Origin of the sequence: Mesorhizobium sp. B2-4-18 (genome assembly GCF_006441385.1) — a bacterium.
Classification (GTDB): Bacteria; Pseudomonadota; Alphaproteobacteria; order Rhizobiales; family Rhizobiaceae; genus Mesorhizobium; species Mesorhizobium australicum.
This window is the reverse complement of the sequence record NZ_VFUW01000002.1, coordinates 562,268-618,764: the sequence shown is the minus strand read 5'-3', so window position 1 is coordinate 618,764 and position 56,497 is coordinate 562,268. Positions and strand designations below refer to the sequence as shown.

The following is a 56,497-nucleotide window of genomic DNA, read 5'->3' as shown; positions in this document are numbered from 1 at the left end:
CCCGATGGCACGTCCAGTCCCGATATCAGCTTGTCGCGGCCGAGCAGGTAGTATTTGCGGGTCAGGTCGTAGATGTGGCGCTGCCAGCGGTAGACGCCGTCCATCAGTTCGGCGTGGCTGGCCGGCAGCTCCGTCGTGCTCATGCGGCGCGCTTCACATAGAGGTGGAAGCCGCCATAGATGGCCGAGCGGTCGCGGGCCGAGAATTCGCGCGAGGCCTCGTTCTGGTAATCCCACTGGTCGAGAAGCGAGGTGGAAACACGGCCCGGCAGCAGGCTGGGCTCGGCAGCGGTGCGGAAAATGACGCGCGCCCCAGTGGAGGCGGAGCGGGTGATTTCCGACCACAGTGCATTGAGCTGGTCATCGGTCATCCAGTCCTGCGCGTCGAGCAGGATGAAGCGGTCGACGGCGCCGGCATCCTTGCCGGCGAGGAATTCGATCAGGTTGGCGTGATGGATGGCGACGCGGTCGACATTGCCGCGGATGGTCTCGTAATTGTGCTTTTCCAGATAGGCGGGCAGGGCGGCCTCGCCTGGTTCCGGGTAGCGGCGAGCAAAGGCCTGCCAGGCGAAGTAATTGTTTTCCAAGGGGAAGTCGCAGGCAAGCTTTTCCAAGCGGGCCTTAAGCACGCTGGCCATGGTGCCGTCGCCGGAGGTGATCAGCGAATCATACTGCGCCGGCGGAATGCCGAGACCGAACAGCGAGGCTTTTCGCGAGGTCGCCCATTTCAGCAGCTTCCTGTCGAAGACCGGCGCCAGCTCCTCGTTGAAGAAGCGGCGCTGTTCGCCGATATTCCTGGCTTCCATCATGCGGGCCGGGTTGACGCCGAAGAACTTCGCCGTGCGATGGCCCATGGCGATGAACAGGCCAAGCAGGCCGGTCTGGTAGAAATTGCGGTCGAAGACACCAATGCGCCGGCGGCCGCGCCAGTTGCGGTGTTCCCAATAGTGGCGGCTGACCGGGTCGAGATGCGGCGCGATGAAACGGTCGTAGGCTTCCGAATTGTGGCTGGTGTCGGCGGCGCCGAAGAAGCGGAACAGGTCGCCCTGCGAAGGCAGATGGCGGACTGCCTCAAGCTTCATGCGGTTCAGCGCGATGTGAGCGGCGTTGAGGTCGACAGCGTCGATCCGTGCCGGCGAACGGGTAAGGTAGGCCAGGATGTTGCAGCCGCCGGAAGCGATGGTGACGACGCGATGACCCTGGCCAAGTTGCATCGCGTCCATGTCGACGTCAGGGTCTTCCCAGATCTGCGGATAGACAAGGCCGGAAAACAGGAAGGCGAACAGCCGCTCGGAAATGCCGGCTTTCGAAAGCGCGCGGTTCTGGTAGACCGCTTTTCCAACTTCCTTGCCGCGGCGAAAAACCAGGTCCGAGGAGACGTCCGTCATGGCAAAGTGATTCCCCATTTGCTTTGCCGCAAGCGGGTAACCCAGGGTCATGACAGGCCGGTGACAGTCTGTTGACGTCTTCCTAGGGAGGCGTGCAAAATCAGTGGTACCTTCGTTTAGCACTAGTTTAGTGCATCGCATTTACCCTGCAGTGCCATTTCGGCTGGTTTTAGACTCCGCACATGCGCTCGGCCGCGCCCTCTCGACAAGGGTCCGCTCACCACCTATTAACCTCAAAACGGCGGGGATTCGCGGTGACCGTTACGCCGAAATACACGGCAGGAGAGCTCAGATCAGTTTCCCCCTTCCGATATCCGGGTGGGAAGGCGTTTTTGAGCGATTTTCTGGCCGCCAAGCTTGCGCTAATCAAGGGTCGAAGCAAGCACTATGCCGAGCCTTTTTGTGGCGGCGCCGGCGCAGCGGTCATTTTGCTGAAATCCGGTTTAGTAGACCAGCTTCATCTTAACGACGCCGATATCCGCGTCTATTCAGCATGGAAAGCTATGCTTGACGAGCCGGCCCGGTTTGTTGATCGAGTCCATTCCGTTTCCGTCGACATGCGGACATGGCAATGGGCGAGCGAGGTGGTCAACAAATCCAACCTCAAGTCTTACGACTTTGACCTGGGCTTTGCGACTTTCTTCCTGAATCGCACTAGTCGGTCTGGCATCATTTTTCGCGCAGGCCCGATCGGCGGGTACAATCAGACTGGAAATTGGAAGATAGATGCGCGCTTCAACCGGACCGCTCTGGGGGAGAGGGTGCATTGGCTCGGTTCTGTAAGGGAGCGCATCACGCTCACCAATGAGGACGGCCTGACGTTTCTGCACAGGTCGTTGATTCGAGTGCCATTGGCAAAGACGTTGTTTTTTGTTGACCCACCGTACGTCCAGGCGGGCGGTAGACTCTATCTCAATGCTATGAACGAGCCGAAGCACATCGCGCTCAGCGACATTCTTCAAAATCCGAAACTTCGGCATTGGGTTTTGACGTACGACGATCATCCCCTAATACGATCGCTCTATCAGGCGCAGAACATCGAGAACTTGGGGGTGACCTATAGCCTCCAAAACAAGCGCAAAGAACGCGAAGTTTTGATCCAACCTGTGTCAGGCTAAAGCCATAGCGCGATATTCCTTGAGCCAAGCGACAACGGTGTCGATCTGGTCAGCTTCGTCGACCATCATGCCCTGAAGTGCCTGTTGCAATCCGTTATAGGCATGCGGCGGCAATCGGAGACGATCAATCAGCGCTCGATGTTCCAAATTTTGCGCTTGGAATAGTCGTTGATCCCAAACGCGAAAGGGTATGATTGTCGCGTGACCTTTGTTGCCGGTCATAACGTCGATTAGATAATTGTTTTCGAACAACCTCGCCTTCGAACCCACCGGTTTGTCGACCCAGTTGTTCCCGCTGGCTGTCTGACCGTAGAAGAGAGTTGATGGCGGTGGCGAAACCTCGGGCGTCCAGGCCATCACATCGATCCCGCCGTCTTTCTCAGCCGGTGCAGTGTATTGGCCCGGTGGATTCCTTACACCAAATCCGGCGCCGTTGGCCGCCGCCCTCTCCATTAACTCAACGACGGTTTCACCACTCTTGCGAGGCCAGCCCACCGTGATAGCGGGACCTTTAGAAAGCCCGGCCATTGCGAGTGTCGACAACACCTGAAAAATCTGATTGCGGAGTTGTTTCAGGAGCTCCCCAGATGGTGGAACCTTGAGGATCGGCGATCCTGTTACGTGCGAGGTCACCAAACACACGAGGTAAAACGCATATCGGACCTGATCCCAGTCGTCCGCCAGTAAAAGCTCCTCTGCACCGTCGCCAAGCTTGAAGGGATAGGTATCTGTGAGATGTTTCTGACGGTACGACACCTCATTTTCGACGTCGTCGATAATCTGCTCCCAGGAACGATCGGCCTGCGCGATGTTATCCTCACTTTCTTCGGTGAGTTGCTTCAACGAGGCGAGTAATGGGTCCAGACGCGCGGTGTGGTAAGGGTCGAAGAGCGCTGCAAGTTCCAACCAGTCAACCAACTGGCCAGCATTCAAATCTAGAGTTGGCGGGTCGATAGCCTTCGTTGTCACTTTGGAGCTTCCGCTGCGACGCGTGCGGCCTCGGCATCGACTTGAGATTTGATAAGTCTGGCGCGCTTTGCAGCGACTCGGCTATCACGATCATCTCTGGCTGCTTTATAGGGTCGAACCCGTCGAGAGCGCTGAGTGAATGTTGCAGTTCAGCGTTGGCCGCGATCAAGTGTTCTTCGAAGCGCAGACTTAGTGGTGTCCCTGCGACAACTGCCTCATCCAGGCTGCCTCGCTCTTCCAAAACCTTAATAGCAATCTTATTGCCCAACACCTCCCTCAACCGATTGAGGTCCGGATTTTGAGTTTTCACCACGGGTTGGATGTCTCGATCCTTCGAGCCGTAGAGCCATATTAAGAGGTTTTGAAGCTGGCCGAATTTGTCTGTTGGGACTGGGTCTCTCTGGGGATCAACAGACCGGTCTGGCCGCTGCATCCCTACATATGAGGTAAACTCGTCATAAGCGAACCCTGTGTACAGGTGGGAAAAGCTAAAGGATTTTTTCCGCCTGTCCTCGATATCGTAGACGTTTTCCCTTTCCGCCTGCTGGAGAACAAACAGAGCGGTGACCATTCTGTGAATTGTCATATGCTGGTCGCCCATTCGTCCCGCGATTTCGGCCAAAGTCATCCCGTTGGGCTTAGAGTGCTCATCGTCAAGCCAGCGAGCAGCGAACCGGGCCTTCGCAAATGCGTCCCAACCCTGGGGTCCGTTAATATGCTTGAAACCGATGAGATCTCGTGCATCGGCCTCCGTGGCAACACGATAGCTCAAGAGGTTGTCTAGGGAAGGACGCTTGTCATCATCCATAGGAGGCAGCAGGAGTTTGGCTTTAGCCGCTAGTGCGTCGTCTCTTAGGACCTTGACTGCGGCCAGCCTCCGGTTGCCCTCTAGAACCGCGAACCGGCCGTTCCGCTCAATTACGATTAGCGGCTCAATGTTGATATAGCCACTCGTCGAGATGGACTGCACCAGCTCGGCTAAATCAGCACTTCTTGCCAATTGGATGACAATGTCATCATCGCTAGACGACGCTGGTTCTTTATCCGGCGTGAAGCGAGGGTTGTTCGTATCGAAGTCAAGTAGTGCTATCGACACCTTTTCCGCCTGCCCAATCGGCAAAACTTTGTCGAGGTCCATGCCAAAAATCCTTCTAGCCCGCCGACGACTGCGGGTGTCCGCGTGGATCGCTATCTCAGAACTTGATTGATAATTTCAACCCGTGGGCGGTACTCTATAGCCCAGACGCGATCTCGGCAAATCCGGTCTGTCACGGTCAACGCTGCTAAATTGGAAACATCAGATGGGCTCGTCGCGAAAATTGTGCAACGGCGGGGGGCGTAAGTCTTTTTCGTCGCATAGGCCCCCGTTGATTTCCTTCAAATTCCTTGTCTTCCGAGCTTTTCGCGGCCCTTCCGGCGATTATCACCTTTCCCAGCTTTAGCCGGCTGATGCCGTCCGATCTCACACGTTACAAGGCGCTGCCAAACCCGCCCGGCGTCGGCGTCGTCACGATGACGGCCTCGCCAGGGTCGAGCACGGTCTGGTCGCAGGCCTTCAGCACCTCGACCGTGCCGTCGTTGCGGCGGACCTTGGTCGAGCCGACCTCGCCGTCACTGCCGCCATCCAGCCCCCGTGGGGGGCGGTTGCGGTGCGAGGACAGGATGGCGCATTCCATCTTCTCGAGGAAGCGGATGGTGCGCTTGGTGCCGTCGCCGGCGTTCCATTTGCCCTTGCCGCCCGAGCCTTCGCGGATGTGAAAATCCTCCAGCACCACGGGAAAGCGCAGTTCAAGCACCTCCGGATCGGTTAGGCGCGAATTGGTCATATGGGTGTGCACGCCGGAGGTGCCGGCAAAGCCGCGGCCGGAGTTCATATGGCCGGCCGGCGACCCGGAACAGATGGTCTCGTAATATTGGTACTTCTTGTTGCCGAAAGTCAGGTTGTTCATCGTGCCCTGCGCATTGGCCATCGCGCCCATGGCGCCGAACAGCGCATTGGTTACGTGCTGCGAGGTCTCGACATTGCCGGCGACGACGGCGGCAGGGTAGGCGGGCTTCAGCATACAGCCGTCGGGAATGACGATGTTGATCGGCCTGAGGCAGCCGGCATTCATCGGGATCATGTCCTCGACCATGACGCGGAAGGCGTAGAGCACGGCGGCCCGAGCGACCGGCTCGGGCGCGTTGAAATTGTTCTTCATGACAGGCGACGTGCCGGTGAAGTCGACGGCCGCCTCGCGCTTTTGCCGGTCGACCGTGATCTTCACCTTGATGACCTGGCCGGTATCGGTCGGATATTCATATTCCGACGTGTCCGGCAGCCGCTCCAGCACGCGACGCACGCTCTCGGCGGCATTGTCCTGGACATGGCCCATATAGGCCTCGACGACGTCGAGTCCGAAATGGGAGACCATCTTGCGCAGTTCGGCGACACCCTTCTCGTTGGCGGCAATCTGTGCCTTGAGATCGGCGATGTTCTGGTGCGGGTTGCGGGCGGGGTAGCGATGATCGGTGAGCAGCGTATGCAGCTCCGTCTCGCGGAATTTTCCGCCGTCGACGATGCGGAAATTGTCGAACAGAACGCCTTCCTCGTCGACCGTGGTGGCGAGCGGCGTCATCGAGCCCGGGGCGGTGCCGCCAATATCGGCATGGTGGCCGCGCGAGGCCGCCCAGAAGAGGATGTTTTTCCTGATGTCGTCGAACACCGGTGTCACCACGGTGATGTCGGGCAGATGCGTGCCGCCATTATAGGGGGCATTCAAGGCAAAGACGTCGCCGGGATGGATGTCGCCGGAGTTGAGCCGGATAATGGTTTCGACCGAACGGTCCATGGAGCCGAGATGCACCGGCATGTGCGGCGCATTGGCAACCAGCGCCCCGGTGTGGTCGAAGACAGCGCAGGAAAAATCCAGCCTTTCCTTGATGTTGACGGAATAGGCGGTGTTCTGCAGCGTCACGCCCATCTGCTCGGCGATCGACATGAAGAGATTGTTGAAGACTTCGAGCATCACCGGATCGGCTTGCGTGCCCAGGGCAGCGGCGCGCGTCTTCTTTTCCGTGCGACGAATGACGACGTGATTGAGGTTGGTGATTTCGGCCCGCCAGCCCGGCTCGACGACGATGGTCTGGTTCGGCTCGATGATCAAGGCGGGGCCGACGACCAGATTGGACGGACCGAGGGTCTCGCGACGGTAGACGCCAGCTTCATGCCACCGGCCTTCCGTGTAGATACGCCGGGTCTCGGAAGCGGCTGGATGGACCCTTGCCGGTCCGGCAGGCGCAGGGGCCTCGGCGCTGGTCTGGCCGGTTTCGGTGCCTTCGACGCCGACGGTCTCGACCATCATCGGCTTGTCGTCATAGACGAAACCGAATTGCGCTTTGTGGGCGATTTCGAAATCGCGCTTTGCCTGGAAAATCGAGTCGTTCTCAAAATTTACCGGCAGCGTCGTGTCGGTGCCGTCATAGCGAATGTGCAGTACCGGCCTGGTGGCAACCACGTCCTCGGCGATGCCTTGCGCCGCCAGCTCCGCGATAACGGCCTTTTTCAAGGTGGCGATGAGGCCGCCAATCTCCGTTCTGGACTCTTCGGCGAGCGGCTTGAGCAACGCCTGCTGGCGCGAGGCGAACACCGAGGCCAAGCCGATGCCATAGGCCGAAAGCAGGCCGGAGAAGGGATGGATCAGCACGGCCTCCATGCCAAGCGCGTCCGCGACCAGGCACGCGTGCTGTCCGCCGGCGCCGCCGAAGCAGTTCAGGAGATATCCGGTGACATCGTAGCCGCGCTGCACGGAAATCTTCTTGATCGCATTGGCCATGTTCTCGACCGCGATGGTGACGAAGCCCTCGGCGACCGATTCGGGCGGCCGGCCATCGCCGATCTCAGTGGAAAGTGCCGCGAATTTCGCATGCACGGTTTCCGCGTCGAGCGGCGCGTCCTGGCCGGAACCGAAGATCGACGGGAAGAAGTCGGGCTGCAGCTTGCCGAGCATCACATTGGCATCTGTGACGGCCAGCGGCCCGCGGCGCCGGTAGGCGGCGGGGCCGGGATTGGCGCCCGCGGAGTCCGGTCCGACGCGGAAACGGCCGGCCTCGTAGTGCAGGATCGAGCCGCCGCCGGCGGCGACCGTGTGGATGCGCATCATCGGCGCGCGGACGCGCACACCGGCGACTTCCGTGTCGAAGGCCCGTTCATACTCGCCGTCATAGTGGGCGACGTCGGTGGACGTGCCGCCCATGTCGAAGCCGATGACCTTGTCGAAACCGGCGAGCTTCGCCGTCTCGACCATGCCGACCACGCCGCCGGCCGGGCCCGACAGCAATGCGTCCTTGCCCTGGAACATGTCGGCCCCGGTGAGCCCGCCAGAAGACATCATGAACATCAGGCGAGGGGATTCGTTGTTTTTTCCCGCCGCACCCGGTTCTCCCGCCACCCCCAGTTCTCCCGCCACCCTTTGCACATAGCGCGACAGGATCGGCGACAGATAGGCGTCGACCACCGCGGTGTCGCCGCGGCCGACCAGCTTGATCAGCGGCGAGACCTCGTGGCTGACCGAGACCTGTCCGAAACCAAGCTTGCGGCAGACCTTGGCCACCGCCTTCTCGTGATTGGGATATTTCCAGGCATGCATGAAGACGATCGCCACCGCATCGATGCCATCGGCTTTCGCTTGTTCTATGGCCGGCCGGCAGGCTGATATGTCGAGCAGCCGTTCGACGCGGCCGTCGGCGAGCACACGCTCGTCGACCTCGATGACGCGCTCATAGAGCTGTTCGGGAAGGATGATCTCCTTGGCGAAGATGTCCGGTCGCGCCTGGTACGCAATCCCTAACGCATCGCGAAACCCCTTGGTGATGAGCAACAACACGCGGTCGCCCTTGCGCTCCAGGAGGGCGTTGGTGGCCACGGTCGTGCCCATCTTGATGTCGCCGATCAGGCTGGACGGGATCGCGGCGGCCGGTTCAAGGTCGAGCAGGTCGCGGATGCCCTGAATGGCCGCATCGGCATAGGCCTCAGGATTCTCCGACAGCAATTTGCGCGGATGCAGCCCGCCTTGCGGGTCACGGCCGATAATATCGGTGAAGGTGCCGCCGCGATCGATCCAGAAATCCCATTTCGCGGTCATGCGGCTGTCTCCGGTATTCGTTTTCGTTATCGTTGTTAAAGCGCCCAAGCGCCGGCAGCAATGTCGCCTGCATGCCATTGATGTTACAGGCGGAAACGCAACGTTATGAAACCCATGGCCGTCCGGGGCATTTCTCCTTCGACCGTTCACCGCAACGTGAACGTGTGTTGAAGGAGAGACGTAATGAAAAAGCTCATTCTTGCTTCGGTGTCCGCCCTGGCCCTGCTGGGCGTTGCCGCCTGCAGCGACAGTGGCACAGGCACTGACAACACCACCACGCAGAGCACCAATCCGCCGGCTGCCGAGCAGCCGATGAAGCCTGCGGCCCCGGCCGATAATTCGACCAAGCCTGCCGAGCCGGCTCCGGCAACGCCCGCTCCTGCGCCCGCGCAGTAGTTTGTAAGCAGTAGGTGTCTTGGGAGGAAGGCCGGCTTCATGCCGGCCTTTCTCGTGGAGACCGCGCTCGGGACCGTGGATCGTCGGTGGCCACGGACCCGATAGAGAGTGGCCGTTATTGGCTTGATAGCGGGGACCGGTTGGCTCTATGAAGCTGGCCATGTCGATTTGGGACCGCCTCGGCGACTTCATCACGCGGGTTTCGTCTTCAACCACGTCAGGCGTCGCCGACGTGGTTGAAGCTGTGCGCACGGTTTTCTCCGGCGATGCCGACCTGCGCCGCCGCGTCGCCTTCTCGGTGGCGATGATCGCGCTGTCGGCCAAGATGGCCAAGGCCGACGGTATCGTCACGCAGGATGAGGTGCGCGCCTTCCAGGAAATTTTCGAAGTGCCGCCGAAGGAGACGCGCAACGTCGCGCGGCTGTTCGATCTGGCCCAGCGGGATGTGGCCGGTTTCGAGACCTATGCCGAGCGCATGGCGCAGCTCTGCGGCTCCGGGCACTCCAATTGCGTGATGCTGGAAGACATACTCGATGGCCTGTTCCACATCGCCAAGGCCGATGGGTTGGTGCATGAGCGCGAAGGCATCTTCCTGCACCGTATCGCCGAGATCTTCCGTATTGACGAGACGCATTACGAATCGATCATGGCTCGGCACGTCAATCTTGGTGCCGGCGACCCCTATGTCGTCCTCGGCATCGAGCGGGGCAAGCCGTTCGAGGAGGTCAGGAAACGCTATCGCAAGCTGGTGTCGGACAACCACCCGGATCGGCTGATCGCGCGCGGGCTGCCGCAGGAATTCATCAAGATCGCGACGACCAGGGTCGCGGCGATCAACGCCGCCTACGAGATGATCGAGCGGGGTCTGCGGCACGCATGAGCGGCTTCCTGCCCGACGAGCCGAGCGCCGAGGTCAGGGTATCGCCGAATTTCGGGCCAAGGCGCGACGCGCAGAAGCCCGACATGATTGTGCTGCACTACACGGGCATGGCAACAGGGGCCGCGGCCGAAGCCTGGCTGTGCGATCCGGCGAGTGAAGTCTCGTCGCATTATCTCGTCCATGAGAATGGTCACGTCGTGCAGATGGTGCGGGAAAGCGATCGCGCCTGGCACGCCGGCCAGAGTTCCTGGTTCGGACGCACCGACATCAATTCCTGCTCGATCGGCATCGAAATCGTCAATCCCGGCCATTCACTGGGCTATCCCGGCTTTCCGCAACGTCAGATCACGGCGGTCATCGAGCTGTGCAAGGGGATTGTCACGCGGCACGCGATCACTCCCCAGCGGGTGTTGGCGCACTCCGACGTGGCGCCGGGGCGCAAGATCGATCCCGGCGAGAAGTTCCCATGGGCCGCGCTGTTTAAGGCCGGTGTCGGTCATCTCGTGCCGGCCGCTCCCGTCAGGCGCGGAGCCGCGCTGAAGTCCGGTGACCGCGGTGCCGATGTGGAGACGCTGCAGTCGATGCTGTCGCTTTATGGCTATGGCGTCGAGATATCGGGCATCTTCGACGACCGGACACGAATTGTCGTTGAGGCCTTTCAACGGCATTTTCGACCGCGCCGGATCGACGGAATCGCCGACGGCTCGACGATGCGCACGCTGCAGAAACTGCTTGCTTCCACGAGGAATTGACCTCAGGTCAAGAGCGGGTCCAAGTAATCCTCGCTGGTCATAAAGTTACAAACTGTCACTGAAAGTGACTTGCCTCGCCTTCATTGGCGCCAAATCGGACTTCAAAGGGCGTTTCGTACAGTTTGTCGGACGTCCATCCCCCGGGTGTTCCGATATTGATCAAGCGATGCCACGCGAAGATCTTCGCGTGGCCCCAACAGAACAGGATCACATGCAGAAATTGACCGTTTTAACGGCAGCTCTTGCTGCCGGGGTAATGAGTTTTGCCTTCAGTGCGGCCGACGCCGCGCCGTTAAGTCCACGGGCCGACCAGGGCCTCGTCGCGGCATCCGCCAAAGGCAAGGCCATTTCGGCCAAAAGCAGCAAGAGTGCGAAGGCGACGACGAAGCAGGTTTCCGCGAAAGTGGAAAAGGCAAGCTGGGCCAAGGCAAGTGGGACCAAGGCAAGTAAGACCGGGGCAGGGAAATCCTCCGCCAAGAGGCAGACAAAGCGCGGCCGCAAAACCGTGGACATGACGACGACGGCATCGATCGGTCTCGGCAACGTCGCTGCGGCGACCGCAGCGGTGACGAGCGGCGGCCAGTATTCCGCGATTGTCGGCCGCTACGCGGCGACCTACGGGGTTCCGGTGTCGCTGGCCCAGGCCGTGATCAAGATCGAGAGCAACTACCGGCCGAACATGGTCGGCGGCGCTGGCGAGATCGGGCTGATGCAGATCAAGCCGGCAACCGCGCGCATGATGGGTTACAGCGGGTCGGCCAAGGGCCTGTTCGATCCCGACACCAACATCAAATACGGCATGAAGTACCTCGCCATGGCGCGCGACCTCGGCGGCGGCACCACCTGCGGCACCATCCTGAAATACAATGCCGGCCATGGCGCCACCCGCATGAACCCGGTTTCGGCGGCCTATTGCAGCAAGGTCAAGGTCCAGTTGGCGGCTGTCGGCGCACCGGCTTGACAAGAACCGGGCACGACGGCTTTTTCGGTTGCGTTTTGCGGTGTGAACCCCTTTATACGCCCTGCCAGCTGGCCGGGCGGCCGCACCCGCAAACGCCGAAAGGCCGCGGGTGAGGAAAGTCCGGGCTCCATGGAAACACGGTGCCGGTTAATGGCCGGCGGGGGCGACCCCAGGGAAAGTGCCACAGAAAGCAAACCGCCACGACTTTGTCGGGGTAAGGGTGAAAGGGTGGGGTAAGAGCCCACCGCGCGACTGGCAACAGGAGCGGCACGGTAAACCCCACCGGGAGCAAGACCGAATAGGGGCGGTGCGAGGGGGAACCCTCGAGGGCTGTTTCCGGCCCACCGTCCGGGTAGGTTGCGTGAGGCGCATGGCAACATGCGCCCAAGATGAATGGCCGCCACGTTCTCGCCTCGCAAGGGGCGAGGGCCATACAAAACCCGGCTTACAGGCCAGCTGGCAGTTTCTCTCCACGACATCTGGGATAAAGCCTTTGGTGCCAGAAGGTTACGCCCATGGGCGCAGCTTCTGATTCAACGCATGGCGCTGATTTGCCCCGCCGCAAGACAGAGATATCCGCCGACTTTTCTTGAAACTGGTGCGATTAAATCGTACCATCACGGCTCATCATCAGGAGCCTATCGTGGGTCAGGTCGACAAACGCAGCATCACGCTTTCGCCGGAGTTGGCTCAGGCCGTCGACGATGTGGTCGCGGCTGGAGAATACGCTTCGGCGAGCGAGGTGATCCGCGATGCGTTGAGGCAATGGAAGGACCGCCGCGACCTGATGGGCTACACGGTTGAGGAACTGCGCAAGCTGGTGCAGGAGGGGATCGACAGCGGGCCTGGTCGGTTTGCCTCGATGGACGAAATCAAGGCGGAGGCCCGCAGGCGTCTGCGATCTGACGACGCGGCATGAAGTTGCTGCCAATCGACCGCAGCGCTCGTGCGGAAGAGGATTTGATTGCGATCTGGCTTCATATTGCGGGCAACAACGAGGCAGCAGCGGACCGGTTGCTTGATCGTTTAGCGGCAAGATGGCGGCAATTGTCGACTTATCCCTTCTCAGGTGCGCCACGCGACGACATTGCGCCGGGTATCGCCATCTGATTGTCGGCGAATATCTCACCTTGTACCGGGTCGGCGGTGATGCGATCGAAGTTCTTCGCGTGCTGCATGGTCGGCGCAACATCGAAGCCAATGACCTCGGCTCCTAAGCAATCCAGGAGAAGCGCTAGCGCTTTCCCTTGCGGAATTGCGTAATTGCGTAAAACAAAGAGTTAGGGCGGTTCGGCGATCCCATCAAACGCTGACCCGCTCGTGGTCGATTTGTCAGTCGCTGATCCTGTCCAGCGAGGCCTCGATCGCCTTCCAGAGTTCTTCCACCGGCTCACAACCGACCGACAGGCGAACGAAGCCGGCCGGAACCGCGTCGCCTCGCTTCAAGCGCCGCTCGGCCGAGGTGTGGACGCCGCCGAAGGAGGTCGCGGCCTGCATCAGGTCGCAATTGTTGATGAAATCCTCGGCTTTCTGCTCGGAAGCGAGTTCGAAGGAGATGAGGAAGCCGAAGCGCTCCATCTGGGCGCGGGCAAGATTGTGCGAGGGATCGCCTTCGAGGCCGGGATAGCGCAGGCCGTTGATCGCCCGATGGCCTTGCAGGCGCCGCGCGATCACTTCCGCCGACGAACACATGCGGTCGAAGCGCACATCCAATGTTTCCAGGCCGCGATGCACCAGCCAGGCTTCGAACGGCCCGGGGATGCTGCCCGAGACCTCGCGCCAGCCGGTCACGGCGGCGATGATATCCGCATTGCGGCTGGCAACATGTCCGAACAGCACGTCGGAATGGCCATTGGGTGCCTTGGTGTCGGCGGCGACAACGATATCGGCGCCGTGATCGAGAGGACGCTGGCCGAAGGGCGTCATCGTCGTGTTGTCGACCACCAGCAGCGCGCCGGCCTTGTGGACGGCTTCGGCGACAGCGGCGATATCGCAGATGTCCAGCCCCGGATTGGCCGGCGTTTCGACGAAGGCCAGGCGGTAGCCCGCAAAACCGCCGTCGAGGAAAGTCGACGTCGGCCGGACATCGTAGGAGACGCCGAGCGGTTTCAGGAAGCGATCAGCCAGCGCCCTGGTCGTATGATAACCGTCCGAAGGCAGCAGGACATGGTCGCCGGCCTTGAGCACGGCAAAGAATGCCGCCGAGATCGCTGCCATCCCCGAGGGAAAACCGACGCAGGGCGCATCTTCCAAATGAGACAACATGTGTTCGACGGCATCCCAGGTGGGGTTGCTGAAGCGGCCATACTGATTGAAGCCGGTGGCATCGCCCGGTGCATGGAAGATGGCGGCCATGGTCAGTGGCAGGGGAATGGAATCGCCCATGGCAAACCCGCTGCGACGCAAATGGGGAAGGGCCGCGGCGCGCGATTTGGCAGTTTCAGACATCGAGTTTCAAATCCCTTGGCGATCGGTGATATGGGGAGACGCTATGCCCGGCCGCGGCTCGCGGCAAGGCGTCTCCAGTTAGACCAGCGAGGCTCTAAACGGTTCGTTAGGCTTAATAGACCATAAAGACGAGACGTGCCGTCAAAGCCTTCTCGTCGCCGTGATGCGCATGTTTGTGAAGCCTATTCCCGTTGACGCCCATAGTGCCCCATGGTATCCCATTTCGACATCAAAGCCTTCGTTCCGCGTCAGGGTAAAGCGTACGCCAATCGGGCAGCCGCGGCGGCTGCGCGTTTGCCGTTTTTTGCCCGTGTGGACGAGGTTGGTGCGGGGCGGGCGCAGCGCTGCGGTGGCGCGTGCGACACGATGAAGAGGGGTGCGGCCGCGCAAGCGGCTGCAACGTGTGATGGACCGGTTTCTGTCGAACACGGTGAGCAGGATCGATGCGAAGGGGCGGGTGTCCGTTCCGGCGCATTTCCGTGCCGTGGTGCAGAAGCGCGGCTATTCGGAACTCTATGCGCTGCGGTGCCTGGACCTGCCGGCGATGGATGTCGGCGGGCTCGATCTGCTCGATCGCTACGAGCAACGCATCGCGCGGGAAGACCCGTTCCTGCAGGCTGCGGACGACATGTCGTTCTTCTGCCATGGCGACGGAGCGTTCCTGAAGCTCGACCAGGACGGCCGCATCACCATGACCGATTTCATCCGCGAACATGCCGGCATTTCCGCGGAGGTGGCCTTTGTCGGGCGCGGCAATTTCTTTCAGATCTGGGAGCCGGGACGGCTTGCGACCTACGGCGCGCAGGCGCGGGCCAGGCTTTTGCAGCTTCGGCAGGGGACGAAGACTCACGAGGCCACGGCTGGGGAGCGACCGGAATGACGGTGGGCCACGGCGATGATATCAACGCCGTTGGCGGATCGGTCCGCCACATTCCGGTCCTCCTTGGCGAAGTGCTGGAAGCGCTGGCGCCGGCGGAGGGCGACATCGTCATCGACGGCACGTTCGGCGCCGGCGGCTATACCAAGGCGATACTGGCGACCGGCGCGTCCGTTGTCGCCATCGATCGCGATCCGGATGCCATCGCGGCCGGCCGCGACCTCGAGGCGCAATCCGGCGGCCGGCTGAAGCTGGTGCAGGCGCCGTTCTCGACGCTCGACGAACACGTCGAAAGCGTCGATGGCGTCGTGCTCGACATCGGCGTTTCCTCCATGCAGCTCGACCAGGCCGAGCGCGGCTTTTCCTTCCGCAACGACGGACCGCTCGACATGCGGATGGCGCAGGCGGGCCTGAGTGCTGCCGATGTCGTCAACAGTTTCAAGCCGGGCGACCTTGCCCGCATCTTCGGCTTCCTCGGCGAAGAGCGTCACGCCGGCCGCATCGCCCGCATGATCGAGGCGCGCCGGGAAAAACGCCCATTCGAGCGCACGCTCGAACTCGCCGATGCGATCGAAACCCATATTGGACGCGCGCCGAAGGACAAGATCCATCCGGCGACCCGCGTCTTCCAGGCGCTGCGCATCTTCGTCAATGACGAGCTCGGCGAACTGGCCAGGGCGCTGTTCGCGGCCGAACGCGCGCTGAAGCCCGGTGGACGGCTCGCCGTGGTGACGTTCCATTCGCTGGAAGACCGCATCGTCAAGCGCTTCATCGCCGACCGCGCCGACGCCATGACCGGCTCGCGCCACATGCCGGAGGCGCAGGCGCGCACCGCGACATTCCGCAAGGCTGGTGGCGGCGTGACCGCAGGCGACGCCGAGATTGCAGCCAACCCGCGCGCCCGCTCGGCCAGGTTGCGTGCCGCGATCCGCACCGAGGCTCCGGCGCGCGGCGACGATTTTTCGATTTTCGGCCTTCCAAAGCTTCCCGGCATCGACCGGCCGGGGGAGAGGTAAGCACGTGTTTCGTACCAGCGACATTGTCCTGATCGCCGTCATGGTTTCGGCGGCGGCCCTGACCTACAAGGCCAAGCGCGAGGCCGAGGACCAGTTGGCGGCCGTGCAGAAGATCCATGCCGAGATCCGTTACGAGGAGGACACGATCGACCTGCTCAAGGCCGACTGGAGCCTGCTCACCCAGCCGTCGCGCCTGCAGAAGCTGGCCGAACTCTATAAATCGCAGCTCGCGCTGGAGCCGGTCAGTGCTCGCCAGATCGTGGGCCTGGGCGACCTGCCGGCCAAGGCCCTCGATATCCAGGACATCCTGAACGGGCGCCAGGGCGCCATGGCCGACAATTCCGATAAGGCGCCTTCAGGCGACAAGGATCCCGTCGTGACCGGAGACATCGCCCAATGATCGGCAAACTGCTGAAGCGCTTCGCGTCGGTAAGCCGCGCCAGGACGGGCGAGGACAGATCGATCGTGGTCGAAGGCGCCCGCAAGGCAACAGGTGGCAAGGGCAAGGCGCGCATCGTGATGACGATGGCGGTGTTCTTCGGCATCTTCTCGACCATATCCGGGCGGCTGGTCTATCTCGGTTTCCAGACACCCGACCTGTCGGGCGGGCCGCAGAGCCGGGTGACCGCCTCGCGGCCCGACATTGTCGACCGCAACGGCGAAGTGCTGGCCACCGACATCAAGACGGCGTCGCTGTTCGCCGAGCCGCGCCGCATCGTCGATGCCGACGAGGCGATCGAGAAGCTGTCGACGGTGCTGCCCGAAATCGACTACGAGCAGACCTATCACAAGCTGAAGAGCGGCGCCGGCTTCGTCTGGCTGCAGCGGCAGCTGACGCCCAAGCAGCAGGCCGACATCATGCAGCTCGGCATTCCCGGTTTTGGCTTCCGCACCGAAAAGCGCCGTTTCTATCCAAGCGGCGAAACCTCGTCCTACGTTGTCGGTCTGACCAACATCGACAACCAGGGCATTTCCGGCATGGAGAAATATATCGATGAGCAGGGCCTGAGCGACCTGCAGGCGTCGGGCCTGGCGGTGGCGAAGGATCTCAGGCCGGTGAAGCTTTCGATCGACCTGCGCGTCCAGCATGTGGTGCGCGACGAGATTGCCGCCGGCCTGGAGCGCTATCGCGCCATGGGCGCTGGCGCGGTCGTGCTCAACGTCAAGACCGGCGAAGTGGTGGCCATGGCCTCGGTGCCGGATTTCGATCCGAACAATCCCTACAATGCGCAGGACAAGGACCGGCTCAACCGGATGTCGGCGGGGCTCTATGAAATGGGCTCGACGTTCAAAAGCTTCACCTCGGCCATGGCGCTCGATTCCGGCAAGGCGACGATGTCGAGCCGCTTCGACGCTTCGCATCCAATCCGCGTCGGCCACCAGGCCATTCACGATTTCCACGGCAAGAACCGTGTGCTGTCGTTGCCGGAGGTGTTCCTCTATTCGTCCAACATCGGATCGGCCAGGGAGGCAGAGCTGGTCGGCATCGAGGCGCACCGCGAATTCCTGCACCGCCTCGGCATTCTGGAGAAGATGCAGACCGAACTGCCCGAAGTCGCCCGCCCGACCGAGCCGAAAGTCTGGAAGCAGGTCAACTCGTTCACCATCGCCTTCGGCCATGGCGTGTCGACGACGCCGCTGCAGGCGGCTGTCGGCTGCGCAGCGCTGGTCAATGGCGGATATCTGATGGAGCCGACATTCCTGGTCCGCAGCCAGCAGGACGCGATGGCGGCAGCCAAGAAAGTGGTCGCCGACAAAACCGTCGAGGGCATGCGCTACCTCTACACGCTCAACGCCGAAAAGGGCTCGGCCAGAAACGCCCGCGTTCCCGGCTACCGCGTCGGCGGCAAGACCGGAACGGCCGAGAAGGTCATCAACGGCCGTTACTCGAAGGAGTTGAATTTCAACACCTTCGTCGCCGCCTTCCCGATGGACGATCCGCAATATCTGGTGTTCACGATCGCCGACGCCCCGCATCCGGAAAAGCCTGGGATGACCGACGTCGCCGCCAACAATGCTGGGGTTATGGCCGGCAATATCATCAGGCGTTCAGCGGCCATGCTTGGCGTGAAGCCAGATTTCAGCCATGAAAATGGTGCAACGCTGGTTTCCTATCAGTGATTCTTAGGGCGCGCCGGCAACTGCGCGCTATTTTGTTGCGGTGAACGGGACTCGATGAAGCTCAAAGATCTAGCCGGTATCCTGCCTGTCGAAGGAACAGCTTCGGCCGATCTGGAGGTTACCGGCATCTCGTCCGATTCCCGCCAGGTAAAACCGGGCGTCGTCTTTTTCGCGCTTGCCGGAACCAAGGCCGATGGCGCGAGCTATGCCGCCGACGCGGCCCGGCGTGGCGCTGCCGCGATCGTCTTGGGCAACGGGAGCGCCCTTGCCGATTTGCCGGTTCCGGTACTGGGGGTCGATGATCCGCGCCTGGCACTGGCCTTGAGTGCCGCCCGCTACTTCGGCAAACAGCCGCAAACCATGGTCGCGGTTACCGGCACCAGCGGCAAGACGTCGGTTGCCGCCTTCACCAGGCAGATTTGGGAGCAGGCGGGATACGCCGCCGCCTCGATCGGCACCACTGGCGTGGTCGCGCCCGGCCGCAACGAATATGGTTCGCTGACGACACCCGATCCGGTCGCCCTGCACCGGTTGCTCAGGGAATTGGCCGATGCCGGCGTTACCCACGCCTCGATGGAGGCCTCCAGCCACGGGCTCGACCAGCGCCGCCTCGATGGGGTGAAGCTCTCGGCCGGGGGCTTCACCAATCTCGGCCGCGACCACATGGATTACCATCCGACGATCGAGGATTATCATCGCGCCAAATTGCGCCTGTTCGACACGCTGCTGCCGAAGGGCGCACCCGCCATCGTCTTCGCCGACGATCCGTGGTCGGAACCGACGATAAAGGCGGCGCGGGCCGCCGGGCTCGACGTGCTGACGGTTGGCCGCCATGGCGATTTCCTCAGGCTGAAGCGGGTCGAGCATGAGCGTCATCGCCAGCGTGCCGAGGTCGAGGCCGACGGTGTGATCCACGAGATCGACCTGCCGCTCGCCGGCGATTTCCAGATCGCGAATGCGCTGGTTTCGGCGGGGCTGGCCATTTCCACTGGAACGCCTGTCGCCAAAGCCTTGGCGGCATTGGAGAAATTGAAAGGGGCGCCGGGCCGGCTCGATCTCGTCGGCACCACGGCGAGCGGCGCGCCGGTCTATGTCGATTACGCGCACAAGCCCGATGCGCTGGAGAACGTGCTGGCCTCGGTGCGTCCGTTCACCACCGGCCGTGTCATGGTCGTCTTCGGCTGTGGTGGCGACCGCGACCGTGGCAAACGACCGATCATGGGCGAGATCGCGACACGGCTTGCAGATGTCGTCATCGTCACCGACGACAATCCGCGCTCGGAAGTGCCCGAAACCATCCGCGCCGCCATTCTTGGGGCCGCGCCCGGCGCCATGGAGATCGGCGACCGGCGCAAGGCTATCCACGAGGCTGTCGGCATGCTGCATGCCGGCGATACGCTGATCGTGGCCGGCAAGGGTCATGAGGAAGGCCAGACGATCGGCTCGGAAACGCTGCATTTCTCCGACCACGAGGAAGTGCGCGCCGCGCTCCGGGAGCATGCCGCATGAGCTTGCTGTGGACGTCGGAAGCGCTGGTTGCCGCCACGGACGGGCGGCCGCTCGGCCCCATGCCCGAAGGCATATCGGGCATTTCGATCGACAGCCGCAGCCTGCAGCCGGGCGATGCTTTCTTTGCCATCAAGGGCGAGGCGATGGACGGCCATGACTTCGTCACCGCGGCCATCAAGGCCGGCGCCGGCGTGCTGGTGGTGGCCGAAGGCAAGCTGCCCTCACTTGGCCGGTTGACCGCGCCGATAATCGTCGTCGACGACGTCCTGGTTGCGCTGGAAAAGCTCGGTGTCGCGGCGCGCGCCCGCTCGCAAGCCAAGATCATCGCGGTGACCGGCTCGGCGGGCAAGACCACGACCAAGGAGGCGCTGCGCCACGTGCTTTCGGCTGTCGGCAAGGTGCATGCCTCGGCGCAGTCCTTCAACAACCATTGGGGCGTGCCGCTGACCTTGGCGCGCATGCCCGCCGATTGCGACTATGCCGTGTTCGAGATCGGCATGAACCATCCCGACGAGATCCGGCCGCTGGTGAAGATGGTGCGGCCGCATGTCGCCATCGTCACCATGATCGCGGCCGCGCATCTTGGCTTCTTCCGCAACCTGGACGAGATCGCCAAGGCCAAGGCCGAGATTTTCGAGGGCCTGGAGCCCGATGGTGCTGCCGTCCTCAACCGCGACGATGCGCGTTTCAAGCTGCTGTACAAGATGGCACAGGCTGCCAGCGTCGAGCATATCCATGGCTTCGGCGAGAATGCGCGCTCGACCTTCAAGCTGGTCAAGTGCGAGTTGCATGCCGACCATTCCGACATCGCCGCCAGGATCTGCGGCCACGATATCATCGCCCGTATCGGCGCGCCCGGCCGGCACATGGTGCAGAACGTGCTGGCGGTGCTTGGCGCCGCCCATCTGGTTGGCGCCGATCTCGACAAGGTTGCATTGGCGCTGGCCGATCTCTCGGCCGAGCGCGGGCGCGGCAAGCGCCACGTGCTGCGGCATCCCGGTGGCCCGATTTCGGGCCGGGCCGGGGGCCCGATTTCGAGCCAGGCCGGTGGCTCGATCACGCTGATCGACGAGAGCTACAACGCCAATCCTGCCTCGATGGCGGCCGCGATGGCGCTGCTCAACGCGACGCCGGTAACGGGCGACGGCAGGCGCATCGCTGTGCTTGGCGACATGCTCGAGCTCGGCGATCACTCGGCCAAGCTGCACGCCGCTCTTGCCGATCTCATCGTCGGCACCGGCACGCGGACGGTCTTTCTCGGCGGCCCGGAAATGCGGTCGCTGGCGGAAGCGCTGCCGGACGATATCAGGACGGAATACCGCGCCGGCGTCGAGGAGTTGAAGCCGGTGCTGCTCGCCGCGCTGAAGCCGGGCGACGTGGTGATGATCAAATCGTCGAAGGGCATCGGTTTTGCAAAACTGGTCGATGCGCTGCTGGGCAAATTCCCGGCTGAAACGACAACAAGCAACCAGACCTAGTCGGGGACGAAAGCGCATGTTCACACTGCTGGTCGATTTCGCGGACAAGGTCTCTGTCTTCAATGTCTTCCGCTACATCACGTTCCGCACCGGCGGGGCGCTGATCACCTCCGCCCTGATCGTCTTCATCTTCGGGCCGACCATCATCAATTCGCTGCGGCTCAGGCAAGGCAAGGGCCAACCGATCCGCGCCGACGGGCCGCAGACCCATTTCAAAAAGGCAGGTACGCCGACCATGGGCGGACTGATGATCCTGTCCGGCATCATCGGCTCGTCGCTTTTATGGGCGAACCTGTCCAGCATCTATGTCTGGGTGGTGCTGTTGGTGACACTCGGCTTCGGCTCGATCGGCTTTTACGACGACTATCTGAAGGTGACGAAGCAGTCGCATCTCGGCTTCTCCGGCAAGGCGCGGCTTGCGCTGGAATTCGTTATCGCCGGCATCGCCGCCTGGGCGATCATGCACAATGGCCAGGCGCCGTTCTCGTCGTCGCTGACATTCCCCTTCGCCAAGGAATTCATCATCAACCTCGGCTGGTTCTTCATTCCGTTCTCCTGCTTCGTCATCGTCGGCGCCGGCAATGCGGTGAACCTGACCGATGGCCTCGACGGCCTGGCGATCGTGCCGATCATGATCGCGGCGGCGTCCTTCGGCGTCATCGCCTATCTCTCGGGCAACGCGGTTTTCGCCGAATATCTGCAGATCCATTTCGTGCCTGGCACTGGTGAACTGGCGGTCGTGCTTGGCGCGGTCATCGGCGCCGGCCTAGGCTTCCTGTGGTTCAACGCGCCGCCCGCGGCGATATTCATGGGCGACACCGGATCGCTGGCCATGGGCGGCCTGATCGGCACGGTCGCGGTCGCCACCAAGCACGAGATCGTGCTCGTCATCGTCGGCGGCCTGTTCGTGGTCGAGATTCTCTCGGTCATCATCCAGGTCGGCTACTTCAAGATGACCGGCAAGCGCGTGTTCCTGATGGCGCCGATCCACCATCATTTCGAAAAGCTCGGCTGGACCGAAAGCCAGGTGGTGATCCGCTTCTGGATCATCGCCGTCATCCTGGCGCTGGTCGGTCTTTCCACCCTCAAGCTCAGATAGGCCGCCACTTGATCCCCGCCGCATCCTTCGCAGGCAAGCGTGTATCGCTCTTCGGGCTCGGCGGCTCGGGGATCGCCACGGCGCGCGCGCTGATCGAGGGCGGCGCCGAGGTGCTGGCCTGGGACGACAATCCCGGCAGCGTCGCCAAGGCGGCCGCCACCGGCATCGCCACCGGCGATCTGCGTGGCGCCGACTGGGCCGGTTTTTCCGCCTTCGTGCTGTCACCCGGCGTGCCGCTGACCCATCCCAAGCCGCACTGGACCGTGGAGTTGGCGCGCGGGGCCGGCGTCGAGGTCATCGGCGATATCGAGCTGTTCTGCAGGGAACGGACGCAGCGTGCGCCGGATGCTCCCTTCATCGCCATCACCGGCACCAACGGCAAGTCGACGACGACGGCGCTGACGGCGCATATCCTTCAAGCCTCCGGGCGCGACACGCAGATGGGCGGCAATATCGGCCGTGCGGTGATGACGCTCGATCCGCCGAAGCCCGGCCGGCATTATGTAGTCGAATGCTCGTCCTACCAGATCGACCTTGCGCCCTCGATCAATCCGACGGCCGGCATCCTGCTCAATCTGACGCCCGACCATCTCGACCGCCACGGCACCATGCAGCACTACGCTTCGATCAAGGAGCGGCTGGTGGCGGGCAGCGAGACGGCGATCATCGGCATCGACGATTCCTGGTGCGCGCAGATCGCCGATCGGCTGGAGCGGGCAGGGCGGCAGGTCGTCCGCATTTCCAAGCGCCTGCCGCTGACCGACGGCTATTTCGCCGACGGCACCAATCTGATGGAAGCCGTGCACGGCCGCTACAGCCGGGTAGCCTTCCTCGAAGGCATTGGCTCGCTGCGTGGTCAGCACAATGCGCAAAACGCGTTGGCCGCCGTCGCCGCTTGCCTCAAGGTCGGGCTCAACCTTGGCGAGATCCAGTCTGGGCTGGAAAGCTTCCCGGGTCTGGCGCACCGCATGGAGCAGGTTGGCCGCAAGGACCATGTGCTGTTCGTCAACGATTCCAAGGCGACCAATGCCGATGCCGCCGCACCCGCGCTGTCCAGCTTCAATCGCATCTACTGGATCGCCGGCGGCCTGCCCAAGGAAGGCGGCATCGAGCCGCTACGCGGTTTTTTCCCGCGCATCGCCAAGGCTTATCTGATCGGCGAGGCGGCGCCCGCCTTTTCGGCGACGCTCGGCGAGGCCGTGCCCTACGAGATCTCGGGCACGCTGGCGGCAGCGGTGGAGCATGCCGCGCATGACGCGGCCAAGGACGACAGTGGCGAGGCGGTGGTGCTGTTGTCGCCGGCCTGCGCCAGTTTCGACCAGTTCAAGAATTTCGAGGTCCGCGGCGAAGCCTTCAGGCAAGCTGCGAGCGCTATGGATGGCGTCAAACCCATCGGAGGGGCACGATAATGCAGAGCCGTCTCGACAAAAGTCCGGTCGCAACCTGGTGGTGGACCATCGATCGCTGGTTCCTGGCGGCGTTTCTGTCGCTGATGGGGCTCGGCATCGTGTTGTCCTTCGCGGCAAGTCCTGCGGTGGCCGAACGCATCGGCCTCGACAGTTTCCATTTCGCCACCCGGCAGATCATCTTCACCGTGCCTGCGCTCGGCGTGATGCTGGCGGTCTCGTTCCTGGATTCCAGGCAGATCCGGCGCATGTCGCTGATCATGCTGTGCCTGATGCTGGTGCTGATGGTGGCGGTGCTCTATGTCGGCGTCGAGGTGAAGGGCGCGCGCCGCTGGGTGTCGCTTGCCGGCCTGTCCATCCAGCCGTCCGAGTTCCTCAAGCCGGCCTTCGTCATCATGTGCGCGTGGCTGTTCGCCGAGCACAAGCGCCAGCCCGACATTCCGGGCAATCTGTTCGCCATGCTGCTCCTGGTGCTGGTCGTGTCGCTGCTGGTGGCGCAGCCGGACCTCGGCCAAACCATGCTGACCACCGGCACCTGGGGCATCATGTTCTTCATGGCGGGGCTGCCATGGCTTTGGATCATCGTGCTGGGCGCTGCCGGCGTCGGCGGCGTCTTCGCCGCCTATACGGTGTTTCCGCACGTCGCGCTGCGCATCGACAAATTCCTCACCGGCGAAGGCGACACGTTCCAGGTCGACATGGGCCGCGATGCGCTGATCAATGGCGGCTGGTTCGGCGTTGGGCCGGGCGAGGGCACGGTCAAGCGGGTCATCCCCGACAGCCATGCCGACTTCGTCTTCTCGGTCGCGGGCGAAGAATTTGGGCTGATCATGTGTTTCTTCATCATGTCGATCTTCGCCTTCATCGTGCTGCGCGGTCTCAACACGGCGCTCAAGGAGCATGACGACTTCACCCGTTATGCGGTCGGCGGTCTGGTCACCGTGTTCGGCCTGCAGGCCGTCATCAACATGTGCGTCAACCTGCAGCTGGTGCCGGCAAAGGGCATGACGCTGCCCTTCATCTCCTATGGCGGCTCCTCGCAGATCGCCATCGCCATCTCGATGGGGATGGTGCTGGCGCTGACGCGCAAGCGGCCGGAAAAGCGCAAGCAGATGGGCTTTACCCTGCCGCAGCGCGCCATGCCGGCGGAGTGACATGGCCAGAGGCGTTATCCTTCTCGCGGCGGGCGGAACCGGCGGACATCTGTTTCCAGCCGAAGCGCTGGCGCATGAACTCCTCGATCGCGGCTGGGCGGTGCATCTGGCGACCGACACCCGGGCCGAACGGTTTGCCGCCCATTTTCCTGCGGCGGCCGTCCATCCGATCCAGTCGGCGACGTTAGGCTCGAAAAATCCCTTCGCCCTGCTCGGCGCCTTCTGGAAAATCTGGAGCGGCGTGCGTCAGGCCTCCGCCATCATCGGCAGGGTCAAGCCGGAGGCCGTGGTCGGCTTTGGCGGCTATCCGACCTTGCCGCCGCTCTACGCGGCGACGCGGCGCAAGGTGCCGACGCTGATCCACGAGCAGAACGCGGTGATGGGGCGCGCCAACCGGGCGCTGGCCGGCCGTGTCGACGCGATAGCCGGCGGCTTCCTGCCGCAGGATGAAAGCGCGGCCGGCGCCAAGACTGTGACGACCGGCAATCCGGTCCGGCCGGCTGTTCTCGAAGCGGCCAGGACGCCTTACGCGGCTTCAACCGGGGATGAGCCTTTCCGCCTGCTGGTGTTCGGCGGCAGCCAGGGCGCACAGTTCTTTTCCGATGCCATGCCGGGGGCAATCGCGTTGCTTTCCGACGCACAGCGCAAGCGCCTTGTCGTGACCCAACAAGCTCGCGCGGACGACGTGGCGCGGGTGAAGGCGGCCTATGCCGCGCTCGGCGTCACCGTCGAGGTCTCGCCGTTCTTCACCGACATGGCGGCGCGCATAGCGGCGGCGCATCTTGTAATCTCTCGTTCCGGCGCCTCGACCGTGTCGGAAATCGCCGTCATCGGCCGGCCCGCGCTGCTGGTGCCCTATCCCTTCGCGCTCGACCACGACCAGGCGGCCAATGCAGCCGCCCTTGCGGCCGCCGGCGGTGGCGAAGTGCATGTGCAATCCTCGCTTTCGCCCGAGCGTATCGCGGCATTGCTCGGCGCCCTGATAGACCAACCGGAGCGGCTGGCGACGATGGCTGCCGCGGCCAAGTCGGTCGGCAGGCCCGACGCGGCGCGGTTGCTCGCCGACCTCACAGAGGCTATTGCGTCCCGCAAAACAGTATCGGATTTCAGGAAGGGGACGCACCCATGAAGATGCCGCAGACCATCGGCCTCGTGCATTTCATCGGCATTGGCGGCATCGGCATGAGCGGCATCGCGGAGGTGCTGCACAATCTCGGCTACAAGGTGCAGGGCTCCGATCAGGCCGACAGCGCCAATGTGCAGCGGCTGCGCGACAAGGGTATCGAATGCTTCGTCGGCCACAAGCCGGAGAATCTCGGTGACGCCGAGGTCATCGTCGTCTCGACGGCGATCAAGAAGTCGAATCCGGAGCTGAAGGCGGCGCGTGAAAAGCTGTTGCCGATCGTGCGCCGCGCGGAGATGCTGGCCGAACTGATGCGTTTTCGCCAGGCGGTGGCGATCGGCGGCACGCATGGCAAGACCACGACGACCTCGATGGTGGCGACGCTGCTCGAGGCCGGCGGGCTCGACCCGACCGTCATCAATGGCGGCATCATCAATGCCTACGGCACCAACGCCCGCATGGGCGATGGCGAGTGGATGGTGGTCGAAGCCGACGAGAGCGACGGCACCTTCCTCAAGCTGCCGGCCGACATCGCCGTCGTCACCAACATCGATCCCGAGCATCTCGATCATTATGGCAATTTCGACAATGTGCGCGAAGCGTTCCGCCAGTTCGTCGAGAACGTGCCTTTCTATGGCTTCGGAGTGATGTGCACCGATCACCCGGAAGTGCAGGCGCTGGTCGGGCGCATCGAGGACCGGCGCGTCATCACCTATGGCGAGAACGCACAGGCCGATGTGCGCTTCACCAACCATCGCATGGCGGGGGCGACCTCGGAGTTCGACGTGATCATCCGCGACCGCAAGGGGCGCGGCCAGACGGCGATTTCGGGCCTGCGCCTGCCGATGCCCGGCCGCCACAATGTCTCCAACGCGACCGCCGCGATCGCGGTCGCGCACGAACTCGGCCTGTCGGCCGAGGCGATCAAGAAAGGCCTGTCGTCCTTCGCCGGCGTCAAGCGCCGCTTCACCCACACCGGTTCCTGGAACGGTGTCGACGTGTTCGACGATTACGGCCACCACCCGGTCGAAATCTCGGCGGTGCTGAAGGCGGCGCGCAGCGCCACCAACGGGCGTGTCATCGCCATTGCCCAGCCGCACCGCTTCACCCGGTTGCATGATCTGTTCAACGAGTTCTCCGCCTGCTTCAACGATGCCGACACGGTGATGGTCGCCCCGGTCTACGCCGCCGGCGAAGAGCCGATGGACGGCGTGACATCGGACGCGCTGGTGTCGCGTATCCGCGCCGGCGGCCATCGCGACGCCCGCTACATCGAGGGACCGGCCGACATCGCGCCCGTCATCCGCGACATCGCCAAGCCCGGCGACTTTGTCGTCTTTCTCGGCGCCGGCAATATCACTCAGTGGGCCTATGCGCTGCCGAAGGAGCTTGCCGCCCCATGATGAACGGCCAGGCCCTGATCGACAGACTTGGCGGCCGGCTAGCCGGTCTGCGCGGCCGCATCACGCCGAATGCCGAGATGGACAAGATCACCTGGTTCCGGGCTGGCGGCCTTGCCGAGGCGCTGTTCCAGCCTGCGGACGAGGAGGATCTGTCGGCCTTCCTCAGAGCCGTTCCCGAAGAGATACCCCTGACCATCGTTGGCGTCGGTTCGAACCTTCTGGTCCGCGACGGCGGCATTCCGGGTTTCGTTATCAGGCTTTCGGCCAAGGGCTTTGGCGAGGCCGAAGTCGTTTCCCCGATCAGGATCAAGGCAGGTGCCGCCACGCCAGACAAGCGCATGGCGGCGGTGGCGCTCGAGGCCGGCATTGGCGGCTTCCATTTCTATCACGGCATTCCAGGCGCTATCGGCGGCGCGCTCAGGATGAATGCCGGCGCCAACGGCGTCGAGACGCGCGAGCGCGTCGTCGAGGTGCGGGCGCTCGACCGCGCGGGCAACTCCCAAACGCTGAGCAATGCCGAGATGGGCTATGCCTACCGCCATTCGGCGGCGCCCGCCGGGCTGATCTTCACTTCGGCCGTTTTCGAAGGCTTTGCCGAGGACAGGGCGGTGATCAAGGCGGCGATGGATGCGGTGCAGAACCATCGCGAGACCGTGCAGCCGATCCGCGAGAAGACGGGCGGCTCGACCTTCAAGAATCCGGAAGGCACGTCGGCCTGGAAGGAGATCGACAAGGCGGGTTGCCGCGGGCTGATGATCGGCGGTGCGCAGATGTCGCCGATGCACTGCAACTTTATGATCAACACCGGAACGGCGACCGGCTACGACCTCGAATATCTCGGCGAGACGGTGCGCGCGCGGGTGCTCGAGCATTCCGGCATCCGGTTGCAGTGGGAGATCAAGCGCATCGGCAATTTCCGTTCCGGATATGCCGTCCAGGAGTTCCTCGGCCAGCTTCTCTAGCGCCTCTTGAAGTTCATGTGATGCGTGAACTTCAAGGGGATCGAAATGCCGTGAAATCGTTGCTGCAAAGACTCAGCGACACGGTTTTCGCATCTGTTTTCTCAGAAAGTGAATCTCTCGGAATCATAAGTGCTTGCCAGTGAATCAACTCTCTGATTCTCTGCCCTGAAGCGTTTCCTGATTTGAGTCGTTCGACGCGTTTTCAGCGTTTTCCGTCTGGGGGGCAACCTGCCGGGAGACTCAGACTCAATGTTGCGGAAATCTTGTGTTTTTGGTCCGCGGTGAGAGGGGATGACGGGGAATGAAAAGCAAGCATGTGGCCGTATTGCTGGGAGGTTTCTCGTCCGAGCGGCCCGTGTCTCTGTCTTCCGGAAAGGCCTGTGCCGATGCGCTGGAGCAGGAGGGTTACCAGGTCACCCGCGTCGATGTCGGGCGCGATGTCGGCTCGGTGCTTGCCGAGCTCAAGCCTGACGTCGCCTTCAATGCGCTGCATGGGCCTTTTGGCGAGGACGGTACCATCCAGGGCATCCTTGAATATCTCGGCATTCCCTACAGCCATTCCGGCGTGCTCGCCTCGGCGCTTGCCATGAACAAGGAGCAGGCGAAGAAGATCGTCAAATCGGTCGGCGTCCCCGTTGCTGAATCGAAGGTCGCCGATCGGTTCTCCATCCAGAACAAGCATCCGATGAAGCCGCCCTATGTGGTCAAGCCGGTCAGCGAGGGGTCGAGCTTTGGCGTCGTCATCGTGTCGGAGGGGCAATCGCATCCGCCGCAGGTGATCGGGTCGTCCGAATGGAAATATGGCGATACCGTCATGGTCGAGCGCTACATCCATGGGCGCGAGCTGACCTGCGCCGTCATGGGCGATGTGGCGCTTGGCGTCTGCGAGATCATCCCGACGGGCCATTCCTTCTACGACTATGATTCAAAATATGTCGCGGGCGGATCAAAACACGAATGCCCCGCAAAAGTTTCACCGAATATTTACCAAAAAATACAGACACTGGCGCTCAAGGCTCACCAAGCTGTCGGCTGTCGGGGCGTTTCCCGGTCGGACTTCCGTTATGACGATCGTCACTCCGAAAATGGCGAGGTTGTATGGCTCGAGGTCAACACTCAGCCGGGCATGACGCCGACGTCTCTGGTGCCTGAAATTGCCGCCCATGCCGGGCATTCGTTTGGTGAATTGTTGAGTTGGATGGTGGAGGACGCTTCGTGTCTGCGTTGAAATGGGGACAGGGTAAGGTGAGGGGCGCGGCCGGGCCGTCGCTGTTCGGCCTGCCATTGTCGTTGGACCATTTCGTTCTGCCGCGCGTGCTTCGCCGCCCGGTACGCATCCTGACGCGCCTGGGCGATGGTGAATTCCAGGCGCCGCGCTTCTCCGCCGCGATCATGTCGTCGGTACTGCTGGTGTCGAGTGGCGCCTATGGCGCCTACCTCGGCGGTCACGCCGACGGGATCATTCAAAGCATCACAGCCCGCACCGGCTTCGCGGTCGACCAGGTCAAGGTGGTCGGCAACCGCCAGACTTCGGAGATCGACATTCTCGACAGGCTGGAACTCGATGGCTGGACGTCGCTGATCGGCTTCGACGCCGAGGCCGCGCGGGAGCGTATCGCCACCTTGCCCTGGATCCAGGTTGCGGCGGTGCGCAAGGTCTATCCGCACACGCTGGAAGTGCGCGTCGAGGAGCGTGCGGCTTTCGCGCTCTGGCAGCAGGGCAACGACCTCTCCGTCATCGAGAAGGATGGCGCCGTCATCGCGCCGTTCTCGGGCGGCAAGCAGGTGCTCCTGCCGCTGTTGATCGGCACCGGCGCGCCCGCCAAGGCGCCCGATTTCCTGGCCAGGATCGAACACTATCCCGACCTCGCCGGCCGCATCAAAGGCTATGTCCGCGTCGGCGAACGGCGCTGGGACCTGAAGCTGGACAACGGCATCACCATCAAATTGCCCGAGGATGACGAGGACCAGGCGCTCGCCGAACTCGTCAAGATGGATCATGACAAGGGGCTGTTGTCGCGCGACATCGCCGCCGTCGACATGCGCCTGACAGACCGGCTGGTCGTGGAGCTGACGCCGCAGGCGGCGACGCAGCGCGAAGCCGCGCTCAACGAGAAGCCGAAAACCCTCAAGCGCAAGCCGGAGACGAAGATATGAGCTGGCTTGGCGGTTCTGGCGATGCCTCGTCGCGCCGGTCGGGCACCCTGACGGTGCTGGATGTCGGCTCGAACAAGGTCTGCTGCATGGTGGCCAAGCTGAAGCCGAACGATGACGGCAAGCTCCTGCGCGGCCGCTCGCATCGCATCCAGGTCATCGGCATCGGCCACCAGAAATCGCAAGGCGTGAAGTCCGGCGTCATCGTCGATCTCGACCGGGCCGAGCATGCCATTCGCCTCTCCGTCGACGCCGCCGAACGCATGGCCGGGCTGACGGTCGATTCGCTGATCGTCAACATGACCGCCGGCCGGCTGAAGAGCGAAAGCTTCTCGGCGACCATCAATCTTGGCGGCCACGAGGCCGACGAAGCCGACATCAAGCGCGTGCTCGGCGCCGGTGCCAAGCAGGCGCTGAAGGCCGAGCGCGAGGTGGTCCATTCGCTGCCCGTCGGCTTCTCGCTCGATGCCGAGCGTGGCGTGCGCGATCCGCGTGGCATGGTGGGCGACACGCTTGGCGTCGACATGCATGTGCTGACGGGCGATGCGGCGCCGATGCGCAATCTGGAGCTCTCCATCAACCGCTCGCATTTGTCGGTCGAGCGCATGGTGGCGACGCCCTATGCCAGCGGGCTGGCGGCACTGGTCGACGACGAGCTGGAACTCGGAGCCGCCTGCATCGACATGGGCGGCGGCACGACGACGATCTCGGTGTTTTCGGAAGGCAAGTTCGTCCATGGCGACGCCATCGCCATCGGCGGCAACCATGTGACGCTCGACATGGCCAAGGGACTTTCGACCTCGCTCGACGCCGCCGAACGGCTGAAGGTGATGCACGGCTCGGCGCTGCCGGGCAGCGCTGACGACCGCGACCTGGTCTCGATCCAGCCGATCGGCGACGATGGCGACGTGCCGCTGCAGATCCCGCGTTCGGTGATGACGCGCATCGTGCGCGCCCGCATCGACGAGACGCTCGAACTCCTGCGCGACCGGTTGAACAAGTCCGGTTACGGCAATGCGGTCGGCAAGCGCGTCGTGCTCACCGGCGGCGCCAGCCAGCTGGCCGGCCTGCCGGAAGCGGCGCGCCGCATCCTGGGGCGCAATGTACGCATCGGTCGCCCGCTCGGCGTGGCGGGCCTGCCCGAAGCGGCGAAAGGCCCGGCTTTCTCGGCCGCGGTCGGGCTTCTGATCTATCCGCAGATGGCGAGCTTCGAGAGCCATCCGGCGAAAGGCATTTCCGGTCTCAGAATGACCGGAACGGGTGGAAAACTGCATCGCATGAGTCAGTGGTTGAGAGACAGTTTCTAATTGACGGGGACAGCCCCATAGGCGGCCGCGGCGGCGAAGCGGCGTGAAAGGCAAAGGACGGAGACAATGACCATCAATCTGCAGAAGCCGGACATCACCGAGCTTAAGCCGCGCATCACCGTGTTCGGTGTAGGCGGCGGCGGCGGCAATGCCGTGAACAACATGATCACCGCCGGACTGCGCGGTGTCGAGTTCGTCGTGGCCAACACCGACGCGCAGGCGCTGACCATGTCGAAGGCCTCTCGGCTGATCCAGCTTGGCGCGCATGTCACCGAGGGGCTCGGTGCCGGATCGCAGCCGGAAGTCGGCCGCGCGGCGGCGGAAGAGTGCATCGACGAGATTCTCGACCATCTCACCAACACCCATATGTGCTTCGTCACCGCCGGCATGGGCGGCGGCACCGGTACGGGTGCTGCTCCGGTTGTTGCCCGCGCAGCGCGCGAGAAGGGCATTCTCACTGTCGGCGTCGTCACCAAGCCGTTCCACTTCGAAGGCCAGCGCCGCATGAAGACGGCCGACTTCGGCATCGAGGAGCTGCAGAAATGCGTCGACACCTTGATCGTCATCCCCAACCAGAACCTGTTCCGGCTGGCCAATGACAAGACCACCTTCGCCGACGCCTTCGCGATGGCGGACCAGGTGCTCTACTCCGGTGTGGCCTGCATCACCGACCTGATGGTCAAGGAAGGCCTGATCAACCTCGACTTCGCCGACGTGCGTTCGGTGATGCGCGAGATGGGCAAGGCGATGATGGGCACCGGCGAGGCTTCGGGCGAGGGCCGCGCGATGGCGGCGGCGGAAGCCGCGATCGCCAACCCGCTGCTCGACGAGACCTCGATGAAGGGCGCCAAGGGCTTGCTGATCTCGATCACCGGCGGCCGCGACCTGACCCTGTTCGAAGTCGACGAAGCGGCGACCCGCATCCGCGAGGAAGTCGACCAGGACGCCAACATCATCCTGGGCGCCACGTTCGACGAGGAACTCGAAGGCGTCATCCGCGTCTCGGTGGTAGCCACCGGCATCGACAAGTCGGCGGCCGAAATCGCCGCCGCCCCGATCTCGATCCGGACCGCACCGCCGAAGCAGGCTGCCCGGCCGGCCGTCGCCCCTGTGGAAAGCCGCCCGGCGCCGGTCCAGCAGACGGTGTATGAGCCGCGCGCCGCCGATCCGGTCGCCGAGGCCATCCAGTTGGCCGAAGCCAATGCCGCGGCCATGGCGCAGGCTCGTCCGGCTCCTGTCGCCCATGCGGACGATTTCCGCCCGCAGAGCAAGATCTTCCAGGCGCCGCCCGCACAACCGCAGCCTATGGTGCAGCCGGTCGTCCAGCAGATGATGCAGCCGGCTCCGCAGCCACGCGAAATGCTGCGTGAAGTCCAGCAGCCGGTGGCGATGGCGCCGCAGCGCATGCCGCGCGTCGAGGACTTTCCGCCGGTCGTCAAGGCCGAGGTCGACGCCAAGAGCCGCCCGGCCGACCACGAGAACAGCGGCCCGATGGGCCTCCTGAAGCGCCTGACCAATGGCCTGACCCGCCGCGAGGAGGAGCCCGCACGGCTGCAGCCGGCGCAGCCGCGCGAGCCCAAGCTGCGCCAGGCCGCACCGGAAGTGCGCCGCCTCGCCAGCCAGGACGCCCAGCTTTACGCGCCGCGGCGCGGCCAGTTGGATGATCAGGGCCGCCTGACGCCGCAGACCAGGGCGACTCAGGACGACGATCAGCTGGAGATTCCGGCGTTCCTGCGCCGCCAGGCCAACTGATCGGTTAACGGACTGTAACAATTGTTAACAGGCAGGCAAGAAATTGCTTGCCTGTTAACGTTTAAAATGCCGCGTAATCAAAGGGTTATGACGTCGTACATGTTCCAGTTCGCGGTTACAAAGAGTAAGAAACCGTGATTTGGACTCTCCCTGCCGGGACACTATCTTCGCTGCCTACCATAGTCGGTTTGCCGGGATTCGGGGGAAGTCGCCCTGCCTGCCGATTTTACAAGAGCCGCGCCCTCGGGCTGGAGAAGCGGACCTAGGCATTACGGGCTCATGGGGATTGTCTTGCACGACCACCAGACGACAGTGAAGACGCGCGCGTCGCTTACAGGCACCGGCGTTCACAGCGGCAAAGAAGTTTCCATCAGTTTCCTGCCCGCGGATGCCGATACCGGCATCGTGTTCGCGCTCCTCAATGGAGACGGGCAGGGCCGTGAGTTCCGCGCCCTGTTTTCCGAAATCGGCGCCACCGACCTGTGCACCATGCTTGGCGATCCCTCGGGCGAGCACATCGCCACGGTCGAGCACATCATGGCCGCCCTGTTCGGGCTCGGCATCGACAATGTCATCATCGAGATCGACGGGTACGAGGTTCCAATCCTCGACGGCAGCGCCATGGCGTTCGTCGAAGCCATCGACCAGGCCGGCATCGAGACGCTGGCCGTCAAGCGGCGCTATATCAGGGTGGTCAAGCCGGTCCGCATCGAGAACGGCGCCTCCTGGGCGGAGTTCAGGCCCTATGACGGCACCCGTTTCGAGGTCGAGATCGATTTCGAAAGCCCGGCGATCGGCCGTCAGCTCTTCGCATCGGACATCAACGCCGATATTTTCCGCCGCGACATCGCGCGGGCCCGCACCTTCGGCTTCATGAAGGACGTCGAGCGGCTGTGGGCCGCCGGCTATGCTCTGGGATCCTCGCTGGAAAATTCCCTGGTGATCGGTGACGACAACCGCGTCATCAATATGGGCGGCCTGCGCTATCCCAATGAGTTCGTGCGCCACAAGACGCTCGACGCCATGGGCGACCTGGCGCTGGCCGGCGCGCGCTTCATCGGTTGTTTCCGCTCCTATCGCGGCGGCCATCGGCTGAACGCCGCCGCACTGCGGCGCCTGCTGTCGGACCGCACCGCCTTCGAGATCGTCGAGACGACACGCCGTGAGCGTGGTCGCGCCGCCGAGATGAACGCCGTCAATGCGCCTCTCTATGCGCCCTGGATGATCTGATTTTCTTAATCTTTTTCGGATTCCATGGCGGTATGGGTGTTGCATGAATGCATCATCCATCGGCGAAATTGCGTAGATTTTCACGCCACGGTCCGCCGCCACAAAAATGCGCGATTGGCTGGACATAGCGTTGCCGGGCAAGGCGGTTATGGTTTATGGCTGCTGCCGTCGATTAGTGCATGTCGCTCAAAGGTGGGGACCAGTTTTGGGACAACTGCATGCAACGAGCATTAAAATAACGCCGAAAGGGCGCAATCCAATCATGTTCTTCAAGCGAGTCGGTCAATCGAAAGCGCCGCAGCGGTCTGTTTTCCTGGCGCTTTCGGTGGTTGTTCCATCGCTCTTTCTGGCGGCTTGCATGTCGTCGGAAAAAGACATCGACCTGTCGACCTATGTCGACCAGACCGAACCGGCCGACGTTCTCTACAATCAGGGCCTGGCCAATCTGAACGCCGGCCGCCTGGATGAGGCAAGCAAGAAATTCGACGCGGTCGATCGCCAGCACCCCTATTCGGAATGGGCCCGCAAATCGATGGTGATGGGCGCGTTCGCCGACTATCGAAAGGGCAGCTACGACGATGCGATCCAGTCGGCGAAGCGGTACCTGGCTCTCTATCCGTCCACGGATGACGCGGCCTATGCCCAGTATATCATTGGTCTGAGCTACTATCGCCAGATCAAGGATGTGACGCAGGACCAGAAGGAAGCACGCCAGACCCTGCAGACGATGCAGGACCTGGTGACGCGCTGGCCGACGTCGGAATATGTCGACGATGCCAAGGAAAAGATCCGCTTCGCCAACGACCAGCTCGCGGGCAAGGAAATGCAGATCGGCCGCTATTATCTGGAGCGCCGCGAGTACATCGCCGCCGTCAAACGCTTCCGCACCGTGGTCGAAAACTATTCCAACACCCGCCATGTCGAGGAAGCGCTCGCGCGCCTTACCGAAAGCTATTACGCGTTGGGCTTGACCTCGGAGGCCCAGACGGCGGCCGCGGTGCTCGGTACCAACTATCCCGACAGTTCGTGGTACAAGGATTCCTACAAGCTGCTGCAGAGCAACGGGTTGGCGCCGCGTGAAAATGCCGGGTCGTGGATATCCAAGGCCGGGAAGCTGATCACCGGCGCCTGACCGCGGAGCCTCCGAGCGAAGCGCGCAGCGCGCTTTTTCGGATTGATCCGAAGCTCAAACAAAAAGATAGTGCGGCGCTGCGACTCCAACTGTCGGGTGCCGCTTTATCCTTTTGTTTTTCGTGCCTGTCGTTATCCCGAAACCGGGTCCACTTTTGGGCGGCATGCAATAGGTCCGGTTTCTCATGCTTTCCAGACTGTCGATCCGCGATATCGTCCTGATCGAAAAGCTGGACATCGACTTCCAGCCGGGCCTTTCCGTGCTGACCGGCGAAACCGGCGCCGGCAAGTCCATCCTGCTCGATGCCTTGTCGCTGGCGCTCGGCGCGCGCGGCGATGCCTCGCTGGTGCGCCACGGCGCGTCCCAGGGCCAGGTCATTGCCGTGTTCGATGTTCCGCGCAACCATCCGGTGCGCGCGCTGCTCGCCGAAAACGCCATCGAGGATGATGGCGACGTCATCCTGCGGCGCGTGCAGACGGCGGATGGCCGGACCCGTGTGTTCGTCAACGACCAGCCGTCCTCCGTGACGCTGATGCGCGATGTCGGCCGCGCCCTGGTCGAGATTCACGGCCAGCATGACGAGCGCGCCTTGGTCGATCCCGGCGCGCATCGCGATGTGCTCGATGCTTTCGGCGGCCATCTCGGCGCCGTCCGCTCGACCGGCGAGGCATGGCGGCACTGGCGCGCCGCCCAGCAGGAGCTGACGCGCCATCGCGCCAAGGTGGAAGCCGCCGCGCGCGAAGCCGACTATCTGCGCGCCGCGGTTGCCGAACTGACCAAGCTCGATCCGCAGCCGGGCGAAGAAACCGAACTTGCCGAGCTGCGTGCCCACATGATGCGCGCCGAGAAGATCGCTTCCGAAATTCACGACGCGCAGGATGTGCTGTCGGGCCCGTCCTCGCCCTTGCCGCAACTGGCCAGCCTGCTGAGACGGCTGCAGCGCAAGGCGACGGAGGCGCCCGGCCTGCTCGAGGACGTGGTGAAGTCGCTGGACGAAGCCATGCTGTCTCTCGACGCGGCGCAGTCGGGCGTCGAGGCCGCGCTTCGTGCCACGGAGTATGATCCGCAGCGGCTGGAGAAAGCCGAGGAACGTCTGTTTTCGCTGCGCGCGGCGTCACGCAAGCACAGCGTCGCCGTCGACGACCTGGCGCAGCTGCGCGACACGATGGTTGCCGATCTCGCCGATCTCGACGCCGGCGAAGAACGCCTGCACGGCTTGGAAAAGCAGGCGGCCGCCGCGCGCGAAGCCTATGACATCGCCGCCGCACAGCTGTCCTCGCTTCGTCATGCCGCGGCGGTCGGTCTGACCAAGGCGGTGATGGCCGAACTGCCGGCGCTGAAGCTCGAACGCGCGGCCTTTATCGTCGAGATGAAGAGCGAGGCCGAGGCGCGCATGGAAGAGGGCATCGACCAGATCGAGTTCTGGGTGCGCACCAATCCTGGCACGCGGCCCGGGCCGATGATGAAGGTTGCCTCCGGCGGCGAGCTTTCGCGCTTTCTCCTGGCGTTAAAGGTGGCGCTGGCCGACCGTGGCTCGGCGCCGACATTGGTTTTCGACGAAATCGACACCGGGGTGGGCGGCGCTGTCGCCGACGCCATCGGCCAGCGGCTGGCGCGGCTGTCGAAGCGCGTCCAGGTGCTTTCCGTCACCCATGCGCCGCAAGTGGCGGCGCGCGCGGCAACACATTTCCTGATCTCCAAATCGGGCAGCACCGACCGTGTCGCGACCGGAATTGCCGAGATGGACAGGACGGCGCGGCAGGAGGAGATCGCCCGCATGCTGGCTGGCGCCACGATCACCGACGAGGCGCGCGCCGCCGCCGAGCGGCTGCTGCGCGAGAATACAAACGCGGCATGAGACGATCCGGCGTCATGAGACGATCAGGCGTCATGGGGCGAGTCAGGATATGGCTCCATCCTGCTGTTCAGGAATGATCTTTTCCGAAAACCGGTTCCCACCTTTCAAGATCATGCTCTATTGTGGCGCGCCACCGTTCAGGGACAAAAAGCATGGCCGAAAAACCTGTCGATTCGCTCAGCGAAAGCGAGGCTGAAGCCGAACTCCAGCGCCTTGCCGAGGAGATCGCCGGTCACGACCGGCGCTACCATGCCGAGGACGCGCCCACGATCACGGACGCCGAGTATGACGCGCTGCGGCGGCGCAATCTTGCCATCGAGGAGCGCTTTCCCGGGCTGGTGCGTGAGGATTCGCCCTCGCTCAGGGTGGGTGCCGCCCCGGCGGAAGGCTTCACCAAGGTGCGCCATGCCGTGCCGATGCTCAGCCTCGCCAAGGCCTATACCGACGCCGACGTCACCGATTTCATCGAGCGCGGCCGGCGCTTCTTCGACCGCGACAAGGACCTCGACATTGCCTTCACCGCCGAACCGAAGATCGACGGGCTGTCGGCTTCGCTGCGTTACGAAAAGGGCGTGTTCGTGCAAGGCGCGACGCGCGGCGACGGCGCTGTCGGCGAGGACATCACCGCCAACCTCAGGACCATCGCCGACATTCCCGCCAAGCTGAAGGGTTCAGGCTGGCCCGAGACCATCGAGATCCGCGGCGAGGTCTATATGACCTATGCCGAATTCGAGGCGCTCAAGGCGCGCTCGGCGGCTGTGGGGGGCCAGGATTACGTCAATCCGCGCAACACGGCGGCCGGGTCGCTGCGCCAGAAGGATCCATCCGTCACCGCCAGCCGCAACCTCAAATTCTTTGCCTACGCGTGGGGTTACACGACGGCGGATCCGGCACCAACGCAGTACGAAGCGGTGCAGAAATTCGCCGATTGGGGCTTCAAGATCAGTCCGCTGATGGTGCGGGCGAAATCGGTCGAGGAACTGGTCGCGCATTATCACCTGATCGAGGAGCAACGCTCGTCGCTCGGCTATGACATAGACGGGGTCGTCTACAAGGTCGACCAGCTGGAGCTGCAGCGCCGCTGGGGTTTCGTCACCGGTGAGCCGCGCTGGGCCGTCGCGCACAAATTCCCGGCCGAACAGGCGATGACGACCGTGCAGAGGATCGACATCCAGGTCGGCCGAACCGGCACGCTGGCGCCGGTCGCGCGGCTTGCGCCGGTGACGGTCGGCGGCGTGGTGGTGGAGAACGTCACGCTGCACAATGAAGATTATATCAAGGGCCTGGACAGCACCGGCCAGCCGATCCGCGACGGCATCGACGTGCGCATCGGCGACACGGTGGTGATCCAGCGGGCAGGGGACGTCATCCCGCAGATCGTCAGCGTCGTCATCGACAAGCGTCCGCCCGATGCCGTGCCGTACGAATTCCCGCACTCTTGCCCGATCTGCGGCTCGCCGGCGACGCGCGAGATCAACGAGAAGACCGGCAAGGAGGATTCGCGCCGCCGCTGCACGGGCGAACTGATCTGCCCGGCGCAGGCCGTGGAGGGGCTGCGCCACTTCGTGTCGCGCGGCGCCCTGGATATCGAAGGCCTGGGCGCGGAGAACATCGACACGTTTTTCAATGCGGGTTTGATCAAGACAGCCGCCGACATCTTCACGCTCAGGGAGCGCCGCCCCGCCGTGACCAAGGCGCTGGCCGAGCGGCGCGAGGAGCAGGCCAGGCAACGCGAGGCCGCATCCGGCAAGACCCGCAAGAATGTGCGCAGCGTCGAGGACCGCAATTACGAAGGCCTCGACAAATTGTTCGCGGCCATCGATTCGCGCCGCGAGCCGGAGCTCGACCGCTTCATCTTCGCGCTCGGCATCCGCCATATAGGCGAGACGACGGCCGCCGTGCTTGCGCGAACATTCTCGACCATCGAGGAGCTGATCCGGGTCGGCAAGGAGACGGCGGCGGCGGAGGATCCGCATTCGGTCTTCCCGTCGATCAACGGCATTGGCGATACGGTGATCGATGCGCTGCGCGATTTCTTCGGCAACGAGCGCAATGACGAGGTGCTCGAGAAGTTGCTGCAACAGGTCAAGCCGAAGCCCTATATCGTCACCGTCTCGGCCGACAGCGAAGTTGCCGGCAAGACGATTGTCTTTACCGGTTCGCTGGAAAAGATGACCCGTTCCGAAGCCAAGGCGATGGCCGAACGTCTCGGCGCCAAGGTGGCCGGTTCGGTTTCGGCCAAGACCGATCTTTTGGTGGCGGGACCGGGTGCGGGCTCCAAACTCAAGCTTGCCAGCGAACTCGGCGTCGAGGTCATCGACGAGGACACCTGGCTGCAGCGGGTCGGCAAGTCGTGACCGACGGAACGTTCAAAGGTTTTGGTCCGAAAGCCATGCCGTTCTTCAAGGCGCTGGATTTCCACCAGAGCCGCGAATGGTTTGCGGAGAACCGCGCGCTTTTCGACAGCGATCTGCATGGGCCGATCGGCGATCTGGTCGAGGTCCTTACGGAGCGTTTCGCAACGGCGGGGCTTGGTCTGCGCGGCGACCGCAAGAAATCGCTGTTCCGCATCAATCGCGACGTCCGCTTTGCCAAGGACAAACGTCCCTACAACAGGCATGTTTCGGCCATTCTGTCACCAGACGGCAGCAAGACAGGCCTGGGCGTCTTCTACGTGCATATCGGGCTCGAGCGCTGCTTTGCCGACGTGGCCTGGTGGAACCCTGAGCCGCCGCTCTTGCTGGCGATGCGCAAGGCGATCACCGATCGGCCCGGCGAATTCCGCAAGCTGCTTTCAACGTTGAAGAAAAACGGCCTTGAATTCGAAACCGAAGGCCGCATGAAGCGGGCGCCGCGCGGTTTTGAGCAGATCGCGGACGCCGATCTCGCGGAGGCCGTGCGCAACCGGCATTTCGTCGTCCAGCGTGTCATCGATCCGACCGAAATTCACGCGCCGGCGCTGGTCGACGAGCTTGTCGATTTTACATTGCGCGCCAAGCCGCTGCTCGACTGGGGCAGGGCGATCCAGGGCAAGGTGACCGGTTAGTTTTCCGATCCGTTGGACAGGGCGGGCTACATCCGCATCAGGAGACCCCCATCGACGGCCAGCTCTATTCCGGTGATGTAGCTTGCCGCATCGGAAAGCAGGAAGAGCGCCGCATTGGCCATGTCCTGCGGTGTGCCGATGCGGCCCAGCGGTGTGTAGTCGGCGACGGCGGCGCGCTTCTCCTCGGTGTCCCAACGCGCCTGCAGCGGCGTCAGCGCCATGCCCGGGCAGATGGCGTTGGAGCGGATGCGCTCGCCGGCCAACTGCATGGCGAGCGACTTCGACAGCGCGCAGACGCCGGCCTTCGACGCTTGGTAGGCATCCTGTGGCTTCGGATCGCCGCGATACCACTGGATGGTCGAGAAATGCACCATGGCGCCGCCACGCCCGCCTGCGCGCATTTGCGGAACAACCGCGCGCGCCGTGTGCACGAAGGATTTCAGGTTGATGTTGAAGACCTGGTCCCAGACGTCGAGGTCCATCTCGAGAGCCGACTTGTCGCGGCCGAACCAGAGCACGCCTGCGACATTGGCGAGATAGTCGATACCGCCGCGTTCGCGGCCCGCAGCGCCGATGGTCCGTTCAACAAAGCCGGCGTCGGTGAGGTCGCCCTGGGCGAAGGTCAGCCGGTCGTCATAGGCGGCGAGCGCTGTCGGGCGTGGCTTGACGTCGATGGCGGTGACCGACGCGCCGGCATCGAGCAACGCCAGCGTGATCGCCTCGCCCATGCCGCCACCGGCCCCGGTGACGACTGCGTGCCTGCCGGTGAAATCATAAGCAATCATTAGAATCCCCCTCGTGTATTTCTGCCAAATGCCTGCCGGGCGACAATAGGATATCGCGTGAATCCTAACAGGGATCATTTCCGCTGATCGTTTGGCTCAAGCGAATTCGTGTGACAAGCCGGGCAGTGCTTCCTACATCAGCCCTCTGATCGGGGAGAGACATGTCGGCGCAAGCAATTTCCGAGAACGGCGCGAAAAGCGATTTCTGGCAAGGCGTACGGCTCTCCATGCCGGTCGTGGTGGCGGCGGCGCCATTCGGGCTGCTGTTCGGCGCGATCGCCGTCGACAACGGCTTTTCCGTTTTCGAAGCCTTCCTGATGAGCGCGCTGATCTTCGGCGGCGCCAGCCAGATGGTCGGCATAGAACTGTTCGGCCAGCATGTCGCGCCGTGGCTGATCGTGCTGTCGATCTTCGCCGTCAATTTCCGCCACGTGCTCTATTCCGCCGGCATTGGCCGGCGCATCGCGCACTGGTCCGGGGTGCAGCAGGCGCTCGGTTTCTTCATCCTCACCGATCCGCAATTCGCCGTCGCCGAGGCCAGGGCCCAGTCGGGCCAGACCGTCGGCTTTGCCTGGTATCTGGGACTTGGGCTGCCGGTCTATGTATTCTGGACCATCGAAAGCGCGCTCGGCGCGCTGTTTGGAAAGCTCATTCCCGATCCCCATGCCCTGGGCATCGATTTCCTGCTGCCGATCTATTTCCTTGGCCTGGTGATGGGCTTCCGCAAGCGGCCGCTGTGGCTGCCGGTGGTCGTCGCCAGTGCCTGCGCCTCGATCATCGCCTACAAGACAGTGGGTTCGCCCTGGCACGTTTCGATCGGCGCCATCGCCGGTGTGTTGCTCGCCGTCGTCCTGCCGCCGCATCACAGCGGTGTGGAGACAAGGCCATGAGCACGACCTTCTGGATCATCATCGCCGGCGCCATCGCCACCTATCTCACCCGTATTGGCGGGCATCTGGTCATCTCGCGTTTCGATCACATCCATCCGCGGGTCGAGGCCGGGCTCAACGCCGTGCCTGCGGCGGTGCTGACGACGCTGGTGGCGCCGGCGGCGCTCGGCGCAGGCCCGGCGGAGTGGGCAGCGCTGGTCGTCTCCGCGCTGGTGGCGCTGCGTGGCGGGCTGATGGTGATGTTTCTGGCGGGCGCGGCGGTGTTGATCGTAGCGCGGCAGTTCGTCGGGTAGGGCGTATCGATATCCAGGTGATTCCGGCCCGCAGGCGGCCGACACCTGCGCTTCGGGTGCTCCAATCCGGTTCTCCGTATCAACCGTTTTCGAACCGGCCTGGCCTGAACCTCGACACGCCCTTCAGCGCTTCAGAAAATCAAATCTTCGCGTCGTGCGGCAGCGGCGCCGTCGCCTTTTCCAGCCAGGCCAGCGTTTCGCCGTCGAGCATCGGACCGATCTCGGCCAGCACGCGGGCGTGGTAAGAGTCGAGCCAGTGCAATTCGTCTCGCGTCAGCAGATCCGATCGCACCAGCCTGACGTCGATCGGGGCCAGCGTCAGCGTCTCGAAACCGTGCATGGCGATGTCGCCGCCCTCGATCTGTTCGGCCGGCGTCACCAGGATGAGGTTCTCGATGCGGATGCCGTAGGCGCCTTCCTTGTAGTAGCCGGGCTCGTTCGACAGCATCATGCCTTCGAGCAGCTTTTCGGTGCCGGTGCGGGCGATGCGCTGCGGACCCTCATGGACGGCCAGGTATGAGCCGACACCGTGGCCGGTGCCATGGGCGAAGTCGCAGCCATGCCTCCACAGCGCCATGCGGGCGACGGCGTCGATCTCCGAGCCGCGCGTGCCGGCGGGGAAGCGCAGCGTGGAAATGCCGATCATGCCTTTCAGCACCAGCGTGAAGCGCTCGCGCATCTCTTCGGTCGGCTGGCCGATCGGCACGGTGCGGGTGATGTCTGTCGTGCCGTCCTGGTATTGCGCGCCGGAATCGAGCAGGAACAGCTCACCGGCCTGGAGCTTGCGGCTGGTGGCGCGCGAGACGCGGTAATGCATGATGGCGCCGTTCGGGCCGGCGCCCGAAATGGTGTCGAAAGAGACGTCGCGCAGCGGCATCTGCGTTTCCTCGCCGGTCTGCCGGCGGGTTTCTTCGAGCCTGGTGACAACCGCGATTTCGTCGAGTGAGCCGGGTTTCTGGCGCTCCAGCCAGCACAACAGCTTGGCCACCGCCGCGCCGTCGCGGCGATGCGCGGCGCGCGAGCCGTTGATCTCGGCCTGGTTCTTGGTGGCGCGCGGAATGCGGGCAGGGTCGGGCGCGGCAATCACCGTGCCGCCATTGTCCTCGACCAGCATGCGCAGCCGGTCGGCGGCCAGCACCGGATCGAGCGCGATTTTCGCGCCGCTTTTCGCAAGTGCGGCGATCGCCGCTTCGAATTCGCCGGGCTCATGCGGATCGGCGAGCTGGGTGAGGTAGGCCGCCACCTGGCGCGAGAACTTGCGCCGATCCATGAAAAGCTGGTGCGACCCATCGGCGGCGAGTATGGCGAAGCCGAGCGCCAGCGGCGTGTGCGGCACGTCACCGCCACGGATGTTGAAGGCCCAGGCGATGGATGATGGGTCGGTCAGCACCGCATGGGTGGCGCCGTCCTTGCCGATCGCCGTCGCCAGCCGCGCCAGCTTGTCCTTGGCGAGTTCGCCGGCAAAGCCGATCGGATGAAGCTCGATCGGGGTCACGGGTGCGGCGGGCTGATCCTTCCAGATGATGTCGATCGGGTTCCTGTCGAGCGGCACCAGCACCGCGCCGGTCTTGTCGGCGGAGGCCTGCAGCGCCTTGACCTCGCCGATGGTGTGCAGCCAGGGATCGAAGCCCAGCCGCGCCCCCTTGCCGATGTTGTCCTTGAGCCAGACGGCGGGCGGATTGTCGACCAGGCTTTCGATCGAAAAGATGCCGAGATCGACCTCATTGCGCACCTGCAGCGTGTAGCGCCCGTCGACAAAGACGAAGGCACGGTCGCGCAGCACGATGGCGACGCCGGCCGAGCCGCTGAAGCCGGTCAGCCATTTCAGCCGTGCCGACCGATCGGCGACGTATTCGCCCTGGTGCTCGTCAGCGCGCGGAACGACGAAGCCGTCGAGGCCGTTCGCGGTCAGCCACTGGCGCAGCAATGCCACGCGCGGCTTGCCGACCGCCGGGTCGCCCGCGGAATCGAAGCTCTGGAACATGATGGGCCTCCTGATATCAGCGCGACCGTAACCTATGGGCCTGGAAAGCGGAATCGATTTCCGGCTGGTGCAAACTGCTACAGCGTCCGCCGGGTGACAACCAAATGAGGCTGGTCCAGCCATGGATGAAGGGGCGGCGGCATTCTCTTGCCGACACGCATCGAAGTCCAGCAACCGGGACCGTTGAGGGCCGGCAACCGCCTTGCCGGCCTCAATGCTTGAGATGGATCGTCACCCAGCCTTCGCGGTGCAACGTACTGACATGGCGGAAATTCTGGCCGACATAGGCCGAGATCACAGCGTCGCGCTGGCGGTCGAGAATGCCTGACAGCACGATCGAGCCGCCAAGCGTGACATGCCCTGCCATTTGCGGTGCCAGCCGCATCAGCGGCCGCGCCAATATGTTGGCGACGATGAGGTCGAAGGGCGCGCGCCTGGCAAAGATCGGGTGGTGAAAGCCAGGCGCGGTCACCGTCTCGATCAGGCCTTTGACGTGATTCAGACGCGCATTGGCGGCGGCAACCTTGACCGCGACCGGATCGATGTCGGTGGCCAGCACCGGAATATGTGCCAGCTTGGCGACGGCGATCGCCAGCACCGCACTGCCGGTACCGAGGTCGAGCGCGTTGCGCGGGTGCTCGCGCCGCACGACTTTCTCCAGCATTTCGAGGCAGCCTGCGGTGGTGCCGTGGTGGCCGGTGCCGAAGGCAAGGCCCGCTTCGATCTCGATGGCGAGTTCGCCGCTGTGACGCTTCCTGCTGTCATGCGCGCCGTGGACGAAGAAACGGCCGGCGCGCACCGGCTTCAACCCTTCCAGGGACCGTGCCACCCAGTCGATGTCGGGCAACGCCTCGCGCTCGACCGGTCTCGACAAAGCCAGGCTTGCGAGAACATCCTTCAGCCGCGCCTCGACCGCTTCGACGTCGCCATCGGCGTAGAGCGAGACCTCGTGAATGTCGGCGTCTTCATCGACCTCCAGCACGGCGATCGGCAGGCCCTCATCCTCGAAGGCCGTTTCGAGCGCCGCGAAGATGCGCTCGGCCTCGATCTTTCCGGTGGTGAAATGGAGCCGCGTCTGGGTCATGTGAATTCTTGTCAGCCCTTCGCGGCGAGGCGCTTCAGCTTCTCCACGGCGGTGCTGGCATTCTCGCCATAGGCGATCGTGCCCGCGAAGTCGCCCTTGGCGTTGAGCAGCAGCACCGAGGCGGTGTGGTCCATGGTGTAGTCGCCGTCGCCGGTATCGACCTTCTTCCAATAGATGCCGAACGCCTTGGCCATGGCATGGACCTTGTCCGGATCGCCGGTAATGCCGGTGATGCGGTCGGAGAAATTGCTGACATAGGCGTCCATCACCGGCGGCGTATCGCGCTCCGGATCGACCGAGACGAAATAGGCATGCAGGTTCTTGCCGTCGTCGCCGAGCGTCTTCAGCCAGCCGGAGAGTTCGAACAGCGTGGTCGGGCAAACTTCGGGGCAGTGGGTGAAGCCGAAAAAGACGACGCTGGGCTGGCCCCGGAAAGCGGCTTCGGTGATCGGTGCGCCTTTCTGGTCGACCAGGGTAAAGGGCGCGCCGAACGGTTCGCCGCCATAGTGACCGCGATACCAGTCGAAAGTCAGCCAGCCGATGCCGGCCGCCATCAGAATGAGAATGCCGACCAGGATAGAACGCATCATCAAAAAAGTCCGTCCGTAATGTCACGGCGCGCCGGCCAGAACCATGCACCCGTTGTAGGCCACAGTCTTAGCGGTTCGACGGGGTACACGCAAAGATGCCGCGTTGACGCAACCGGCTATGGCGGATGCCTGCGGTTTGATCCGACCTTCCGGCTTGCAATGTGTCAGCCTTGGCCCCACCTGAGACCCCGGCAACCCGAACCGCAGGAGGATTCTTTGCCGGGATTGACTGGGCCAGAATTTATCGGACGAGGCTTGATTGGGCAAAAACTGATCGGCGGTGCCTTGGCCGCGTGTGTCGTGCTTGCCGCCGGTAGCGCCATTGCCGAGGAAGTTGGCAAGGTCGGCGTCGACTGGATCGGCAACGACATCATCGTCGAGGCGATCAAGGATCCGAAAGTGGAGGGCGTGACCTGCCACGTTTCCTATTTCGATCGCAGTGTCATCGACCGCTTGCACAAGGGCAACTGGTTCGAGGATCCCAGCGATTCCTCGATCTCCTGCCGTCAGACCGGTCCGATCACCATCGGGAATATTGATACGAGCGAAGGCGGCGAGGAGGTTTTCAAGCAAGGCATCAGCCTGATCTGGAAGAAGCAGGTGGTGAACCGCATCTACGACAAGGCCAACGAGACCCTGATCTATCTGTCGCATTCACGCCAAGTCCAGAACGGCTCGGCCAAGATGTCGGTTACGACGGTGCCGCTCTATGGCCAGAATGTGGTGTGGAGTAACGGCAAGCCGAAATAGGCGGGTCGAACTCTACCCTGTCCGTTCCGACTGACGATTCGCGCCGCTTGCGGGACCAATCGCTCTGACGTAAAGCCGCCGGCATGGACCGTTCTGAAGATCTCGTTGCGAAAGATCCCGAGCCGCGCATTCATCCAACCGCTGAGATGAAGGGCTGCAAGCTTGGCCGCTACGCCGCGATCGGCGAACGCGTCGTGCTGCGCGAGGTCATCGTCGGCGATTTCTCCTATTTCGAACGCCATGCCGAGGCGATCTACACGACGATCGGCAAATTCTGCTCGATCGCCGCCAACAGCCGCATCAATGCGCTGGAGCATCCGATCGAGCGGCTGACCCAGCACAAGGTCAGCTATCGGCCGAACGAGTATTTCCGCTGGCTGGGCGTCGATGCCGCGTTCCGTGAGCGGCGGCGGTCGAAGGCCGTGACCATCGGCCATGATGTGTGGATCGGCCATGGCGCGGTCATCTTGCCTGGGATCGCCATCGGCAATGGCGCCGTCGTCGGCGCCAATGCGGTGGTGACGCGGGACGTACCGTCCTACACGATCGTTGCCGGCGTGCCGGCGAAGCCGCTCAAGCAGCGCTTTGCCCCTGAAATAGCGACACGCATCGAAGCTCTCGCCTGGTGGGACTGGCCCGTCGAGAAACTCGCCAGGGCGGTTCCCGACATGCAGGCAATGCCGATCGAGGCTTTCCTCGACCGCTGGGAAAACGACGCCGTCTGACGGAATGAAACCCCTTCCGCCATGCGGGGGTGGCGCAGCGGAAGGGGCTGGAGGTAAACCGCTGTGAAGCGGAAGGAACAGGCTCTTTGCCTGCACGGCTACAATGACCTTAAACCGATAAGGTGTGTTTTGTTCCAGATGCGCGCTTTGCGTGCATTCGATTGCGTGGGTCGTATTTTTTATCGGCGGGAACCCGAAATGGCTGCTGGTTGTTTCTTCCGGCGGACCGCATGACGCGGCGCTGTTTTGAGGGACCACATGATCGAGAAGCTTTTCACCAAATTCGCCAACCAGATCGCCCATCTCACCGGACTGCCTCTGACATTTGCGGTGTGTTGCCTGATCGTTATCGTCTGGGCGGTGAGCGGGCCGTTCTTCAATTTTTCCGACACCTGGCAGTTGGTGATCAACACCGGAACCACGATCATCACCTTCCTGATGGTGTTTCTCATCCAAAACACCCAGAATCGGGACGGCGCCGCGATCCAGGCCAAGCTCGACGAATTGATACGGGTGAGCGAGGCCAAAAACACCTTCATCGGCATCGAGCACCTGACTGAAGCCGAGGTCCAGGAGATCCGCGCCAAATGCGAGGTCGCGGCGAAGCGGCATGACGACAAAGTCGCGACCATGGCCGCAAAGAAAGTCGTGGCGGCAAAACGCAAACCGAAAAAAGAGGTGGCACGAAGCGCCGGCGGCTGAACCCGCGGTCAATTTTCGAGAGTTCCGCCGGTGTTCGCGTTATGTGATCCGCACAGCGGCCATGTTCGGGACATGCTCATCGCTTCATGAACGCCGCGAATGCATCCTTGTGGCCGGGGTGCCAGCGCGACAGGGCAGGGCGGTTTTCGATGATGTCGCCGATCGCCCAGGCCATGCGCTTTTCGTCCATGGGTCGCGCCGTCTCATTGTCGGGACACAGGATATAGAAGTCGCCCCCGACCAGCGATTCCAGCATGAAATCGATCACCTGTTCGCCCGTCCACGCTCCCGCCGGCTTTTCGGTCGCGCCCTCGGTCAGGCCGGTATAGGTGAAGCCGGGGATGAGCAGATGCGCCGACAGGCGGGCGCCGGGTTCATTGCGCAGCGCATGCGCCAAGCCCTCGGTAAAGGTTTTCACGCCAGCCTTGGAAACGTTGTAGGCGAGGTTGCCGGGCGGTGTGGTGATGCCTTGTTTGGAGCCGGTGTTGACGATCAGGCCTGGCTTGGCCGACGCCAGCATGCGCGGCGCGAAAGCTTCGACGCCATGCACCACGCCCCAGAAATTGATGTCGAGCAGCCGCTTCCAGCCGTCGCGGTTTTCCCAGGGCTTTCCGGGGTTGTCGCCGACACCGGCATTGTTCATCAGCAGTGAGACCTCGCCGAAGGCGCCGAATGCCCGGTCGGCGAGGCGATCGACCTCATCGGCCTTCGAAACGTCCGATGCGACGGCAAGCACGGCGTCGTCACCGGCAATCGCGGAGACGGCCCGCGCGGCATCGTCGAGGCGCGGCCCGCCAATGTCGGCCAGCACGACCTTCATGCCCATCAGCGCCAGCCGTTTGGCCGCGGCAAGGCCGATGCCGCTGGCGGCGCCGGTGATGACGGCGGTGTTGCCCTGGCCAAGTGCTGGCAGGGCGGTCTGGATCTCAGTGTCGGCGATCATCGGCGATGCTTCCTTTTTGATGGCGCCGAACTTAGCGCCAGAACGGGCTTGCGCAAGCCTCCGTCGGGACTTGTCGGTTGACCAGTCCGGTCGTGGCTGCGCATGCTGCGACGCCAAAAAGGAGATTTCCGATTGACGGATTGGGTTGCAATTCTGAAGGAACAGACCGCCACCGGCGACCGGATGGGGCGCGAGGTGCCGCAGATGCTGGCCAACCCCGATATCAGCGAAGCCCAGGTGAAGACTCTGTTTTCGGCGCTCGAACAACAGGCCGAGTTCGTCGAGAAACTGCGCATGGCGCTGGAAAAGTTCGGCCATGATTTCTCGATCATCAAGGCGGCGGAGCGGCTGGAAGAGCGCTATGCCGATCTGGCCGCTTCCGTGGCGGAAAAGCTGAAGGCGATGCGCGGTTAGGCAATTCCACGAAACATGTGAAGCGGTTTGCCCTGCCGGATTGCGTCAGGCAGATGGCTATTTTTCGATCACCCGCGCAAAGCGCGTGTCCGGCACCAGCCAGATCAGGGCGACGGCGACATAGAGCGCCACGCCGATCCACCGGTCGAGGAAGGTCAGCCCAACGGCCGCTATGTAGACGGCGAGCGAAATCCTTCCCTTGCGATCGCGGCCGATTGCCTTGGCGAATGCGGTGTCCGGCCCATGCAGCCGATGCAGCGCAATGACCAGGATGCTGTAGGCGGTCGCACACATTACAAGGTCAAAACCATAGACCGCGACCGGAACCGCGGCGAAATGGTTCTCGCCCATGAAGGCGGTCGTCACCGGCATCAGGGACAACCAGAACAGCAGATGCAGGTTCGCCCACAGCACGCGGCCGTCGACACGCTGCACAGTATGGAACATGTTGTGCAGATTGTTCCAGTAGATGCCGACATTGATGAACGAAAGCACGTAGCACAGGAAGACCGGCCACTGCGGCAGCAGCGCCGAAAAATCCTCGCCTTCCGGAACCTTCAAGTCCAGCACCATGATGGTGATGATGATCGCCACCACGCCGTCGGTGAATGCCTCGACCCTGCCCTTGCCCATGATCACCACCTCGGTCCGCGACGAATTGCCGAAAGATAGTAAATCGTTAGCGGATGTTGGCATGCCGATAAACGGCGTACGCAAAATTCCTCAACTATATCAGGGGAAACTTCCACCCGGATCGGTGATCGTGGTGATTGGCCTTGGTAACTTGTTGACTTTTGCCTGCCCTGCCTCTCCCCTTGCGATGCAGTCCCGGCCGAAGCAGTCGAACGGCCGGCGCTCGATGGAGGGACTGATGAGATTTCGATTTCTGCTTGCGATAGCGACCATTCTGGCCGCCGTCTTCGGGACGTCCGCCGCGGCCTTCGCCTACGGCGCCCACACGACGACGAGCCTCAACGTGCGTACCGGACCTGGCGCGGGATACGCCAAGGTCGGGACGTTGCCGGCCGGTCTCAGGGTCGACGTGACCGGCTGTCAGCCGGGCTGGTGCAGGATCCATGGCGGCGGTGTCAGCGGCTGGGCCAGTTCCGGCTATCTCTCGCGGACCCAAGTCGTGCATCCGCCGGTTATCATCGTGCGCCCGCCGCATCGGCCGCCGCACTGGCATCATCGGCCCCATCACCGTCCTCCCCACCACCGCCCGCCGCACAAGCCGCGTCCCGGCAAGTGCAAGATCGCACCTGGTTTCTCCTGCAAGTAGGCCCGGTTTTTTCTGCAAACAGGACTGATTGCGCCTAGTACGGCAAGGATGCCGTGATGGATCGGGCCGCTGGCCCCGAGCCATTTTTTGCGATCATCGGCTTGCCGGCCGGGCAATGCCCACCGTGGTGTCAGGAGCCTGGCCGTCCACCGGAACGTCGGCGGTGAGGACGCGTTAACGTCGCGACCCCTGAACCCGGTGAGGAGGTTGGCCATGGCCTTTCGCGATCTGGCGCAAACTCAGAACGAAGCCGGCAGCGACGTCCTCGCGATCCCGACTGTCGCGGCGATGATCGCGGTGCTGTTTGCCGGCAGCACGGTGCTGACGCCTCTCTATATCGTCTACAAGCAGCAATTCGGCTTTTCGCAAATCACCTTGACGCTGATCTACGCGGTCTATGTCGTCGGCAATCTCGGCGCCCTGCTGGTGTTCGGCAGCGTTTCGGATGTCGTCGGGCGCCGGCCGGCGGCGCTTGCAGCCATGATCGTCGCCGTCATCAGCGCGGTTGTGTTCCTGTTTGCCGGCAATGTCGCGTCGCTCGATGTTGCGCGGATCCTGAGCGGACTTGGCATCGGCGTGGGCGCCGGGACGGGAACCGCGTGGATCGCCGAGCTTCTTCCAGAGGCCGGCAGGTCGCGCGCCAGCGTCATCGCGACCAGCACCAACTTTCTCGGCCTCGGTTTCGGGGCGCTTGTTTCGGGGCTGCTGGCCCAATACGAGCCGTGGCCATTGCGTCTGGTCTTCATTGTCTACCTGGCGACGCTCGCGGTGGTGACGATCATGGTCTGGCGCACGCGCGAAACGGTGATGAAGCCAGGCGGCCTTGGCAAGGTCTCCATGCGGCCGCGGCTTTCCGTGCCGGCGCAGATCCGTTCGCGCTTCGTGGCGCCGGCGGTGACCGGCTTTGGCGCGATGGCGCTGGTCGGCTTCTATGCGGCGGTGGCGCCGAGCATCCTGGCGCAGCAACTGCATGAGGCCAACCACGCCGTGGCCGGTGCGCTGTTCTTCGAACTGGCGATGGTCGCGGCAATCAGCATCGTGGCGCTGGCGCGGATGGGGAGCAGCAAGGCGATGCTGGCCGCGCTGGCCTTGATGATCCCAAGCACCATGCTTGTGGTGGCGGCGCAGATGCTGGCCTCGATGGCGCTGATGATCGCGGCGACGGCCTGCTGCGGCGTGGCGGCAGCGCTCGGCTATCGCGGCGGCCTGCAAGTGGTGAACGAGATCGCGCCGCGGGATCGCCGCGCCGAGGTCGTGTCCAGTTTCTTCGTCTGCTGCTTTGTCGGCAACGCCTTGCCTGTCATCGGCATCGGCGTCGTGTCGACTTATGCCAGTGCTGTCGTCGCGAGCCTGGCCTTCGCGGCCATGATCATCGCGTTCGCGCTGGTGGCGCTCGCCTTCGGGCTCGGACAGAGGCGCTGAGACCGCCGCGCCAGCCCGGCAAGGCACGCCGGCAAGGCGGGCCGGCATCAGCCGTTCGGCGTTTCAGGCGCCATGTTCGCGCGCTGGCGCGGCATGCCAAGGCCGGTGTCGGGCGGTTCGCCGGCAGCCGGCCTGTTCTCGATCATGTGCAAGCTGCGCCAGCCGCCGAAGCGGTAGTAGATCGCGGCCAGGATCAGAGAGGTGATCGAACCGGCCGGAAAACTCCACCACAGCGCTTCCTCGCCGATCACGCCGCGCATGTAATAGGCAAAGCCGGTGCGCACGACGAGCAACGAGATCACCAGGATGATCAGCGGCGGCATCACGGCACCCGTGGCGCGCACCGTGGCGAACAGCACGATGGTGATGCCGAACAGGATGAACGACCAGGAAGCGGCCGTGTTGATATGCGCGGCGATATCGATCGCCGCGCTGTCGCTGCTCAGGAACAGGCTCAGGATCGAACGGTCGAAGACCCATAGCAGCGCGACGAGGGCGCCGGTCAGGACAAGGTTGAAACCGACGCCGGAGGCGGCGATGCGGCCGATCCGGTCCCAGCGACCGGCGCCGACATTCTGCGCCGCCATGGAAGAGACCGCGGCGCCGATGGCGAGCGCCGGCATCTGGATGTAGGTCCAGAGCTGCGCGGCGATACCGTAGGCGGCGGCGACCTGCGAACCGTAGGAATTGACGATGCCCATCACCGTCAAGGCCGCCGCCGAGATGACGATCATCTGCAGGCCCATCGGCACGCCCTTGAAGACGACGATGCGCAGCAGCGCCGGATCCGGGCGCAGCAGGACGAGATTGGCGCCGGCCAGCCGCAACGGATGCTTGCGCGCGTAGAGCACGACGAGGATGGCGACGACGCTCACGGTCTGGCCGATCAGCGTCGAGGTGGCGGAACCGGCGATGCCGAGTTCAGGAAACGGGCCGATGCCGCGGATGAGCAGGGGATTGAGCACGATGTCGAGCACGACCGCCAGCGCCATGAAGATGAAGGGGGTGCGTGAATCGCCCGCACCGCGCAGCACGGTCATGACGAAGGACAGAAGGTTCATCATCGGCACGGCGACGAAGATGATGCGCAGGTAGGAGCGTGCAAGCGGCAAGGCGTCTGCCGGCGTGCCGAGCGCGCCCAGGATGGCGTCGACCCAGATCCAGCCGCAGACCGCGAACACCACTGAAACGAGGAAGAAGAAGGTGGCGCTGGTGCCGACGATGCGGCGCGCCTCGGGCAGGTCGCGGGCGCCGACCGACTGCGCCACCAAGATGGTGGCCGCCATGCCGATGCCGAACACCGTGCCGAGGATCAGGAACAGGACGAGGTTGGCGTTGGACGTCGCGGTCAGCGCCGACTCGCCGAGGAAGCGGCCCACCCAGACGGCGTTGACCGAGCCGTTCAGCGATTGCAGCACGTTGGAGCCGAGCACCGGCAAGGCGAAGAGCAGCAGCGTGCGCGGGATCGGGCCGCTGGTCAGGTCGCCGGTACGCCGGCGTGCGGGCATTTTTTCGTCCATGGCAGCCAACCTGGCAAATGTGACTCTGGCCCGCGACGATATCGCAGGCCGGACCGAGATGCACCCTGCGCCGAGGAGCAGTGACCGTTCGATCGGCCGGGCTCGCCGGAATGGAATTCGGTCGGCAAGAACGCGTCGTCCGGCTGCGTGCGCTTATGAACCAGGACATCATCGACCTCCCGCTCATGTGTTCGTGCGGCCCAACCTGTCGGCAGCCGGCAAGATCATGGCCGTGTCGAGCAGGACGGCCGAGCCGATCGATGCCGGCGTGCCGAAGGACGCGGAATTCCTGAAGTAGGCCTTCACGACCTGCTCAAGCGGACGCGCCAGGCGCGCCCGCTTGAGCAGTGATCGTTACTTCTTGCCGAAACCCGGCAGCGTGACCTGATAGACCAGGAACATGGTGTCGACATCGGCGCCGTCATCGGCCTTGTAAGGCGCGCCGACCTGGAAGCCGCCCTGGGCGAGGAAGTCATTGTCGTTGCCGACGAACAGGAAATAGTCGTCGGGCAGCTTCGGGTCGAGGACGCTGGCCAATGACATGGCCTCCCATTTCTCCGAAAGCTCGTTGTGGTCCTTCGCGCCGCCATTATGCAGGCCGAAGTGGCCAAGCGCGGTGGCGTCGTTAATGTCGATGAACGGTGTCAGCTTGGCCGGCGTCACCGAGGGATCAAGCACGCCCTTGGGCGCGACCGGCTTGTCGGCCGCGTCGAACGCGCCGCCCGCGATGTCGGTCGCGCCGGAGACGTCGACGATGTTGATCTGGCGGTAGAGCGAAGCGTCACCCTTCTTTAAGCCCTGGCCGTTGCCGCTGTCGCGCGCCAGCATCAGGAAGGACGTGGCCGAAAGCGCCACGATCTCGCTCTGCGCGGCGATTTTAGTCTTGCCCTTGGCATCCTTGAACACCGGCAGCGGCACGACATATTCATGCGCGAGCTTCAGATGGGCGAGGTCGGAAGCATCGTAGACCAGCGCCCGCGTGTTCTGCCGTGTCGAGGGTGAATCGCCGCCATCCTGCCTCGGCGCCGACTGCAGCACGGCGATCAGGAACTTGCCGTCCGGCGTCATCGCCATGCCTTCGAGGCCCTGGTTGTTCTGGCGCCCGGTTTCGGGATCCTTCGGATCAGGGTCGGCGGCGCCCGGGCCGGGATTGTCGGAGGAGAAGTTCGGCGCTCCCTTGCGCATCGGCACGAGAGCCGCAGGCGGCTGGGTCGCCGACATCAGGCGGCCTTGCGCGGAGAACCTGTAGATGTTGGGGCCGTACTCGTCGGAGATGAACATCGAGCCGTCCGGCAGCCGCACGATGGCTTCATTGTCGAGCGCGAGCTTGCCATTGGTGGCGACGGGCAGCATGGGCATGTCGCCGGCCGCGGCGCGTACGTCCGACAGCGGATCGAGGCCGGTGGCATCGGCGCCCTTGTCGTCTGTGAGAAGCATGGTGTCGGCAAGCGTCGCCTTGACGCCCGTCTGTTCCTGGCCGGCGGCGGGAGCAGCGCCCGGCGCGACAGGCGTGAACTCGATGGCGATGGTGTTGAGGCGCGGCCGGTAGTCGGTGGTGCCGGCGACATTGTAGCCACGGTCGGGCAGTAGCCAGAGCGATCCCTTGTAGGTGCCGGCATCATGCGTCCAGCCCGAAATGTCGATCGCCATGCCCGAGCCCGAGCCGAAGGTCTCGCCGAACTTGTCGCGCTGGTCGGCCGGGATGCGGCCGACGCCGACAAGGCCCTTGTTGATGTAAGCCACGCCATCGGCAAGCGCCGGGGTGAGGGCGGTGAACAAGGCCAGCGCGACGCCGAGCGAGGCGGTTCGGTACAGGTGTTTCATGGACAATCCTCTTTATGACGAAGCACGCCGGAGCGGCCGAAGGAAAAATGAAAAAGAGGTGCCGCATCGATGATGCCGCGCGTGCCTCCCCGAAAGCGATCTAAGGCGTCAACATGATGCTTGCGTGACAGTGCGCCATACGGGTCCGCCGGTCTCTCCATGTGCAGATAAAAACCAGGAGAGCGGGAATTAGTGACCGCCCATAGAGCGTGTTTGGCGTAATAGACACTTATGTCTAGTACGGATATGATGCCGGCTTCGAACTGACCGCGAGCGGAAGCCTTGAAGCCGCACTATCGCGCAGTGGTTATCGGGGGTGGCTTTGTCGGCGCCTCGGGCGGATTTGGCTACCACGATCGGCAAGAGCGTCGCGCTGGCGTTGGTGGACGACGGTTTCGCCGGGGAGGGGATGGCGCTTTGCGTGCACATTGTCGGCGTCGCACGGACGGCGCGGGTCATCGCGGCCTCGGCCCTACGGTCCCCAGGGCAGGGCGATGCGGCAATGAGGAGGAGTTTCTGATGGTCGATGACGCTGCACGGGATACCAGGCGCGAACGCCGGCGCGGACGCATGGGCGAGGCAGGCAGCGAATCGAGCCGCAAGCCCAATTACCGGTCGCTGAAGAATCCAT

General features: G+C 63.4%; 51 protein-coding genes, 1 other RNA gene and 1 pseudogene (2 of these 53 cut by a window edge). 39 read left to right on the top strand and 14 right to left on the bottom strand.

What is annotated here, in order from left to right; all coding sequences use genetic code 11:
• Both FJ527_RS06535 and FJ527_RS06530 read right to left on the bottom strand, forming a co-directional pair.
• A protein-coding gene (locus FJ527_RS06535; protein ID WP_140714561.1) for a class I SAM-dependent methyltransferase crosses the window boundary here: on the bottom strand, positions 1-143 show its 5' portion. The gene continues 523 nt to the left of window position 1, outside the view; the window shows 143 of its 666 coding nt (coding positions 1-143); its start codon is at positions 141-143; the stop codon falls past the left edge of the window.
• The gene (locus tag FJ527_RS06530; RefSeq protein ID WP_140822275.1) at positions 140-1,438 is read right to left on the bottom strand and encodes a DUF3419 family protein; all 1,299 of its coding nucleotides are present in this window, start codon (positions 1,436-1,438) and stop codon (positions 140-142) included. The genes FJ527_RS06535 and FJ527_RS06530 overlap by 4 nt, the downstream gene beginning before the upstream one ends.
• Before the next feature lie 203 nt (positions 1,439-1,641).
• On the opposite strand from FJ527_RS06530, the gene FJ527_RS06525 reads away from it, so the two are divergent.
• Entirely contained in the window at positions 1,642-2,505 is an 864-nt protein-coding gene (locus FJ527_RS06525) for a DNA adenine methylase (RefSeq protein ID WP_281406503.1), read from the top strand.
• On the opposite strand, the gene FJ527_RS06520 is transcribed toward FJ527_RS06525, so the two are convergent.
• The 3 genes from FJ527_RS06520 to FJ527_RS06510 all read right to left on the bottom strand — a co-directional run bounded on the left by FJ527_RS06520 (position 2,497) and on the right by FJ527_RS06510 (position 8,597).
• A complete protein-coding gene (locus FJ527_RS06520; RefSeq protein ID WP_140822271.1) occupies positions 2,497-3,474 on the bottom strand; it encodes a hypothetical protein in 978 nt (325 codons plus the stop codon). The genes FJ527_RS06525 and FJ527_RS06520 overlap by 9 nt on opposite strands.
• A complete protein-coding gene (locus tag FJ527_RS06515) occupies positions 3,416-4,612 on the bottom strand; it encodes a ParB N-terminal domain-containing protein (RefSeq protein ID WP_210241248.1) in 1,197 nt (398 codons plus the stop codon). Before FJ527_RS06515 ends, FJ527_RS06520 begins: the two co-directional genes overlap by 59 nt.
• A gap of 331 nt (positions 4,613-4,943) precedes the next feature.
• Entirely contained in the window at positions 4,944-8,597 is a 3,654-nt protein-coding gene (locus FJ527_RS06510) for a hydantoinase B/oxoprolinase family protein (RefSeq protein ID WP_140822269.1), read from the bottom strand.
• A gap of 183 nt (positions 8,598-8,780) precedes the next feature.
• Between FJ527_RS06510 and FJ527_RS06505 the strand changes: the two genes are divergently transcribed.
• The 7 genes from FJ527_RS06505 (at position 8,781) to FJ527_RS29805 (ending at position 12,696) form a co-directional block, all read left to right on the top strand.
• The gene (locus FJ527_RS06505; protein ID WP_015317194.1) at positions 8,781-8,993 is read left to right on the top strand and encodes a hypothetical protein; all 213 of its coding nucleotides are present in this window, start codon (positions 8,781-8,783) and stop codon (positions 8,991-8,993) included.
• A 160-nt stretch (positions 8,994-9,153) separates the two neighbouring features.
• Positions 9,154-9,873, top strand: a complete 720-nt coding sequence (locus FJ527_RS06500) for a DnaJ family molecular chaperone (protein ID WP_041163805.1) — start codon at positions 9,154-9,156, stop codon at positions 9,871-9,873.
• A complete protein-coding gene (locus tag FJ527_RS06495; RefSeq protein ID WP_140822267.1) occupies positions 9,870-10,625 on the top strand; it encodes an N-acetylmuramoyl-L-alanine amidase in 756 nt (251 codons plus the stop codon). Before FJ527_RS06500 ends, FJ527_RS06495 begins: the two co-directional genes overlap by 4 nt.
• 211 nt (positions 10,626-10,836) lie before the next feature.
• Positions 10,837-11,586: a transglycosylase SLT domain-containing protein gene (locus FJ527_RS06490; protein ID WP_140822265.1), complete on the top strand. Its 750-nt coding sequence runs from the start codon at positions 10,837-10,839 to the stop codon at positions 11,584-11,586.
• 64 nt (positions 11,587-11,650) lie between these two features.
• An RNA gene (gene rnpB, locus FJ527_RS06485) (RNase P RNA component class A) lies at positions 11,651-12,050 on the top strand.
• A 179-nt stretch (positions 12,051-12,229) separates the two neighbouring features.
• A complete protein-coding gene (locus tag FJ527_RS06480) occupies positions 12,230-12,505 on the top strand; it encodes a type II toxin-antitoxin system ParD family antitoxin (protein WP_140615618.1) in 276 nt (91 codons plus the stop codon).
• Positions 12,502-12,696: a type II toxin-antitoxin system RelE/ParE family toxin gene (locus FJ527_RS29805; protein ID WP_263484660.1), complete on the top strand. Its 195-nt coding sequence runs from the start codon at positions 12,502-12,504 to the stop codon at positions 12,694-12,696. The genes FJ527_RS06480 and FJ527_RS29805 overlap by 4 nt, the downstream gene beginning before the upstream one ends.
• Positions 12,697-12,918: 222 nt before the next feature.
• Here FJ527_RS29805 and FJ527_RS06470 read toward each other — a convergent pair whose 3' ends face one another.
• Positions 12,919-14,034: a cystathionine gamma-lyase gene (locus tag FJ527_RS06470; protein WP_140714569.1), complete on the bottom strand. Its 1,116-nt coding sequence runs from the start codon at positions 14,032-14,034 to the stop codon at positions 12,919-12,921.
• A gap of 406 nt (positions 14,035-14,440) precedes the next feature.
• On the opposite strand from FJ527_RS06470, the gene mraZ reads away from it, so the two are divergent.
• The 21 genes from mraZ (at position 14,441) to FJ527_RS06365 (ending at position 40,661) form a co-directional block, all read left to right on the top strand.
• Positions 14,441-14,914, top strand: a complete 474-nt coding sequence (mraZ, locus tag FJ527_RS06465) for a division/cell wall cluster transcriptional repressor MraZ (protein ID WP_140822263.1) — start codon at positions 14,441-14,443, stop codon at positions 14,912-14,914.
• On the top strand, positions 14,911-15,927 hold the full coding sequence (gene rsmH / locus FJ527_RS06460; protein WP_140822261.1) for a 16S rRNA (cytosine(1402)-N(4))-methyltransferase RsmH: 1,017 nt from the start codon (positions 14,911-14,913) through the stop codon (positions 15,925-15,927). Before mraZ ends, rsmH begins: the two co-directional genes overlap by 4 nt.
• 4 nt (positions 15,928-15,931) lie before the next feature.
• Positions 15,932-16,327, top strand: coding sequence for a hypothetical protein (locus FJ527_RS06455; RefSeq protein ID WP_015317203.1), 396 nt, complete (start codon positions 15,932-15,934; stop codon positions 16,325-16,327).
• Positions 16,324-18,048: a penicillin-binding protein 2 gene (locus tag FJ527_RS06450; protein WP_140822259.1), complete on the top strand. Its 1,725-nt coding sequence runs from the start codon at positions 16,324-16,326 to the stop codon at positions 18,046-18,048. Before FJ527_RS06455 ends, FJ527_RS06450 begins: the two co-directional genes overlap by 4 nt.
• Positions 18,049-18,102: 54 nt before the next feature.
• A complete protein-coding gene (locus FJ527_RS06445; protein WP_140615623.1) occupies positions 18,103-19,557 on the top strand; it encodes a UDP-N-acetylmuramoyl-L-alanyl-D-glutamate--2,6-diaminopimelate ligase in 1,455 nt (484 codons plus the stop codon).
• Positions 19,554-21,035 carry a UDP-N-acetylmuramoylalanyl-D-glutamyl-2,6-diaminopimelate--D-alanyl-D-alanine ligase gene (locus tag FJ527_RS06440; RefSeq protein WP_140822257.1) on the top strand — a complete coding sequence of 494 codons (1,482 nt, stop codon included), beginning with the start codon at positions 19,554-19,556 and terminating at the stop codon, positions 21,033-21,035. Before FJ527_RS06445 ends, FJ527_RS06440 begins: the two co-directional genes overlap by 4 nt.
• A gap of 16 nt (positions 21,036-21,051) precedes the next feature.
• The gene (gene mraY / locus FJ527_RS06435) at positions 21,052-22,134 is read left to right on the top strand and encodes a phospho-N-acetylmuramoyl-pentapeptide-transferase (protein ID WP_015317207.1); all 1,083 of its coding nucleotides are present in this window, start codon (positions 21,052-21,054) and stop codon (positions 22,132-22,134) included.
• Between the two features lie 8 nt (positions 22,135-22,142).
• The gene (gene murD / locus FJ527_RS06430; protein ID WP_140660917.1) at positions 22,143-23,543 is read left to right on the top strand and encodes a UDP-N-acetylmuramoyl-L-alanine--D-glutamate ligase; all 1,401 of its coding nucleotides are present in this window, start codon (positions 22,143-22,145) and stop codon (positions 23,541-23,543) included.
• Positions 23,543-24,694 (top strand): putative lipid II flippase FtsW, encoded by a 1,152-nt coding sequence (gene ftsW / locus FJ527_RS06425; protein WP_015317209.1) that lies wholly within the window; start codon positions 23,543-23,545, stop codon positions 24,692-24,694. Before murD ends, ftsW begins: the two co-directional genes overlap by 1 nt.
• A 1-nt stretch (position 24,695) precedes the next feature.
• Positions 24,696-25,823, top strand: coding sequence for an undecaprenyldiphospho-muramoylpentapeptide beta-N-acetylglucosaminyltransferase (gene murG / locus FJ527_RS06420; protein ID WP_140615631.1), 1,128 nt, complete (start codon positions 24,696-24,698; stop codon positions 25,821-25,823).
• Positions 25,820-27,220 carry a UDP-N-acetylmuramate--L-alanine ligase gene (gene murC, locus FJ527_RS06415; RefSeq protein WP_140726112.1) on the top strand — a complete coding sequence of 467 codons (1,401 nt, stop codon included), beginning with the start codon at positions 25,820-25,822 and terminating at the stop codon, positions 27,218-27,220. Before murG ends, murC begins: the two co-directional genes overlap by 4 nt.
• Complete coding sequence (gene murB, locus FJ527_RS06410) at positions 27,217-28,182, top strand: UDP-N-acetylmuramate dehydrogenase (RefSeq protein ID WP_140822254.1); 966 nt, start codon at positions 27,217-27,219, stop codon at positions 28,180-28,182. Before murC ends, murB begins: the two co-directional genes overlap by 4 nt.
• 301 nt (positions 28,183-28,483) lie before the next feature.
• The gene (locus FJ527_RS06405; RefSeq protein WP_140822252.1) at positions 28,484-29,410 is read left to right on the top strand and encodes a D-alanine--D-alanine ligase; all 927 of its coding nucleotides are present in this window, start codon (positions 28,484-28,486) and stop codon (positions 29,408-29,410) included.
• The gene (locus FJ527_RS06400) at positions 29,398-30,339 is read left to right on the top strand and encodes a cell division protein FtsQ/DivIB (RefSeq protein ID WP_140822250.1); all 942 of its coding nucleotides are present in this window, start codon (positions 29,398-29,400) and stop codon (positions 30,337-30,339) included. The genes FJ527_RS06405 and FJ527_RS06400 overlap by 13 nt, the downstream gene beginning before the upstream one ends.
• Positions 30,336-31,643 (top strand): cell division protein FtsA, encoded by a 1,308-nt coding sequence (ftsA, locus tag FJ527_RS06395; RefSeq protein WP_015317215.1) that lies wholly within the window; start codon positions 30,336-30,338, stop codon positions 31,641-31,643. Before FJ527_RS06400 ends, ftsA begins: the two co-directional genes overlap by 4 nt.
• A gap of 66 nt (positions 31,644-31,709) precedes the next feature.
• Positions 31,710-33,395, top strand: coding sequence for a cell division protein FtsZ (gene ftsZ, locus FJ527_RS06390; protein ID WP_015317216.1), 1,686 nt, complete (start codon positions 31,710-31,712; stop codon positions 33,393-33,395).
• A gap of 279 nt (positions 33,396-33,674) precedes the next feature.
• Complete coding sequence (gene lpxC / locus FJ527_RS06385; protein WP_015317217.1) at positions 33,675-34,625, top strand: UDP-3-O-acyl-N-acetylglucosamine deacetylase; 951 nt, start codon at positions 33,675-33,677, stop codon at positions 34,623-34,625.
• A gap of 262 nt (positions 34,626-34,887) precedes the next feature.
• Positions 34,888-35,757 carry an outer membrane protein assembly factor BamD gene (locus FJ527_RS06380; RefSeq protein ID WP_015317218.1) on the top strand — a complete coding sequence of 290 codons (870 nt, stop codon included), beginning with the start codon at positions 34,888-34,890 and terminating at the stop codon, positions 35,755-35,757.
• 184 nt (positions 35,758-35,941) lie between these two features.
• Positions 35,942-37,615 (top strand): DNA repair protein RecN, encoded by a 1,674-nt coding sequence (recN, locus tag FJ527_RS06375; protein ID WP_140714589.1) that lies wholly within the window; start codon positions 35,942-35,944, stop codon positions 37,613-37,615.
• 152 nt (positions 37,616-37,767) lie between these two features.
• Entirely contained in the window at positions 37,768-39,972 is a 2,205-nt protein-coding gene (gene ligA, locus FJ527_RS06370) for an NAD-dependent DNA ligase LigA (RefSeq protein ID WP_140615643.1), read from the top strand.
• Positions 39,969-40,661, top strand: a complete 693-nt coding sequence (locus FJ527_RS06365; protein ID WP_246677686.1) for a TIGR02453 family protein — start codon at positions 39,969-39,971, stop codon at positions 40,659-40,661. Before ligA ends, FJ527_RS06365 begins: the two co-directional genes overlap by 4 nt.
• Before the next feature lie 26 nt (positions 40,662-40,687).
• On the opposite strand, the gene FJ527_RS06360 is transcribed toward FJ527_RS06365, so the two are convergent.
• Positions 40,688-41,446 carry an SDR family oxidoreductase gene (locus FJ527_RS06360; protein WP_140615645.1) on the bottom strand — a complete coding sequence of 253 codons (759 nt, stop codon included), beginning with the start codon at positions 41,444-41,446 and terminating at the stop codon, positions 40,688-40,690.
• Between the two features lie 161 nt (positions 41,447-41,607).
• Here FJ527_RS06360 and FJ527_RS06355 point away from each other — a divergent pair, with 161 nt between their 5' ends.
• Complete coding sequence (locus tag FJ527_RS06355) at positions 41,608-42,336, top strand: AzlC family ABC transporter permease (protein WP_140726132.1); 729 nt, start codon at positions 41,608-41,610, stop codon at positions 42,334-42,336.
• On the top strand, positions 42,333-42,629 hold the full coding sequence (locus FJ527_RS06350) for an AzlD family protein (protein WP_140822248.1): 297 nt from the start codon (positions 42,333-42,335) through the stop codon (positions 42,627-42,629). The genes FJ527_RS06355 and FJ527_RS06350 overlap by 4 nt, the downstream gene beginning before the upstream one ends.
• A gap of 139 nt (positions 42,630-42,768) precedes the next feature.
• On the opposite strand, the gene FJ527_RS06345 is transcribed toward FJ527_RS06350, so the two are convergent.
• The 3 genes from FJ527_RS06345 to FJ527_RS06335 all read right to left on the bottom strand — a co-directional run bounded on the left by FJ527_RS06345 (position 42,769) and on the right by FJ527_RS06335 (position 46,287).
• Positions 42,769-44,613 carry an aminopeptidase P family protein gene (locus FJ527_RS06345; RefSeq protein WP_140822246.1) on the bottom strand — a complete coding sequence of 615 codons (1,845 nt, stop codon included), beginning with the start codon at positions 44,611-44,613 and terminating at the stop codon, positions 42,769-42,771.
• 211 nt (positions 44,614-44,824) lie between these two features.
• The gene (locus tag FJ527_RS06340) at positions 44,825-45,697 is read right to left on the bottom strand and encodes a 50S ribosomal protein L11 methyltransferase (RefSeq protein WP_140822244.1); all 873 of its coding nucleotides are present in this window, start codon (positions 45,695-45,697) and stop codon (positions 44,825-44,827) included.
• An 11-nt stretch (positions 45,698-45,708) separates the two neighbouring features.
• Positions 45,709-46,287, bottom strand: a complete 579-nt coding sequence (locus FJ527_RS06335) for an SCO family protein (protein WP_140615653.1) — start codon at positions 46,285-46,287, stop codon at positions 45,709-45,711.
• Between the two features lie 255 nt (positions 46,288-46,542).
• Between FJ527_RS06335 and FJ527_RS06330 the strand changes: the two genes are divergently transcribed.
• The 3 genes from FJ527_RS06330 (at position 46,543) to FJ527_RS06320 (ending at position 48,464) form a co-directional block, all read left to right on the top strand.
• Entirely contained in the window at positions 46,543-47,037 is a 495-nt protein-coding gene (locus FJ527_RS06330) for a CreA family protein (RefSeq protein WP_246677685.1), read from the top strand.
• Between the two features lie 83 nt (positions 47,038-47,120).
• Entirely contained in the window at positions 47,121-47,762 is a 642-nt protein-coding gene (locus tag FJ527_RS06325) for a DapH/DapD/GlmU-related protein (protein ID WP_140822242.1), read from the top strand.
• Between the two features lie 258 nt (positions 47,763-48,020).
• Entirely contained in the window at positions 48,021-48,464 is a 444-nt protein-coding gene (locus FJ527_RS06320) for a low affinity iron permease family protein (RefSeq protein ID WP_181166289.1), read from the top strand.
• Positions 48,465-48,540: 76 nt separating this feature from the next.
• Here the strand turns inward: FJ527_RS06320 and FJ527_RS06315 are convergent, their stop codons facing one another.
• A complete protein-coding gene (locus FJ527_RS06315) occupies positions 48,541-49,407 on the bottom strand; it encodes an SDR family NAD(P)-dependent oxidoreductase (RefSeq protein ID WP_140822240.1) in 867 nt (288 codons plus the stop codon).
• Positions 49,408-49,539: 132 nt separating this feature from the next.
• On the opposite strand from FJ527_RS06315, the gene FJ527_RS06310 reads away from it, so the two are divergent.
• Entirely contained in the window at positions 49,540-49,821 is a 282-nt protein-coding gene (locus FJ527_RS06310) for a hypothetical protein (RefSeq protein ID WP_140660926.1), read from the top strand.
• A gap of 57 nt (positions 49,822-49,878) precedes the next feature.
• On the opposite strand, the gene FJ527_RS06305 is transcribed toward FJ527_RS06310, so the two are convergent.
• Positions 49,879-50,454: a TMEM175 family protein gene (locus tag FJ527_RS06305; protein ID WP_140615661.1), complete on the bottom strand. Its 576-nt coding sequence runs from the start codon at positions 50,452-50,454 to the stop codon at positions 49,879-49,881.
• 238 nt (positions 50,455-50,692) lie between these two features.
• Here FJ527_RS06305 and FJ527_RS06300 point away from each other — a divergent pair, with 238 nt between their 5' ends.
• Together FJ527_RS06300 and FJ527_RS06295 are read left to right on the top strand one after the other, a co-directional pair.
• Positions 50,693-51,100 (top strand): SH3 domain-containing protein, encoded by a 408-nt coding sequence (locus FJ527_RS06300; RefSeq protein WP_140615663.1) that lies wholly within the window; start codon positions 50,693-50,695, stop codon positions 51,098-51,100.
• A 213-nt stretch (positions 51,101-51,313) separates the two neighbouring features.
• Positions 51,314-52,522, top strand: coding sequence for an MFS transporter (locus tag FJ527_RS06295; protein ID WP_140822238.1), 1,209 nt, complete (start codon positions 51,314-51,316; stop codon positions 52,520-52,522).
• Positions 52,523-52,569: 47 nt separating this feature from the next.
• On the opposite strand, the gene FJ527_RS06290 is transcribed toward FJ527_RS06295, so the two are convergent.
• The gene (locus FJ527_RS06290; RefSeq protein WP_246677684.1) at positions 52,570-54,030 is read right to left on the bottom strand and encodes an MATE family efflux transporter; all 1,461 of its coding nucleotides are present in this window, start codon (positions 54,028-54,030) and stop codon (positions 52,570-52,572) included.
• A gap of 111 nt (positions 54,031-54,141) precedes the next feature.
• On the opposite strand from FJ527_RS06290, the pseudogene FJ527_RS29550 reads away from it, so the two are divergent.
• Positions 54,142-54,221: pseudogene (locus FJ527_RS29550) on the top strand (L,D-transpeptidase); the annotation flags it as partial.
• Between the two features lie 175 nt (positions 54,222-54,396).
• Here FJ527_RS29550 and FJ527_RS06280 read toward each other — a convergent pair.
• Entirely contained in the window at positions 54,397-55,866 is a 1,470-nt protein-coding gene (locus FJ527_RS06280; protein WP_140822234.1) for an esterase-like activity of phytase family protein, read from the bottom strand.
• 519 nt (positions 55,867-56,385) lie between these two features.
• On the opposite strand from FJ527_RS06280, the gene FJ527_RS06275 reads away from it, so the two are divergent.
• Positions 56,386-56,497, top strand: the start of a protein-coding gene (locus FJ527_RS06275) for a trimethylamine methyltransferase family protein (protein WP_140822232.1). The gene runs 1,442 nt beyond the window's last position; the window shows 112 of its 1,554 coding nt (coding positions 1-112); its start codon is at positions 56,386-56,388; its stop codon lies off the right edge, out of view.

Coding starts and splice junctions, on each gene's coding strand:
- FJ527_RS06530 (WP_140822275.1), bottom strand. CDS start 1,438: ATGACCCTGGGTTACCCGCTTGCGGCAAAGCAAATGGGGAATCACTTT.
- FJ527_RS06515 (WP_210241248.1), bottom strand. CDS start 4,612: ATGGACCTCGACAAAGTTTTGCCGATTGGGCAGGCGGAAAAGGTGTCG.
- FJ527_RS06510 (WP_140822269.1), bottom strand. CDS start 8,597: ATGACCGCGAAATGGGATTTCTGGATCGATCGCGGCGGCACCTTCACC.
- FJ527_RS06505 (WP_015317194.1), top strand. CDS start 8,781: ATGAAAAAGCTCATTCTTGCTTCGGTGTCCGCCCTGGCCCTGCTGGGC.
- FJ527_RS06500 (WP_041163805.1), top strand. CDS start 9,154: ATGTCGATTTGGGACCGCCTCGGCGACTTCATCACGCGGGTTTCGTCT.
- FJ527_RS06495 (WP_140822267.1), top strand. CDS start 9,870: ATGAGCGGCTTCCTGCCCGACGAGCCGAGCGCCGAGGTCAGGGTATCG.
- FJ527_RS06490 (WP_140822265.1), top strand. CDS start 10,837: ATGCAGAAATTGACCGTTTTAACGGCAGCTCTTGCTGCCGGGGTAATG.
- FJ527_RS29805 (WP_263484660.1), top strand. CDS start 12,502: ATGAAGTTGCTGCCAATCGACCGCAGCGCTCGTGCGGAAGAGGATTTG.
- FJ527_RS06470 (WP_140714569.1), bottom strand. CDS start 14,034: ATGTCTGAAACTGCCAAATCGCGCGCCGCGGCCCTTCCCCATTTGCGT.
- mraZ (WP_140822263.1), top strand. CDS start 14,441: ATGGACCGGTTTCTGTCGAACACGGTGAGCAGGATCGATGCGAAGGGG.
- rsmH (WP_140822261.1), top strand. CDS start 14,911: ATGACGGTGGGCCACGGCGATGATATCAACGCCGTTGGCGGATCGGTC.
- FJ527_RS06450 (WP_140822259.1), top strand. CDS start 16,324: ATGATCGGCAAACTGCTGAAGCGCTTCGCGTCGGTAAGCCGCGCCAGG.
- FJ527_RS06445 (WP_140615623.1), top strand. CDS start 18,103: ATGAAGCTCAAAGATCTAGCCGGTATCCTGCCTGTCGAAGGAACAGCT.
- FJ527_RS06440 (WP_140822257.1), top strand. CDS start 19,554: ATGAGCTTGCTGTGGACGTCGGAAGCGCTGGTTGCCGCCACGGACGGG.
- mraY (WP_015317207.1), top strand. CDS start 21,052: ATGTTCACACTGCTGGTCGATTTCGCGGACAAGGTCTCTGTCTTCAAT.
- ftsW (WP_015317209.1), top strand. CDS start 23,543: ATGCAGAGCCGTCTCGACAAAAGTCCGGTCGCAACCTGGTGGTGGACC.
- murG (WP_140615631.1), top strand. CDS start 24,696: ATGGCCAGAGGCGTTATCCTTCTCGCGGCGGGCGGAACCGGCGGACAT.
- murC (WP_140726112.1), top strand. CDS start 25,820: ATGAAGATGCCGCAGACCATCGGCCTCGTGCATTTCATCGGCATTGGC.
- murB (WP_140822254.1), top strand. CDS start 27,217: ATGATGAACGGCCAGGCCCTGATCGACAGACTTGGCGGCCGGCTAGCC.
- FJ527_RS06405 (WP_140822252.1), top strand. CDS start 28,484: ATGAAAAGCAAGCATGTGGCCGTATTGCTGGGAGGTTTCTCGTCCGAG.
- ftsA (WP_015317215.1), top strand. CDS start 30,336: ATGAGCTGGCTTGGCGGTTCTGGCGATGCCTCGTCGCGCCGGTCGGGC.
- ftsZ (WP_015317216.1), top strand. CDS start 31,710: ATGACCATCAATCTGCAGAAGCCGGACATCACCGAGCTTAAGCCGCGC.
- lpxC (WP_015317217.1), top strand. CDS start 33,675: ATGGGGATTGTCTTGCACGACCACCAGACGACAGTGAAGACGCGCGCG.
- FJ527_RS06380 (WP_015317218.1), top strand. CDS start 34,888: ATGTTCTTCAAGCGAGTCGGTCAATCGAAAGCGCCGCAGCGGTCTGTT.
- recN (WP_140714589.1), top strand. CDS start 35,942: ATGCTTTCCAGACTGTCGATCCGCGATATCGTCCTGATCGAAAAGCTG.
- ligA (WP_140615643.1), top strand. CDS start 37,768: ATGGCCGAAAAACCTGTCGATTCGCTCAGCGAAAGCGAGGCTGAAGCC.
- FJ527_RS06360 (WP_140615645.1), bottom strand. CDS start 41,446: ATGATTGCTTATGATTTCACCGGCAGGCACGCAGTCGTCACCGGGGCC.
- FJ527_RS06355 (WP_140726132.1), top strand. CDS start 41,608: ATGTCGGCGCAAGCAATTTCCGAGAACGGCGCGAAAAGCGATTTCTGG.
- FJ527_RS06350 (WP_140822248.1), top strand. CDS start 42,333: ATGAGCACGACCTTCTGGATCATCATCGCCGGCGCCATCGCCACCTAT.
- FJ527_RS06345 (WP_140822246.1), bottom strand. CDS start 44,613: ATGTTCCAGAGCTTCGATTCCGCGGGCGACCCGGCGGTCGGCAAGCCG.
- FJ527_RS06340 (WP_140822244.1), bottom strand. CDS start 45,697: ATGACCCAGACGCGGCTCCATTTCACCACCGGAAAGATCGAGGCCGAG.
- FJ527_RS06335 (WP_140615653.1), bottom strand. CDS start 46,287: ATGATGCGTTCTATCCTGGTCGGCATTCTCATTCTGATGGCGGCCGGC.
- FJ527_RS06325 (WP_140822242.1), top strand. CDS start 47,121: ATGGACCGTTCTGAAGATCTCGTTGCGAAAGATCCCGAGCCGCGCATT.
- FJ527_RS06320 (WP_181166289.1), top strand. CDS start 48,021: ATGATCGAGAAGCTTTTCACCAAATTCGCCAACCAGATCGCCCATCTC.
- FJ527_RS06315 (WP_140822240.1), bottom strand. CDS start 49,407: ATGATCGCCGACACTGAGATCCAGACCGCCCTGCCAGCACTTGGCCAG.
- FJ527_RS06305 (WP_140615661.1), bottom strand. CDS start 50,454: ATGGGCAAGGGCAGGGTCGAGGCATTCACCGACGGCGTGGTGGCGATC.
- FJ527_RS06300 (WP_140615663.1), top strand. CDS start 50,693: ATGAGATTTCGATTTCTGCTTGCGATAGCGACCATTCTGGCCGCCGTC.
- FJ527_RS06295 (WP_140822238.1), top strand. CDS start 51,314: ATGGCCTTTCGCGATCTGGCGCAAACTCAGAACGAAGCCGGCAGCGAC.
- FJ527_RS06290 (WP_246677684.1), bottom strand. CDS start 54,030: ATGCCCGCACGCCGGCGTACCGGCGACCTGACCAGCGGCCCGATCCCG.
- FJ527_RS06280 (WP_140822234.1), bottom strand. CDS start 55,866: ATGAAACACCTGTACCGAACCGCCTCGCTCGGCGTCGCGCTGGCCTTG.